Here is a 56929-nt window from a genome sequence, read left to right as displayed (position 1 = left end):
CGCGGATCGACAAGCAGGCCACCGCCGGCTGGACCGACGACAGCCACGTGCAGCGGCTGGAGGAGGCCGGCGTCACGATCGTGCGCGGCCAGGGTCGTCTCGACGGTCCCGGGCGGGTCGTGGTCGAGACCGAGGACGGCCCCCGCGAGTACGTCGCGGCGCGCGGCGTCGTGATCAACCCCGGCCGCGACCCCGGGGTGCCCGACATCGCCGGCCTCGCGGACACGCCGTACTGGACCAACCGCGACGTCGCGCAGACCCAGGACCTCCCGGAGTCGATGGTGATCCTGGGCGCCGGGGCGATGGGCTGTGAGTTCGCCCAGGCCTTCGCCCGCTTCGGGGTGAAGATCACGCTGCTGGAGACCGGACCGCGCCTGGTGCCGAGCGAGGAGCCGGAGGTCTGCGAGCTGCTGGCCGGCGTCCTCAGCGGCGAGGGCGTCGAGATCGTCACCGAGGCGGAGGTCTCGTCGGTGTCGCGCGACGACGGACGGTTCCGGATCTGCGTCGACGACCGGGTCGTGGAGGCCGACCAGCTGCTGCTCTCCTGGGGACGGCGGGCGAACCTGACCGGGATGGGTCTGGAGACCGTGGGCCTCGACCCGGACGCGGACGTGGTCGAGACCGACGAGCGGATGCGCGCCGGCGAGGGGCTGTGGGCGGTCGGCGACGTGACCGGCAAGGGCGACTACACCCACGTCTCCCTCTACCAGGGCGACGTCGTCGTGCGCGACGTGCTGGGCGAGGGTGGCCCCTGGGCCGACTACCGCTCCGTCGGGCGGGTGACCTTCACCGACCCCGAGATCGGCTCGCTCGGGCTCACCGAGGAGCTGGCCCGCGAGGCCGGGATCCGGGTGATCACCGGGTCGGCCGACATGCCGAGGTCCAGCCGCGGCTGGATCCACCAGGCCGGCAACGAGGGCCTGATCAAGCTCGTCGCCGACGCCGACCGACAGGTCCTCGTGGGCGGTACGGCGATGGGGCCGGCCGGGGGAGAGGTGCTGGGCATGCTCGCCGCCGCCGTGCACGCCGAGATCCCCCTGGACACCCTGCGCACGATGCACTTCGCCTATCCGACCTTCCACCGGGCGGTGGAGGCGGCGCTGGGCGACCTGGGCCGCGACTGAGGGCGGTCGAGACGGCGCCGTCGACCTGTCCTGGGCTCATCGACGAGCACCCGACTGGCACGACGGACCCGGACGCGACGGAGGTCGCGTCCGGGTCGTCGGTGGGTGATCGCCGGTCGGGCGCCCCGCACGAGCGCAAGGGCCTCAGGCGGTCATCGCGGTCCGGGTGCGCATCCGTCCGATCGCCAGCGCCAGCGCGACTGCGACCACGATGCCGATGAGCGGCGGGATGCCGACCGCGTAGTGGTCCGAGAGCCAGGCCAGCAGGCTCGCCACGGCGTACGCCGCGAGATTGCGGCCGTCGACGGCCGGCAGGGAATGGCCCTCGGGCATGCCCGCGCGCCAGCGGGCGAGATAGTCGCCGATGATCACGCCGCCCAGCGGCGGGATGAAGATGCCCAGCAGCACCAGGTAGTCGACGAGGTGGTTGTGCACCCCGACGAGCGCCAGCACGGTGCCGATGATCGAGCCTGCGATCACGAAGGGGGTCTTGCTGGGCTTGCGGAAGAGCTCGGCGCCGGCGACGCCGAACGCGTAGGCGGTGTCGGCGTTGCTCTTCCACAGGTTGCCGAAGAGCAGCGCGACCCCCCAGCCGACGAGGTTGAGCTGGTAGAGCACGAGCACGAAGTCGCCCTCGCCGAAGGTGATCGCGCCGATCGCGCCGAAGAAGATCATCAGACCGTTGCCGATGAGGAAGCCGATCAGGCTGGCGAGGACGGCATCGCGGCCGCTGCGTCCGAAGCGGGTCCAGTTGGGCGCCTGGGTGCCGGCGGAGACGAAGGTGCCGACGACCGTCGTGATCGCCACCGCGAGGGTCATCGAGGTCGAGGGCTGGGCGTCGAGGAGCCCGCCCCACCCGCCGACCTCGTCCAGCGAACGGGCGACGACCCACACCGCGAGGACCAGGATGAGGGGGGTTGAGACGGCCGAGACCCAGTACATCCCGGCGTAGCCGTAGCAGGCGGTCGCGCACATCAGCACGCTGGCGGCGATCATGACGGCTGCCTTGGCGCCGTAGGAGTCCCACTCGAACGCCTGGGCGGTCAGCTCGCCGATGGTGCCGATGATGACGCCGTACCACCCGATCTGGGTGCCGCCGAGCAGCACCGAGGCGAGCTTGGAGCCGCTCGTGCCGAGCGAGTAGCGCGCCATCACCACCGTCGTCAGGCCGGTCCGGGCGCCGATCCAGCCGAGCACGGCGACGTAGGCACCGAGGATCGCGGAGCCGGCCAGGATCACCAGCAGCAGGTCGCCGAAGGTGAACGCCGTGCCGAGCGCGGCCCCGGCGAGCATCGTGGGGGTGAAGATCGTGAAGCCGAGCAGGACGATCGCGAGGGAGAAGAACGACTTCCGTGCGTACGCCGGCACCGGGGTGACCGGGAAGTCCTTGTCGACGACCTCCGCCTCGGCGGGCCGCAGGTCGGCGCTCATGCCTCCTCCCCGATGTCCTCGGCCCAGATCTCCGGGCGCTCGGTCAGCATCCTCTGCATGAGTGCGTAGCACTCCTCGTCGTCCACGACGTCGACCTGCACGCCGCGTGAGCGCAGCCAGTCCTCGGAGGCCTGGAAGGTCCGGTTCTCGCCGACCACGATGCGCGGGATGTCGTAGAGCACCGCCGTCCCGGCACACATGAAGCACGGCGAGAGGGTCGTGTAGAGCACGCTGTTGCGATAGACCTTCGCAGGCTGGCGACCGGCGTTCTCGATGCAGTCGGTCTCGCCGTGCCGGATCGCGCTGTCCAGCTGCACGCGGCGGTTGCGTCCGACGGCGAGGACCTCGCCGTCGTGGACGAGCGCGGCGCCGATCGGCACGCCGCCCTCGTCCCAGCCGGTGCGTGCCTGCTCGATGGCGAGCTGGAGGAAGTGGAGGTCGTCGTGGCGGATGGGGGTGGTCATGTGAGCCTCCGGATGCGTCGAGGTGTGATGCGGACCACGACACCAGAGGCCGGGGTGGGGGGACAGGGGCATAGTGTCCTCCTGTCGGCGCCGGCCGACGGACGGTCCGTCCGTTGCCGGCGCGCCACATCATCCGGAACGAGGAGTCGTCGGTGCTGGTCCCGCTGCCGGAGGTGCTGTCCCTCCCGTCGTTCCGCGCGGCTACGGCTCGCGTGATCGTCGGCGACCCGGAGCCGGTGATGGTGCGGTGGGTGCACTCCTCGGAGGTCTACGAGATCGGCACGCTGCTTGCGGGCGGCGAGGTCCTGCTCAGCACCGGGCTGGGCCTGCACGGCCGCTCGGCCGAGCAGCTGTCGGCGTACGTCGAGCAGCTCGCCGATGCCGGCGTCGCCGTCATGGCGCTCGAACTCGGGCGGTCGCTCTTCGTGGTGCCGGAGGCGATGGTTCAGGCCGCTCGGCGGCGGGGTCTCGTGGTGCTCGCACTGACCTCGGTCGTGCCGTTCGAGCGGATGGTCGAGGACTTCCATTCCCTGCTCGTGCAGCGCAAGCTCGGCGCCGCCGGGTCCGACGAGGCGCTGTGGCGGGACCTGCTGGCAGTGGTGGTGGCGGGACAGGGGATGCGGGCGCTGCTGGATGCCACCGCCCGCGCCGCTGGGTGCCGAGCCGAGCTGCTCGACCTGGACGGGCGGGTGGTCGAGCGCAGCGGCATCAGTGCCCCCGACTGCGAGGGCAGCACGGCCGCCGAGGTCCGCACCTCGACGGGGCCGGTGGGCGCGCTGGTGCTGCGATCCGGCGATCCGGCGATCGCGGACGTCGCGGAGCGCGCGGCCGTCGCCATCGCTCTCGAGCTCGGCCGGCATCCGTCGCTGGGCCAGCGACCCTCGCTCGCACAGGCCGTCGTGACCGACCTCGCCTCCGGCGGCCTCGTCGGCGCGCCCGAGGTGCTGCGTCGGCTGCAGGATGCCGGCTGGCGGCTTCCCGAAGCCCAGCCGGCCGCTGTGGTCGCGGTCGAGGGCGACCCGCGGACGCCGGCGGTCGAGCTGCTGCTCGAGGTCGAGCGTGCCTTCGCCGCCGTGGCCGGGCCCGTGCTGGCCGGCGTCGTGGGGGCCGATGTGCTGGTCGTGCTGCGGGCGCCGTCGTCGGCGCAGCGCCTCCGCGTCCTCGTCGAGGAGGCGGCCGGCGCCCTCCCGCTCACGCCCGGCGGTGGGCCGCCGCTGGTCGGAGTCTCCGCCGGCACCACGGACCCTGCTGCCCTGCCCGGGCTGGTGGTCCGCGCCCGCGAGGTCCTGCGCCACGCCCACCGCTCGGGGGTGGCCGGGGGTGTCCTGCTCGCCCGCGACACGGGGTTGGCGCGCCTGCTCGTCGACGTCGAGCCGTCGGCGCTCGTGGACCTCATCGCCGAGCAGCTCGGGCCGCTCATCGACCACGACCGGGCCCACGCGGCCGACCTGGTCCGGACCCTCGACACCTATCTGGCCGCCGGGTCCAAGGCTGAGGCGGCTCGCCGCCTCGGCATCCGTCGCCAGTCGCTCTACGCCCGCATCGAGCGGATCGAGCGGCTGCTCGGCGTCGACCTCGCCAGCTCCCAGCACCTCGCCGGGATCACCGTCGCGCTCACCGCCTGGCGGATTCGAACCGGTCTCGACCCTCAGGCCGCCTTCGCCCGCTCGTCGCGGGCGCGCTGAGGGCCGACTCAGGTCGGGGACGCAGGTATCTCGGGTCAGGTCCGATGGAGACCCGAGCCGCACCAGGTCGTCAGCCGTGGCGGGACCGAGCTGGCCGGCGTCAGGCGCACAGCCCGTTGGCGCGCGCCGCCTCCCGGGCCCGCTCGCCGCGGGGTGCCTCACCCGGCTCGCGCGCCGCCGACACGGCGCCGTCCACCAGGTCGCGCCCGATCGGCCGGTCGTGGCGCAGGTTCGTCCACAGCGACTCGGCCTCGTCGGTCCACACCAGCCGGTTGCGGTCCTGCTCCCACTCCGCGACGGGGACCGTCACGAACTCCACCCCGTCCGCCCCCGTGTCGCGCAGCTGCATCCCCAGGTCGGTCAGGGCGGCGGGACTCGCGAGCTCCTCGTCGAGGGCGAGCGAGCGGGTGGCCGCCTGCAGGAACCCCCAGAGTCGGTCCGGGCCGGAGAGCGTCTCGGCGGCGAAGACCTTGCTGACCATCGCGGCGACGAACGCCTGCTGACGGCGCATCCGCCCGAGGTCGGCGTTGACGGAGAGCACGCTGCGCTCGCGCACGTAGTCGAGCGCCTCCCGGCCACTGACCTCGCGCGTCCCTGCCTCGAGGTGGATGTCGTGCTCGGGGTCGTCGACCTCCTCGGGGATGCACACGGTGACGCCGTCCAGCGCGTCGACCATGTCGACGAACCCGTTGAAGTCGACGACCACCCAGTGCTCCAGCCGGATGCCGGTCAGCTGCTCGACCGTCTGCACCGCGCAGATCGCTCCACCCTCGGCGTAGGCGGTGTTGAACATCGCCTCCTGTGCCGCGGGCAGGCGCTCGCCGTCATCGCCGGTGCACGCCGGGCGGTCGACGACGGCGTCGCGCGGCAGGCTCACGCCGTACACCCGCTCGCGGTCGGCCGAGAGGTGCAGCAGCATCGTCACGTCGGCCCCGCCCGCGCCCGCCGCCGAGTCGATGCCGTTGCCCTCCCCGTCGCGGGTGTCGCTGCCGATCACGAGCACGTCGATCGGCCGCCTCGGTCCGTCGACGGCCACCTCCGAGGGGCGGTCGCTGAGACCCTCTGCTCCCGGCAGCACGGTGAGGTTGCGGTCGAGGTGGCGGTAGCCGAGCACCACCGCGACGCTGGTGACCAGCGCCAGCACCAGGGCGGTCCCCGTCACGACGAGCACGACCGTACGACGCGCGCCGGGGGCTGCGGTGTCCGCGAGGAAGCGTGGGCTCATGCGGGATATGACGCAGGCGAGTCGGGGTTGGTTGGCAGGCTGCGTCGTCGCTCGTGGCGATCCCCGCCGAGGAGCGTGACGCACACGACGTCCACCGCCGCTGGACGACCGGTCCAGCGCGGTCCCGGCACTGGTAGGGTCGGCGCCGATCGACATCCTTTAACGAGCCGTCCTGTGAGGCGGAGAAGGAGGTCCGGCACGCTGATGCCTGCCTTGACGCCTGACGTCCCCGCTTCGGCCGGGACCACCCCCGAGGGCCGCACCGTCCTCGACGCCCGTGACATCGCCCGGGCACTCACCCGCATCTCCCACGAGATCCTCGAGCGCAACAAGGGCGCGGGCGACCTCGTCCTGCTGGGGCTGCACACCCGCGGGGTCCCGCTGGCGAAGCGGATCGCCGAGCGGATCCACTCGGTCGAGGGCACGCCGGTGGCCGTGGGGTCCCTGGACGTGACGATGTACCGCGACGACCTGCGCGCGAACCCGACCCGGACGCCGCACAAGACGTCGATGCCGGCCGCCGGGATCGACGGCAAGACCGTGGTCCTGGTCGACGACGTTCTCTACTCGGGCCGCACAATCCGGGCTGCGCTCGACGCGCTCAACGACCTGGGCCGCCCGGCCGTGGTGCGGCTCGCCGTGCTGGTCGACCGCGGCCACCGCGAGCTGCCGATCCGCGCCGACCACGTCGGCAAGAACCTCCCCAGCGCACGCTCGGAGCGGGTCAGCGTCCGGGTCGAGGAGGTCGACGGGGTCGACGAGGTGCGGATCGCATGAGGAAGCACCTGCTCTCCATCGACGACCTCGGCGTCGACGACATCGCCACGCTCTTCGAGACGGCCGCGGAGATGCACGACGTGCAGCGCCGCGAGGTCAAGAAGCTCCCCGCGCTGCGCGGACGCACGGTCATCAACCTGTTCTTCGAGGACTCCACCCGCACCCGGTCGAGCTTCGAGATCGCCGGCAAGTGGCTCTCCGCGGACACCATCAACATCACCGGCAAGGGCTCCTCGGCCTCCAAGGGCGAGAGCCTGCGCGACACCGTGCTGACGGTCTGCGCGATGGGCGTCGACGCCCTGGTGATGCGCCACGGCGCCAGCGGGTCGGCGCAGCAGGTCAGCGAGTGGGTCGACGCGGTCGTCATCAACGCCGGCGACGGCACCCACGAGCACCCGACCCAGGCGCTGCTCGACGCCTACACGCTGCAGCGCCGGCTCGGCTCGCTGGAGGGCCGCCACGTCGTGCTGGTCGGCGACCTGACGCACAGCCGGGTCTTCCGCTCCAACGTCCTCAGCCTGACGAAGCTCGGCGCCGAGGTGACCGTGGTCGCCCCGCCGACGCTGATGCCCAGCGGCATCGACGCCTGGTCGGCGGCGGCCGGCTTCGCCACGTCGTACGACCTCGACGCGGTGCTGCCGAAGGCGGACGCCGTGATGATGCTGCGGGTCCAGCGCGAGCGGATGTCGGGCGGGTTCTTCCCCAGCGCCCGCGAGTACACCGTCGGCTACGGCCTGACCCGCGACCGGCTCGCGCTGCTCGGGCCGGACGTGCCGATCTGCCACCCCGGCCCGATGAACCGCGGGCTCGAGATCGCCGCCGACGCCGCCGACGCGGCCCAGTCCGCGGTGCTCGACCAGGTCTCCGCGGGCGTCGCGGTCCGCATGTCCGTGCTCTACCACCTGCTCGCCGGAGAGGGGGCTCAGTCGTGAGTCTCGACAAGCTCGACCACCGAGGAACGCTCGTCATCAAGGGAGCCTCCCTCCTGGGAGCCACCACCGCCGACCTCCTCATCGAGGACGGCGTCATCCGCGAGATCGGCTCGGTCGCCGCGACGGGTGCCCGGGTCATCGACGCCGACGGCCTCGTCGCGCTGCCGGGCCTGGTCGACCTGCACACCCACCTGCGCGAGCCGGGGCGTGAGGACGCCGAGACCGTGCTGTCGGGCTCCCGGGCCGCGGCGGTCGGCGGCTTCACCGCGGTGCTCGCGATGGCCAACACCAGCCCGGTCACCGACACGGCGGAGAACGCCGAGCGGGTCCTCGACCTGGGCCGCGCCGCCGGCCTCGTGGACGTCGTGCCGGTCGGTGCGGTCACCAAGGGGCTCGCCGGCGAGGAGCTCGCCGAGCTCGGCCTGATGGCCCGCTCCCGCGCGAAGGTGCGTGTCTTCTCCGACGACGGCAAGTGCGTCGCCGACGCCCGGGTGATGCGCCGGGCGCTGGAATACGTGAAGGCCTTCGGCGGCGTGATCAGCCAGCACTCCCAGGACCCGACACTGGCCGGGCCCACCTCCTGCTGCCACGAGGGCGAGCTCTCCGGCCGGCTCGGACTGCCGGGCTGGCCCGGGGTCGCCGAGGAGGTCATCGTCGCCCGCGACGTGATGCTCGCCCGCCACACCGGCAGCCGGGTCCACGTCGCCCACGTCTCCACCGCGGGCAGCGTCGAGGTGCTGCGCTGGGCCAAGGCGCAGGGGATCGCGGTGACCGCCGAGGTCACCCCGCACCACCTGATGCTCACCAGCGACCTGCTGGCCGGCTACGACCCGACGTTCAAGGTCAACCCGCCGCTGCGCCCCGACGAGGACGTCGCGGTGCTGCGCGAGGCGCTGGCCGATGGCACCATCGACGCCGTCGCCACCGACCACGCCCCGCACGCGCGTCACGACAAGGAGCACGCGTTCGTCGATGCGGCCTTCGGCATGCTCGGTCTCGAGACCGCGCTCTCGGTCGTCACCACGCTGATGGTCGAGACCGGCGCCATGGGCTGGGCCGACGTGGCCCGGGTCATGTCGGCCACCCCCGCCCGCATCGCCGGCCTGGAGCACCAGGGCCGGCCCCTCGAGGTCGGCGAGCCCGCCAACCTCACCCTCGTGGACCCTAAGGCGCAGGTCACCGTCGACCGCGACGCCTCGGTGTCCCTCTCGCGCAACAACCCCTGGCACGGCCGGTCGCTGACCGGTGCCGTGCACGCCACGCTGCTGCGCGGCGTACCCACCGTTCTGGAAGGAGCCCTCGCGTGAGTGGCCACAAGCTCGGCACCCGCAGTCCCGCCCTGCTGGTCTTGGAGGACGGCCGCGCGTTCCGCGGCGAGGCGTTCGGCGCCGAGGGCGAGACCTTCGGCGAGGCGGTGTTCTCCACCGGCATGACCGGCTACCAGGAGACGCTCACCGACCCGTCCTACCACCGCCAGGTGGTCGTGATGACCGCCCCGCACGTCGGCAACACCGGCGTCAACGACGAGGACCCGGAGTCGCGCCGGATCTGGGTGGCCGGGTACGTCGTGCGCGACCCCGCGCGCGTCTCGTCCAACTGGCGCGCCCGGCGCACCCTCGACGACGAGCTGCGCGAGCAGGGCGTCGTCGGGATCAGCGGCGTCGACACCCGGGCGCTGACCCGGCACCTGCGCGAGCGCGGCGCCATGCGCGTCGGGATCTCCACCACCGAGACCGACCCCGCCGCGCTGCTCGCCCGGGTCCTGGGGGCGGCCGAGATGGCCGGCACCGAGCTCGCCGACGAGGTCACCACCCAGGAGGCCTACGTCGTCCCCGCGCGCAACGTCGCCGACGGGGCGAAGCCGCTGGTGGTGGCCGCGGTCGACCTCGGCATCAAGGCCAACACCCCGCGGATGATGGCCGAGCGCGGCATCGAGGTGCACGTGCTGCCCTCGACGGTCACGCTCGAGGAGGTCAAGGCGATCTCGCCCGACGGGCTGTTCTTCTCCAACGGCCCCGGCGACCCGGCGGCCACGACCCACCAGATCGCGCTGCTGCAGGGGGCGCTGGAGGAGCAGATCCCCTACTTCGGGATCTGCTTCGGCAACCAGCTCTTCGGCCGCGCCCTGGGCTTCGACACGTACAAGCTGAAGTACGGCCACCGGGGCATCAACCAGCCGGTGATGGACCGCACCACCGGCAAGGTCGAGGTCACCTCGCACAACCACGGCTTCGCCGTCGACGCCCCGCTCACCGGCAGCACCACCACGCCGTACGGCGAGGCGAGCGTCAGCCACGTCTGCCTCAACGACGACGTGGTCGAGGGCCTCGAGCTGCGCGACGCGGACGGTCGGCTCACGTCGTTCTCCGTGCAATACCACCCCGAGTCCGCCGCGGGTCCCCACGACGCGGCGTACCTCTTCGACCGCTTCGTGGACCTGATCCGGAAGGAGGCCTGAGATGCCGAAGCGTGACGACATCAAGTCGGTCCTGGTCATCGGCTCCGGGCCGATCATCATCGGCCAGGCCTGTGAGTTCGACTACTCCGGCACCCAGGCCTGCCGCGTGCTGCGCGACGAGGGCCTGCGGGTGATCCTGGTCAACTCCAACCCCGCCACGATCATGACCGACCCGGAGTTCGCCGACGCGACCTACGTCGAGCCGATCACGGCGGAGTACGTCGAGAAGGTGATCGCCAAGGAGCGCCCCGACGCGCTGCTGGCGACGCTGGGCGGCCAGACCGCCCTCAACTGCGCGGTCGCCCTCGACGCCGCCGGCGTCCTGGAGAAGTACGGCGTGGAGCTGATCGGCGCCTCCATCGAGGCCATCGACCGCGGCGAGAACCGCCAGGTATTCAAGGGCATCGTCGAGGAGCTCGGCGGCGAGTGCGCCAAGTCCGTCATCTGCCACTCGATGGAGGACTGCCTCGCCGCCGCGGACACGCTCGGCTACCCGATGGTGGTGCGCCCGTCGTTCACGATGGGCGGCACCGGCTCGGGGATGGCCTACGACGAGACCGACCTGCGCCGCATCGCCGGCTCCGGCCTGGCCGCCAGCCCGACCACCGAGGTGCTCCTCGAGGAGTCGATCATCGGCTGGAAGGAGTACGAGCTCGAGGTCATGCGCGACACCGCGGACAACGTGGTGATCATCTGCTCGATCGAGAACCTCGACCCGATGGGCGTGCACACCGGCGACTCGATCACGGTCGCGCCGGCGATGACGCTGACCGACCGCGAGTACCAGAAGATGCGCGACCTCGCGATCGGCATCATCCGCTCGGTGGGCGTCGACACCGGCGGCTGCAACATCCAGTACGCCGTGAACCCCGCAGACGGCCGGCTGATCGTGATCGAGATGAACCCCCGGGTGTCGCGCTCGAGCGCGCTCGCCTCGAAGGCCACCGGCTTCCCGATCGCCAAGATCGCGGCCAAGGTGGCGATCGGCTACACCCTCGACGAGATCCCCAACGACATCACGGTCCGCGAGGACGGCTCGAGCACGCCGGCCAGCTTCGAGCCGGCACTCGACTACGTCGTGGTGAAGGTGCCGCGCTTCGCGTTCGAGAAGTTCCCCGGCGCCGACCCCACGCTGACCACCCACATGAAGTCGGTGGGCGAGGCGATGTCGATCGGGCGCAACTTCACCGAGGCGCTGCAGAAGGCGCTGCGCTCCCTGGAGAGCAAGAACGCGGTCTTCGACTTCGCGCCCGTGGGCCACGACGCGCTCGACCGCGACGCGCTGCTGGAGTCGGTGAAGGTCCCGCACGACGGCCGGCTGCGCGAGGTGATGGACGCGATCCGCGCCGGCGCCACGCCCGAGCAGGTCTTCGACGCCACCAAGATCGACCCGTGGTTCGTCGACCAGCTCTTCCTGATCCGCGAGATCGCTGAGGAGATCGACGCCGCCGAGCGTCTCGACGAGACCATCCTGCGCCTGGCCAAGCGGCACGGCTTCTCCGACGCCCAGATCGGCCGGATCCGCGGCCTGCGCGAGGACGTCGTGCGCGGCGTGCGCCAGGCCCTCGGGGTGCGCCCGGTCTACAAGACCGTCGACACCTGCGCGGCCGAGTTCGCCGCCGCCACGCCCTACCACTACTCGTCGTACGACGAGGAGACCGAGGTCCGCCCCCGCGAGAAGCAGGCGGTGATCATCCTCGGCTCCGGGCCCAACCGGATCGGGCAGGGGATCGAGTTCGACTACTCGTGCGTGCACGCGTCGCTGGCCCTCTCGGAGGCCGGCTACGAGACCATCATGGTCAACTGCAACCCCGAGACCGTCTCGACCGACTACGACACCTCAGACCGGCTCTACTTCGAGCCGCTCACGCTCGAGGACGTGCTCGAGGTCGTCCACGCCGAGCAGCAGGCCGGCCCCGTCGCCGGCGTCATCTGCCAGCTCGGCGGCCAGACCCCGCTGGGCCTGGCCCAGGGGCTCGCGGACGCCGGCGTCCCGATCGTCGGCACCTCGCCGGCGGCGATCCACCTCGCGGAGGACCGCGGCTCGTTCGGCCGGGTGCTGCACCAGGCCGGGCTGACCGCCCCCAAGCACGGCACCGCCACGTCGTACCCCGAGGCGCAGGAGATCGCCGCCGAGATCGGCTACCCGGTCCTGGTCCGGCCCTCCTACGTGCTCGGCGGGCGCGGCATGGAGATCGTCTACGACGACGCCTCGCTGGAGAGCTACCTCGAGAAGTACGTCGCCAACGGGCTGATCAACGCCGAGCAGCCGGTGCTCGTGGACCGCTTCCTCGACGACGCGATCGAGATCGACGTCGACGCGATCTTCGACGGCGAGGAGCTCTACCTCGGCGGCGTGATGGAGCACATCGAGGAGGCCGGCATCCACTCCGGAGACTCCTCCTGCGCGCTGCCGCCGATCACCCTCGGGGCGCGTGAGATCGGCCGGATCCGCGACGCCACGCTCGCGATCGCCCGCGGCGTCGGGGTGCGGGGGCTGCTCAACATCCAGTTCGCGCTGAGCTCCGACATCCTCTACGTCCTCGAGGCCAACCCGCGTGCCAGCCGCACGGTGCCGTTCGTCTCCAAGGCGACCGCGATCCCGCTGGCCAAGGCGGCCTCGCGGGTGATGCTCGGCGAGACCGTCGCGGAGCTGCGCGCCGCCGGGGTGCTGCCCGCCACCGGCGACGGCGGCGACCTGCCGGCCTCGGCGCCGATCGCGGTCAAGGAGGCGGTGATGCCCTTCAACCGGTTCAAGACCGCCGACGGGCAGAACGTCGACACCGTGCTCGGCCCGGAGATGAAGTCGACCGGCGAGGTGATGGGCTTCGACGCCGACTTCGGCACCGCCTTCGCCAAGGCGCAGACCGCGGCGTTCGGCCCGCTGCCGACGTCGGGTCGGATCTTCGTCTCGATGGCCAACCGCGACAAGCGCTCGATGATCTTCCCGATCAAGGTGCTGGCCGACCAGGGCTTCGAGATCCTGGCCACCCAGGGGACCGCCGACGTGCTGCGCCGCAACGGCATCGACACGACCGTCGTGCGCAAGCAGTGGGAGGGCCCCGGCCCCGACGGAGAGCCGACCACGGTCCAGCTGATCCTCGACGGCAAGATCGATCTCATCGTGAACACGCCCTACGGCACCTCCGGCGGTCACGCGCGCATCGACGGCTACGAGATCCGCACCGCGGCGGTGATGGCCAACATCCCCTGCATCACGACGGTGTCCGGCCTCGGTGCTGCCGTGCAGGGCATCGAGGCGATGCGGCGCGGGACGATCGGCGTGCGCAGCCTGCAGGACTGGGCCCGGGCGCCCGAGGTGCCCGGAACGCCGCCGGGGGAGACGCAGTGACCTACCGCCTCCTCTTCGACCGCCTGCTGACCCGCACCGACCCCGAGCGCGCCCACCACACGGCGTTCACGGGGATCCGGGCGGCCCGTCCCGCCACGGCGCGCGTCCTCGGACGTCGGACGGCGGGGGCGGCGCCGGTCGAGGCGATGGGGCTGCGCTTCCCGCACGTGCTCGGGCTGGCGGCGGGCTTCGACAAGAACGCCGTGGGCATCGACGCGCTCGGCGCGCTGGGCTTCGGCCACGTGGAGATCGGCACGGTCACCGGCGAGGCGCAGCCCGGCAACCCCAAGCCGCGGCTGTTCCGGCTGCCCGCGGACCGGGCGATCGTCAACCGGATGGGCTTCAACAACGACGGCGCGGAGGTGGTGGCTCGCCGGCTCGCCCAGCGTGCCTCGCGCCGGCTCAGCGACGGCGGCCCGGTCCTGGGGGTCAACATCGGCAAGACCAAGCTGGTCGCCGAGGAGGACGCCATCGGCGACTACGAGAAGAGCGCCCGGCTGCTCGCGCCGTTCGCCGACTACCTCGTGGTCAACGTGAGCTCGCCCAACACCCCGGGGCTGCGCGACCTGCAGGCCGTGGAGAAGCTCGAGCCGCTGCTCACCGCCGTACGACGGCAGGCGGACGCGGTCACCGCCGACCGGGCCGCCCCGGTGCCGCTGCTGGTCAAGATCGCGCCCGACCTCAGCGACGACGACGTGCTGGCCGTCGCCGACCTCGCCGAGTCGATCGGGCTCGACGGGATCATCGCCACCAACACCACCATCCGACGCGACCACCTCCTCACCCCGGCCGCGCAGGTCGAGGCGATCGGCGCGGGCGGCGTCTCGGGGCAGCCCGTGGCGGAGCGGTCGCTGGAGGTGCTGCGCCTGCTGCGCACCCGGGTCGGGGACGCCCTGACCCTGGTCTCGGTGGGCGGCATCACGACGGTCGACGACGCCCGGACCCGCCTCGAGGCCGGCGCCCACCTGCTGCAGGGCTACAGCGCCTTCGTCTACGAGGGCCCGGTGTGGCCCTCGCGGATCGTGCGCGGGCTGGACGCCACGACGAGATGACCGAGGCCCCCAGCGCCACCTCCCGCCCCGCCGTCGGCCCCCTGCATGCCGTCGGCGAGGTGCTGGCGACCAAGCGGGTCGGCGCCTACCAGCACCTGACGCTGACGGCGCCGGGCATCCCCGAGCGGTTCCGCCCGGGGACGTTCGTGGCGCTCTCGCTGGGGCCGGCCGAGGGGACCGCCGCCGACAGCGTGCGGCTCGGCCGGCGGGCGCTGTGGATCCACCGGGTCAAGCCCACGGGCGGCCACGGCCCGACGATCGACGTGGTCGTCGAGCCCCGCGGGGTCGGGTCCGCCCACCTGGCCGGGCTCGCGGTGGGCGAGCGGGTCGCGATCACCGGGCCGCTGGGACGGCCGTTCGCGCTGCCCAAGGAGCCGGTGGCGTGCGTGCTCGTCGGGGAGGGGCACTCCGCAGCGCCGCTCTTTCCGCTCGCCGAGCGGCTGCGGGAGCGGGGGAGCACGGTCACGCTCCTGCTCGGCGCCTCCGACGAGGCCCACCTGCTCGACGCGCTCGAGGCGCGCCGGACCGCCCGGTCGGTCACCGTCGTCACCGCGGACGGCTCGGTGGGCCAGCGCGGTGCCGTGGCGGACGCGGTCGCCGATCTCATCGCCCGCGCCCGCGCCGACGTGGTCTACGCCGCCGGCAGCGTCGCGACGCTGCACGCCGCCGCTCTCGCCGCCGAGCAGGCCGGCGCCTGGAGCCAGACCGCCCTCGAGCGCCCGCTCACCTGCGCCACCGGCCTGTGCCAGGGCTGCACGATCCCCGTCGTCGGGGAGGACGGGGTGGCGCGGCTCGTGCGAGCCTGCGTCGACGGCCCGGTGCTGCGCGGCGACCGGGTCCGCTGGGCAGAGCTGCTGGAGGCGGTCCCGTGAGCGAGGACGCGAGCGGGTTCGAGCCGGTCGGGGTGGGCGAGCTGCGGCTGGCCTCGCCGGTGATGACCGCCGCCGGCTGCGCGGGCAGCGGTCGCGAGCTCGCCGCGTACGGCGCGCTGGACGCGGTGGGCGCCTTCGTCACCCGCACGATCACCCTCGACCCACGAGTCGGCGGTCCGCAGCCGCGGATCGTCGAGAGCCCGGCCGGTCTCGTGCACGCCGTCGGCCTGCAGAACCCCGGCCTCGAGCCGTTCCTGGCCACCGAGCTGCCCTGGCTGGTCCAGCAGGGCGTCCGGGTCGTGGTGTCCATCGCGGGGACGACCGTGGGGGAGTACGCCGACCTCGCACGGCGCCTCGGGCGGGCGCCCGGGCTGGTCGGCCTCGAGCTGGACCTCGGTGAGCCGGACCCCGCCGGCTGCGGCGTGCTCGACGCGTCCGAGCCCGAGCGGGCGGCGGCCGTCGTGTCGGCGGTGTGCCAGGACCTGCCGCGCGGCCTCCAGGTCTGGGCCAAGGTGCGCCCCGACGTCACCCGCGTCGTGTCGACGGCCCGCGCCGTCAGCGAGGCCGGTGCGGATGCGGTCGTGATCGGCCACGCGCTGCCCGCGGCGTTCCCAGACGGGCGCCCCGGCGGGCTCAGCGGCCCGGCCGTCGGCCCGGTGGCGCTGCGCTGTGTCGCCCAGACGCACGCCGCGCTGCCCGCCGTACCCCTGATCGCCGCCGGAGGGGTGAGCACCGCCGACGACGTCCGCCGCTTCCTCGACGCCGGTGCCCGCGCCGTCCAGGTCGGCACCGCTCTGCTGCACGACCCCACCGCCGTCACGAGGATCGTGGCCGACCTGCGAGGAGAGACCCGATGACCGGTCCCACCGCCCCCTTCGGGGCCCGCCTGCACGCTGCTGTCGAGGCTCGAGGACCGCTCTGCGCGGGCATCGACCCGCACGCCGCGCTGCTTGACCGCTGGGGACTGGGCGACGACGTGGCCGGCCTGGAGCGCTTCGCGCTGACCGCGACCGAGGCGATCGCCCCGGTGGTCTCGGTGCTCAAGCCGCAGTCGGCGTTCTTCGAGCGGTTCGGGAGCCGCGGGATCGCGGTCCTGGAGCGGGTGATCGCCACGGCCCGCGACGCCGGCGCGCTGGTGCTGCTCGACGTCAAGCGCGGCGACATCGGCTCCACCTCCCAGGCCTACGCCGACGCCTACCTCGACCCGGCCTCGCCGCTGGCCGTGGACGCCATCACCGCCAGCCCCTACCTCGGGATGGGCTCGCTGCTCCCGATGGTCGAGACGGCCGTGCGGCACGGCGCCGGACTGTTCGTGCTCGCGCTGACCTCCAACCCCGAGGGTCCGCAGTTCCAGCACGCCACGACCGAGGCTGGGCGCACCGTCGGAGGCACCGTCCTCGACGAGCTGGCCGGGCTCAACGAGGGCGTGAGTCCGCTGGGCTCCTTCGGCGCCGTGGTTGGCGCCACGGTGACCGGCACCGAGGAGTCGTTCGCCATCAACGGCCCCCTGCTCGCGCCGGGCGTCGGGGCGCAGGGCGGCACGCTCCACGACGTACGACGTGTCTTCGGCGACGCCGCCCGCCACGTGCTGCCGGCCTCCTCGCGCGAGATCCTGCAGGCCGGCCCGGATCCGCAGGCGCTGCGCGAGGCCGCGCTGCGGGTCAACGACGCCTTCGCCGTGCTGCGCGGATGAGGCGATGATGCGAGCCAGTCGGAGAAGCCAGGGTGGCCGGGGGATCCGGGGCAGCGCCGCCGCCGCGCTCGGGGCCGTGCTGGTGGCCGGGGGACTCGCGGTGGCCGGCTGCGCGGACGAGGGCGAGCGCTACTGCGACGCCGTGGGCGAGCACCAGGAGGACCTGGCCGAGGTCGCCGAGTCGCGGTCCGGCTATGCCCTGCTCGAGGCGCTGCCCGCCTACCGCGACCTCGCCGCCCAGGCCCCGACGGACATCCGGGCGGAGTGGAGCCTCGTGGTCAAGCGGCTCTCCGCGCTCGACGGCGCCCTCGACGACGCCGGCGCGGACCCCGCGACGTACGACCCGAAGAAGCCGCCCGGCGACGTGACCGAGGAGGAGCAGGCGATGATCGCCGCCGCGGCGACCGCGCTGGGCGATCCGGAGACCGTGGAGGCGATGAGCTCGATCGAGCAGCAGGCCCTCGACGTGTGCAAGACCTCGCTCTACGGCTGAGCCCGCCGAGCGGCAGCGACGGCCTGCGAGCGGGAGAGGCTGTGACCCGGATCGCAGGTTCCGTGCCGCTGGCTCGGACCGCGTTGCCAAGCAATTTCGGTTCTGACTACATTGACGACCGACTCCACCCGCACGAAGACGAGGACCTCCACGTGGCATTGCCCCCGCTCACGCCCGAACAGCGCCAGGCGGCGCTCCAGAAGGCGGCCGCGTCGCGCCGGGAGCGTGCCGAGGTGAAGAACCGGCTGAAGAACTCCGGAGCCTCGATCGTCGACGTCCTGCACCAGGGCCAGGAGAACGAGGTCATCGGCAAGATGCGCGTGGTCGACCTCCTGCAGGCGATGCCCGGTGTGGGCAAGGTCCGCGCCAAGCAGCTGATGGAGCGTCTGAGCATCGCCGAGAGCCGGCGCGTGCGTGGCCTCGGGGCCAAGCAGGTCGCCGCCCTCGAGCGCGAGTTCACCGCGCGTGACTGACCAGACCCCGCAGGGCACCTCGCGACTGGTCGTGCTGGCCGGCCCGACAGCCGTCGGCAAGGGCACCGTCGCCTCCCGGATCCGCGAGGAGCACCCCGAGGTCTGGATCTCCGTCTCGGCCACGACGCGTCCTCCGCGCCCTGGCGAGGTGGACGGTGTCCACTACTGGTTCGTCTCCGACGAGGAGTTCGACCGGATGATCGCCGAGGACGCCCTGCTGGAGTGGGCCGTGGTGCACAAGGCGGCCCGCTACGGCACCCCGCGCGGACCGGTCGAGAAGGCGCTCGCGGCCGGTCGGCCGGCCATGCTGGAGATCGACCTGCAGGGCGCTCGCCAGGTCCGCACCACGATGCCGCAGGCGCTCTTCGTCTTCCTCAAGCCCCCGTCGTGGGACGAGCTGGTGCGTCGACTGGTCGGCCGCGGCACCGAGTCCGAGGCCGAGCGGACCCGTCGCCTCGAGACCGCGCGGCTCGAGCTGGCCGCCGAGGAGGAGTTCGACGTCACCATCGTGAACCGCGAAGTTCATGCTGCGGCCGACGAGTTGGTAGCCTTGATGACACTGTGACCTTTTCGGTCGCCATCTCCATCCCAGCTCCACCCCCTAACAACTGTGAGGCTCACGCGTGTCTGCCCCGAACATCGACGCCCAGGGCGTGACCAACCCCCCGATCGACGACCTGCTGACCAAGACGGACAGCAAGTACAAGCTGGTCCTCTACAGCGCCAAGCGCGCCCGGCAGATCAACGCCTACTACTCCCAGCTCGGCGAGGGCCTGCTCGAGTACGTCGGCCCCCTCGTGGACACCCACGTGCAGGAGAAGCCCCTCTCGATCGCGCTGCGCGAGATCAACGAGGACCTGCTGACCTGTGAGGACGTCGACCCGGCCGAGCTCGCCGCCGAGGAGGCCGCTGCGAAGGCGGCCGCCGCCGAGGCTGCGTTCAGCGGCCCGGCTGAGTGATCTCATCGGTCCTTTGACCTCCCAGCACGACGACGAGGCCGTGTCCCCCCGCGGGGCACGGCCCTCTGTCGTCCTCGGCGTGTCCGGCGGCATCGCGGCCTACAAGGCCTGCGAGCTGCTGCGCCGGCTGACCGAGTCCGGCCACGACGTGACCGTCGTACCCACCGCGAGCGCGCTCGAGTTCGTCGGTGCCCCCACCTGGGCGGCGCTGTCGGGCAAGCCGGTCGCCGCCGACGTGTGGACGTCGGTCCACGAGGTGCCCCACGTCCGGATCGGCCAGCACGCCGACCTCGTCGTGGTCGCCCCCGCGACCGCCGACCTGCTCGCCAAGGCGGCGCACGGTTTGGCCGACGACCTGCTGACCAACACCCTGCTCACCGCGCGCTGCCCGGTCGTGTTCGTCCCGGCGATGCACACCGAGATGTGGGAGCACCCCGCCACGGCCGCCAACGTCGCGATCCTGCGCTCGCGGGGCGCGATCGTCGTCGAGCCGGCCGAGGGTCGCCTCACCGGCAAGGACACCGGCAAGGGCCGGCTGCCCGAGCCGGCCGAGATCTTCGAGCTGGCCACCGAGGTGCTGGCCCGGGGCGCCGGCTCGGCCGACCTGGCCGGCCGCCACGTCGTCGTCTCCGCCGGGGGCACCCGCGAGCGACTCGACCCGGTGCGCTTCCTGGGCAACCGCTCCTCGGGGCTGATGGGCTACGCGCTCGCCCGGGCGGCGGCCGCACGCGGCGCCGAGGTGACGCTGGTGGCCGCCAACGTGAGCCTGCCCGATCCGGCCGGGACGACCGTCGTACGCGTGGAGAGCACCGCCGAGCTGCGCGACGCCGTCGTCGCGGCCGCGGCCGGTGCGGACGCCGTGGTGATGGCTGCTGCCCCTGCCGACTTCCGGCCGCTCGACGTGAGCGACGCCAAGATCAAGAAGCGCGACGACGGCTCGGTCGAGCCGATCGCGCTCACCCAGAACCCCGACATCCTCGCCGAGATCGCCCAGCACCGCAGCCGACCGGGCAGCGTCGTGGTGGGCTTCGCTGCCGAGACAGGCGACGCGAGCGGCTCGGTGCTCGAGCATGCCCGGGCCAAGCTCGCCCGCAAGGGTTGCGACCTGCTCGTGGTCAACGACGTCAGCGGGGGAGCCGTCTTCGGCAGCCCCGACACGGAGGCGGTCATCCTGGCCGCCGACGGCGCCGGCGTCGAGGTGCCGCACGGATCCAAGTCCTCGCTCGCGCACGTGATCTGGGACCAGGTCCACGCGCGCTTGGACGCCTAGAACCCCTCTGGGGCGACACGACTAAGGTGTCGCTCACACCATCGAACGGGAGTGAGTACGACTGTGGCTGGACGTCTTTTCACGTCGGAGTCGGTGACCGAGGGTCACCCCGACAAGATCGCTGACCAGATCAGCGACACGGTTCTCGACTACCTCCTGGAGCACGACCCCGACAGCCGGGTCGCCGTGGAGACGCTGCTGACCACCGGCCTCGTGGTCGTGGCCGGCGAGGTCACCACGAAGGCCTACGCGCCCGTGGCGGAGCTGGTGCGCATGCGGATCCTCGAGATCGGCTACGACAGCTCCGAGAAGGGCTTCGACGGGCACAGCTGTGGCGTCCAGGTCGCCATCGGCGGCCAGTCGCTCGACATCGCCCAGGGCGTCGACTCCGGCCACGAGACCCGCGTGGAGTCCTCGGCCGACGAGCTCGACCAGCAGGGCGCCGGCGACCAGGGCCTGATGTTCGGCTACGCCTGCGACGACACCCCCGAGCTGATGCCGCTGCCGATCATGATCGCGCAGCGTCTCTCGCAGAAGCTGACCGAGGTGCGCAAGGACGGCACGCTCGACTACCTGCGCCCGGACGGCAAGACCCAGGTCACCATCGAGTACGACGCGGACAACCGCCCCGTGCGCGTGGACACCGTCGTCCTGTCGACCCAGCACGCGGGCCACATCGACCTCGAGTCGACGCTGCTGCCCGACATCCGCAAGCACGTCATCGACCCGGTGCTCGCGACGTTCGACATCGCCTCCGAGGGCTACCGGCTGCTGGTCAACCCCACCGGTCGCTTCGTCGTCGGCGGGCCGATGGGCGACGCCGGCCTGACCGGTCGCAAGATCATCATCGACACCTACGGCGGCATGGCCCGCCACGGCGGCGGCGCCTTCTCGGGCAAGGACCCGTCGAAGGTCGACCGCTCCGCGGCCTACGCCATGCGCTGGGTGGCCAAGAACGTCGTCGCCGCCGGGCTCGCCCGTCGCTGCGAGGCGCAGGTCGCCTACGCCATCGGCAAGGCCAGCCCCGTCGGCGTCTTCGTGGAGACGTTCGGCACCGGCGTCGTCCCCGACGAGAAGATCCAGGACGCCGTGCTCGAGGTCTTCGACCTGCGCCCCGCCGCGATCATCCGCGACCTGGACCTGAAGCGCCCGATCTACACCCAGACCGCCGCCTACGGCCACTTCGGCCGCGAGCTCCCCGACTTCACCTGGGAGCGCACGGACCGGGCCGAGGCGCTGAAGGCTGCTGTCGGGGTCTGAGCCCTCGGTTAGTTTCACGAGTTAACTCGTGAAACGGTCACTTCCCACGTGAAGGTTCACGTGGGAAGTGACCGTTTCGTGTGGTCAGTACGACGAGCGCGGGGCCCGGCACGGGGACCGGCCGGGGACTGTCCGCGCCGGCTGGTAGGAATACCCGCGATGAACTCCTCCGGCCCAGACTCGATCGGCCCCGACCCCACCCTCGACCAGCCCGAGCTGCTGCCCGGCCTGGTCCGGGCGTCCGTGCGCCGCTCGAAGCAGCGCAAGGCGGCGGGTGAGAAGGCCAAGGCCAAGCAGGCCGAGCCGGCCGAGGTCGACCCGATCGCGCGGGTGCTCGTCGACGTGCCGCTGGCCCACCTGGACCGGCCCTTCGACTACACGGTGCCGGCGGCCATGGGCGAGGGCGCCGTCCCGGGGGCCCGGGTCAAGGTGCGCTTCGCCGGCCAGGACGTCGACGGGTACGTCGTGGCGCGCGCGGCCGCGAGTGAGCACACCGGCCGCCTCTTCCCGCTGCGGCGCCTGGTCAGCCCCGAGCCCGTCCTGGCCCCCGAGGTCGCCGAGCTCACCGCACTGATCGCCGAACGCTATGCCGGCACCCGCTCCGACGTGCTGCGCCTGGCCGTGCCGCCACGGCACGCCACCGTGGAGAAGGAGCCGCCGCCCGCGCGGGCGGATCCGCCGGCCTACGCCCCCGAGGCGGCGACGAGCGTCTGGTCCGCCCACGAGCACGCCGCCGCCTTCCTCACCCACCTCGCCGAGGGCCAGAGCCCGCGCGCGGTGTGGAACCCGCCTCCCGGCGCCGACTGGCCGCTGCTGGTCGCCCACGCCGCCGCCGCGACGTACTCCTCGGGACGCGGCGTGCTGGTCTGCGTCCCGGACGGCAAGGACGTCGCCCGTGTCGATGCCGCGCTGGCGGCGGTGCTGGGGGAGGGCCACCACGTGACGCTGACCGCCGACAGCGGCCCGGCGAAGCGCTACCGCGATTTCCTGGCGGTCAGCCGGGGCACGCGTCGCATCGTCGTGGGCACCCGCGCCGCCGCTCTCGCGCCCGTCCACGACCTCGGCCTGGTGGTGATCTGGGACGACGGCGACGACCTGCACGCCGAGCCCCGCGCGCCGTACCCGCACACCCGCGAGACGCTGCTGCTGCGCGCCGAGACCCAGCACACCGCCGCGATCGTGGGGGGCTTCGCGCGCTCGGTCGAGGCGGGCTACCTGCTGCGCACCGGCTGGGCCCGCGAGCTGGCCGCGCCGCGCGAGGTCGTGCGCCGACAGGTCACGGTCTCGGTCACCGGCGCCACCGACGTCGAGCTGGAGCGCGATCCGCTCGCCCGCGCCTCCCGGCTGCCGCGCCGGGCCTTCGATGCGATCCGCGCCGGCCTGGAGCAGGGCCCGGTCCTCGTCCAGACCCCGCGCAGCGGCTATGCCGCGAGCCTGGCCTGCGAGCGGTGCCGCACCCCCGCCAGGTGCGCGACCTGCGCGGGCCCGCTGGGGCTCACCGGCCCGACGACGCCCCCCGCCTGCCGGTGGTGCGGTACGGCGAACGACGCGTGGTCGTGCACCCACTGCGGCCACCGGGGCCTGCGTGCACCGGTCGTGGGGGAGGCGCGCACGGCCGAGGAGCTGGGCCGCACCTTCCCCAAGGTCCGGGTGCGCACCTCCGGGGGAGACAGCGTGCTGAGCCAGGTCCCACACTGGCCCGCCATCGTCGTGGCGACTCCCGGGGCGGAGCCGGTCGCCGACGGTGGCTATGGCGCGGTGGTGCTGCTCGACACCTGGCTGGTGCTGGCGCGCGCGGACCTGCGCACCGACGAGGAGGCGCTGCGTCGCTGGTGCAACGCGGCGGCCCTGGTGACCCCGGGCGGCGACGTGGTGGCGGTCGGGGACCCGTCGCACCCCGCGCTGCAGGCCCTGGTGCGCTGGGACCCGGCCGGGTTCGCCGAGCGCGAGACACGCGAGCGCGTCGAGGCTCACCTGCCGCCGGCCAGCCGGCTGGCCTCGATCACCGGGGCGCCGGGCGCGGTCGACGACGCGCTCACGCTGCTGGCCGCCCCCGAGGTCGCCGAGGTCCTCGGCCCGGTCCCCACCGGCGAGGAGGAGGTGCGGGCGGTGATCCGGGTCCCGCGCGCCCAGGGGCCCGCCCTGTCCCGGGCGCTCGGCGAGCTGCAGCGCGTGCGCAGCAGCCGCAAGCTCGACGCCGTACGCATCCAGGTCGACCCGCCCACCCTGTGACCTGACCGCCCGAACCGCCCGGGCGGTCGGGGGTGCCTCGCAGCCTCACTAGACTGTCCCGGCAGTCCACCCGCAAGGAGTTCCGTGCCCATCCAGCCCATCCGCCTGTTCGGCGACCCGGTCCTGCGCAAGCCCGCCCTCGAGGTCGTCGACTTCGACCGCGAGCTGCGCCGACTCGTCGCCGACCTGCACGACACCATGCTCGATGCGCCCGGCGCCGGGCTGGCCGCGCCGCAGATCGGCGTCGGGCTGCGGGTCTTCACCTGGTTCGTCGACGGGGAGGCCGGCCATCTGGTCAACCCGAGCCTGGACCTCTCCGAGGAGCTGCAGGACGGTCCCGAGGGCTGCCTGTCGCTGCCGGACCTCACCTTCGACTGCCGCCGGGCCCTCTCCGTGGTCGCGAGGGGCTTCAACATGCACGGCGACCCGGTCACCATCGAGGGCTCCGAGCTGCTCGCCCGCGCGATCCAGCACGAGACCGACCACCTCGACGGCGTGCTCTTCATCGACCGCCTCGACGAGCAGTCCCGCAAGGCGGCGATGAAGCAGATCCGCGAGTCGGACTGGTTCGGCGCCGAGCAGCCCACCATCAAGCTCTCCCCCCACCGCACGAACGGATTCGGACTCTGATGCGCGTCGTCTTCGCCGGCACCCCCGAGGTCGCCCTTCCCGCCCTGGACGCGATCGTCGCGTCCGACCACGAGCTCGTCGGCGTGGTCACCCGCCCCGACGCGCCCTCCGGCCGCGGCCGCAAGCTGGTCCCGAGCCCGGTCGCGGTGCGCGCCGAGGAGCTGGGCGTGCCGGTGCTCAAGCCCGAGCACCCGCGCGACCCCGACTTCCAGTCCGCCCTGCGCGAGCTGCGTCCCGACTGCTGCCCGGTCGTGGCGTACGGCGCGCTGCTGCCGCAGTCGGCGCTCGACATCCCCGAGCACGGCTGGGTCAACCTGCACTTCTCGTGTCTGCCGGCCTGGCGCGGCGCCGCTCCGGTGCAGCACTCGCTGTGGGCGGGCGACGAGGTCACCGGCGCCACGACCTTCCGCATAGTCAAGGCGCTCGACGCCGGCCCGACGTTCGGCGTGATGACCGAGCGGATCCGGCCCACCGACACCGCCGGCGACCTGCTGGGCCGGCTCGCCGAGGGCGGCGCGGGCCTGCTCGTCTCCACGCTCGACGGCATCGCCGACGGATCCCTCGTCGCCCGCGAGCAACAGGAGGAGGGCGTCAGCTTCGCCCCCAAGATCCTGGTCGAGGACGCCCGCATCGACTGGACCGAGCCGGCCGTCGCGGTCGACCGCCGCATCCGCGCCTGCACGCCGGGTCCTGGCGCCTGGTCGCTGCACGAGGGCGAGCGGATCAAGATCGGTCCGGTCACCGTCGCCGACGACCACGAGCCGCTGGCCCCCGGCGTCCTCGACGTCACCAAGAACGCCGTCTTCGTCGGCACCGCGACCGCGCCGGTGCGGCTCGGCGAGGTCAAGGCGTTCGGCAAGAAGCAGATGAACGCGGCCGACTGGGCGCGCGGCGTACGCCTCGAGCCCGGTGTCCGGTTCGGCGACGAGGCCCCTGCGGCTGACGCCTGATGGCCGACCCACGCGCCCGTGGCCGCCGCGGCGGGCGTCCCCCGCAGGGACGTCAGGCCGGGGCGCGGCCGGCCGGAGGTCAGCCGCCGCGGGCCAAGCCTCCCGTGGACCCGGCCCGCTCCGCGGCGTACGACGTGCTCAAGGCGGTGCGTCTCGAGGACGCCTACGCCAACCTCGCGCTGCCGCCGATGCTCGCCAGCCACGGGCTCAGCGGGCGCGACGCCGCCTTCGCCACCGAGCTGGTCTCGGGCACGATCAGGCGCCAGGGCACCTATGACGTGATCATCGACGCCTGCCTGGACCGCCCCAAGCTCGAGGCCAAGGTCCGCGACGCGCTGCGCCTGGGGGTCCACCAGCTGCTGTCGATGCGCGTCCCGTCGCACGCCGCGATCAGCACCACCGTCGACCTGGTCCGCGCCAAGGTCGGACAGGGCCCCGCCGGCTTCAGCAACGCCGTGCTCCGCAAGGTCGCCGAGCACGACCTGGCCGGCTGGGTGCGGCGGGTCGCGCCCGACCCCGGCACCGACCCCGTCGGCTTCGGCGTCGTCGCGCACAGCCACCCGCGCTGGGTCGTCGAGGAGCTGGGCCGCGCCCTCGGGGAGCGCCGCGACGAGCTCGACGCGCTGCTCACTGCAGACAACGAGGCACCTCGCGTGGTGCTGGTGGCGCGGCCCGGACGCTCGGAGATCGGCGAGCTCCCGGGCGAGCCGACCCACTTCTCGCCGTACGGCGTGGAGCTCGCCGGCGGTGACCCGTCGGGCGTGCCCGCGGTCGCCGAGGGGCGCGCCGGGGTCCAGGACGAGGGCTCGCAGCTGGTCGCCGTGGCGCTGGCCCGCGCGAGCGTCGAGGGGCGCGACGAGCGCTGGCTGGACCTGTGCGCCGGTCCGGGCGGCAAGGCGGCGCTGCTGGCCGCTCTGGCCGCCGGCGCCGGTGCGTCGCTGCTGGCCAACGAGCGGGCCCCGCACCGGGCGGGTCTGGTCCGCCGGTCGCTGGCCGGCGCGGCCGGCGTGAGCGGCGTCGTCGCCGGCGACGGCACCCGCCCCGCGTGGCCGGCCGACGCCTTCGACCGGGCGCTGGTCGACGCCCCGTGCTCGGGTCTGGGGGCGCTGCGTCGGCGTCCGGAGTCGCGCTGGCGGCGTCGTCCCAGCGATCTCGAACAGCTCGTGCCGCTGCAGCGAGCGCTGCTGGCGGGTGCCCTGGACAGCGTCCGACCGGGCGGCGTCGTGCTCTACGCGACCTGCTCGCCGGTGCTCGCCGAGACGGCCGGCGTCGTGGAGGCCGTGCTGGCCCAGCGCGACGACGTCGTCCTCGAGGACGTGACCGCGCTGCTCCCCGACGTACCCGACGCGACCGGGCCGCTGCCCGGCACCATGCAGCTGTGGCCGCACCGGCACCGCACCGACGCGATGTTCCTGGCGCTGCTGCGGCGCAGCTGACAGCTCCGGAGCGGCCAGGGGCTCAATCGGCGAGGTGGCGCAGGTAGCGCTGCGGCTCGTCGAGGTAGCGCCGCCAGTGCTGCACCAGGTCGAGCTCCTCCCAGGTGGTCTCGCGCAGACCCCACTCGCCGACCTCCAGTAGCCGGGCCCCCGGCAGCGCGGCGAGCACGGGGGAGTGCGTGGCGCACAGCACCTGGCCCTTCTGCTCGACCACGTCGTTGAGCGCCGCCATCAGCCCCATCGTCGAGGAGAACGACAGCGCCGCCTCCGGCTCGTCGAGGCAGTAGAGGCCGGGGGAGTCGAAGCGGCTGCGCAGCACCGCGAGGAACGACTCGCCGTGGCTCATCTCGTGAAAGCTCGGGTCACGGCCGCTGGAGTGGCTGTCCATGAACGTGTACCAGCCGTGCATGGTCTCGGCCCGCAGGAAGAACCCCCACCGGCTCGCCCCGATGCCGCGCTGCAGCTGCAGCGCCCGGCTCAGGGGGGACTCGGTGGGCCGCGTCGCGTGGTGCCCCTGGGTGGAGCCGCCCTCCGGGGAGAGGCCGTAGGCCATCGCCACCGCCTCGACGAGGGTGGACTTGCCCGAGCCGTTCTCCCCGACGAGCAGCGTCACGCCCTTGGCCAGGTCGAGCCCCTCGTCCATCACCTGGGCGACGGCCGGCACGGTCAGCGGCCACTCGTGCGCCGACAGGTCGTGGTCGCGGCGGGCCGACACCCGGACCACCGGGGGCTGGTCGAAGTCCATGCGGCGAACGTAGCGGCCCTCACCGACGTACGGCGTACCGCGTGTGCACGGCGTACGGCGAGTGGTGGACGGTGAGCACCTCGAGGTCGACGTCGTGGTCGAAGCCGTCGAAGAGGCGCTTCCCGGCACCGAGCACCACCGGCGCCACCGAGATCGCCAGCTCGTCCACCACCCCGGCGGCCAGGGCCTGGCGGATGACGTCGGCGCCTCCGCCGATGGACACGTCCTTGCCCTCGGCCGCCGCGGCGGGCGCGGGCCAGGGCGGTGTCGAGGCCGTCCACGAAGGTGAACCCGCTCTCCGGCGGCGGGGCGTCGCCCAGCCGGTGCGTGAGGACGAAGAGCGGCCCGCCGAACGGGTTGCTGCCGCCCCAGGCGTCCGCCGCGTCGTACATGCCGCGACCGCAGATCGCCGCCCCGGTGGTGGCGACCAAGGCGTCGAAGAAGTCCTTGTCGGCCCCGGTCATCGCTGTGGGGTCGTGCTCGCCGTTGTAGGTCCACGGCCCGCCCATCACCCAGTGGTGCAGCCGCTCGCCGCCGCGTCCCAGCCCGCAGCCGGGGCCGTCGTCCGGGCCGGTGACGTAGCCGTCCACCGAGGTCGTGATCCCTGCCAGCACCCTGCTCATCGCGAGGCTCCTCTCGTCGTGTCGTGCGCTCCTGCACAGGCAGACCGCGGCGCGGGCGAGCTCTCATCGCCGCGCTGGGGTGCGGCCGCTGGCTAGGTTGGTCGCATGGCCGCATCCAAGACGCCGTCCACCGAGATCGAGGTGGACGACAAGGTCGTCCGCGTGAGCAACCCCGACCGGGTCTACTTCCCCGAGAGCGGGGCGACCAAGCTGGACCTGGTCGAGTACTACCTCGCGGTGGGCGACGGCATCGTCAACGCGCTGCGCGAGCGGCCGTGCATGCTGCACCGCTTCCCCAAGGGGCTCGACGGCGACAAGGTGCACCAGAAGCGGCTGCCGCAGGGCGCGCCGCCGTGGGTGGAGACCGTGCGGGTGCACTTCCCGCGCTGGAACCGGACGGCCGACGAGCTGTGCGTCACCGAGCTCGCGAGCGTGATCTGGGCGGTGCAGATGTCGACGGTGGAGTTCCATCCGTGGAACAGCCGGCGCGCCGACACCGAGAGGCCCGACGAGTGGCGCATCGACCTCGATCCGGGGGACGACTGCGACTACGCGACCGTGCGCCGGGTCGCCCACGTGGCCCACGAGGTGCTCAACGAGCTGGGCGCCGTCGGCTTCCCGAAGACCAGCGGCAGCAAGGGGCTGCACATCTATGTCCGGATCCCGCCGGAGCACGGCTTCAAGGACGTACGGCGAGCCGCGCTGGCCTTCGCCCGCGAGGTGGAGCGCCGAGCGCCCGACGACGTGACGACCACGTGGTGGCGCAAGGACCGGGACCCGACGGCCGTGTTCCCCGACTACAACCAGAACGCGCGCGACCACACCATCGCCGCGGCGTACTCCGTGCGAGGTCTGCCCGACGCGCGGGTCTCCACGCCGATCCGGTGGGACGAGATCGACGACGCCGACCCCCGCGACTTCACGATCTTCACGGTCCCGCAGCGCTACGCCGAGCTCGGCGACCTGCATGCCGGCATCGACGACGAGGTGTTCGACCTGTCGCCGCTGCTGGAGTGGGCCGAGCGCGACGAGTCCGAGGGCGCCGAGCCGCCGGCGGACCCGGAGGACTGAGCGCGCACCGGCGCTCGCCGTACGACATCGGGCGCTCGCGTACGACGTCAGCGCTCGTGACGGACAGGGGGCCGGGGCTGGTGGTGCGGATCGGTCAGTTGGGGCAGGCGAGGTAGTCGGCGCTGTCAATCACTGATGTTGTCGGGCGAAGCTTCGGCCGACAACATCAGCGTTCCCCGGTCGACCGGGGAAACCGACACCCCCGATCCCAGCGCGCACCGGCGTACGCCGCAGGGCGGGCGCCGTGAAAAGATCACCGCGTGGGAATCCAGATCACGCCGTCCATCCTCAACGCCGACTTCGCCAACCTGGCCGCGGAGGTGAGCCGGATCGGCAGCGCCGACTGGGTCCACGTGGACGTGATGGACAACCACTTCGTCCCCAACCTGACGTTCGGGCCGACGATGGTGGAGGCACTGGCGCGCTCCACCGACATCCCCCTCGACGCGCACCTGATGATCGAGGACCCCGACCGCAACGCGCCCGTGTATGCCGAGGCGGGGTGTCGCAGCGTCACCTTCCATGTCGAGGCGGCGAAGGCGCCCGTGCGGCTGGCCCGCGAGATCCGCAACCAGGGCGCCCGGGCCAGCATGGCGCTGCGCCCCGCCACGCCGATCGAGCCCTACGAGGACCTGCTCGCCGAGCTCGACATGGTGCTGATCATGACCGTCGAGCCCGGCTTCGGAGGCCAGAAGTTCCTCGACCTGTGCCTGCCCAAGATCCGCCGCGCCCGGGCGATGATGGACAAGCACGGCGTCGAGACCTGGCTCCAGGTCGACGGCGGCGTCTCGCTCGAGACCATCGAGCGGTGCGCCGAGGCCGGTGCCGACGTGTTCGTCGCGGGCTCGGCCGTCTACTCCGCCGCCGACCCCGACGCGATGGTCGGCGAGCTGCGGGCCAGGGCCGAGGCGGCGACCGGGCGCTGAGCGCGCCTCGAGTCCCGCCGAGCACGCCGTCTCGGTGTGCGACACCTCTCATCGCACCGTCCGAGGCCTGTGACACAATCTCGGGCAGACGAGTTCACAGCTCGCGTGCTCTGGGGTCGGTGAAAATCCGAGCCGGCGGTGAAAGTCCGCGACCCGGCCGCTGCCAGCGGTCGGTTGACCAGGTGGAACTCCTGGACCGACGGTCAAAGTCCGGATGGGAAGCGCACGCAGGTGGTGACCCGCCCGACGTCTCGAGCCGACCACGGCACGGGACCGGGCAGATCCTGCCGTCACGCCCCGGAGTCCGCGACCGGACACAGGGCAGGGCTGACGAATGACCACAGCGCAGTTCACCGCAGCTGAGCACAGCGCGATGACGCGCGCCCTCGAGATCGCCTGCACCCCGGGCGTCCCGCTCGCGCCCAACCCCCGGGTCGGCTGCGTCCTGCTCGCCGAGGACGGCACCGTCGTCGCGGAGGGCCACCACCGCGGGGCCGGTACGCCGCACGCCGAGGCCGACGCGCTCAGCCGGGCCGGCGACCGGGCACGCGGGGCCACCGCCGTCGTCACGCTCGAGCCGTGCAACCACACCGGCCGCACCGGTCCGTGCGCGCAGGCCCTCGTCGACGCCGGCGTACGCCGCGTGATCTTCGCCCAGCGCGACCCCAACCCCGTGGCGAGCGGGGGAGCGCAGACCCTGCGTGCCGCCGGCATCGAGGTCGAGGACGGGCTCCTCGCCGCGGAGTCCCGGGCCGTGAACGAGGTCTGGAGCTTCGCGATCGAGCACCAGCGCCCGTTCGTGACCTGGAAGTTTGCCACCACCCTCGACGGCCGCAGCGCCGCGGCCGACGGCACCAGCCGCTGGGTCAGCAGTCTCGCCGCGCGTCGCGACACCCATCGGCTACGGGCGCTGTGCGACACCATGCTGATCGGCACCAACACCGTCGCCGTCGACGACCCCGAGCTCACCGTCCGCGACGAGCACGACCGGCCGCTCGCCGTACAGCCGCTGCGCGCGGTGATGGGCCTGCGCGAGCTCGACCCCGGGCGCCGGGTCTTCAACGACCGCGCCGAGACCGTCCGGCTGCACACCCGCGACCCGCACGAGGCGCTGGCCGGGCTGTGGGCTCGCGAGCGCCGCCACGTCTTCCTCGAGGGCGGGCCGACGCTGGCCGCGGCCTTCGTGAACGCGGGGCTCGTCGACGAGGTCGTCGCCTACGTCGCGCCGATGCTGCTCGGCGCCGGGCGCAACGCGGTCGGCGACCTCGGAATCACCACCATCGCCGATGCGCTGCACCTCGTGGTGCGCGAGGTGACCGTCCTCGGCGAGGACGGGGGCGACCGCAACGTCCGCCTCACGATGGGGCTCACCCCGAACCAGCCCGTCCCGAACCAGCCCGTCCCGAACCAGAAGGACCACTGACATGTTCACCGGAATCGTGGAGGAGCTCGGCACCGTCGAGCGCGTGGACGAGCAGGGCGACGCCATCCGGCTCACCGTGCGCGCCGCCACCGTGCTCGACGACGTCACGCTCGGCGACTCGATCGCCGTCAACGGCTGCTGCCTCACCGTCGCCGAGACCGACGGCACGCTGTGGACCGCCGACGTGATGCAGGAGACGCTCGACAAGACCTCGCTGCTGGGCGTGCGCCCCGGCGACCGGGTCAACCTCGAGCGCGCCGTCACCGCCCACAAGCGCCTCGGCGGCCACATCGTCCAGGGACACGTCGACGGCGTCGGGACGGTGCTGGCCCGGACTCCGAGCGAGCACTGGGAGGTCGTCGAGATCAGCCTGCCCGATGCCCTCGGGCGCTACCTCGTCGACAAGGGCTCGATCACCGTCGACGGCATCTCGCTGACGGTCGTCGAGGCACGCGACGCGTCGTTCACGATCAGCCTGATCCCCGAGACCCTGGCCCGCACGACGCTCGGCTTCCGTGCGGTCGGCGACCGGGTCAACCTCGAGGTCGACATCATCGCCAAGCACGTCGAGAAGCTGCTCGCCAGCGGGTACGTCGAGCGGCTCAGGGCACCCGGGGAGGGCTCGTGAGCCTCTACGAGTGGCTGCTGCACGGCACCATCGCCGTGGCGGGAGGCAGCCTGAGCGTGCCGGAGGTCGTCGGCAACGTCTTCGGCCTCGCCAGTGCGCTGCTGGGGATGCGCCGGCTGGTGTGGGCCTGGCCCATCGGGCTGGTCGGCAACGTGCTGCTCTTCGTGGTCTTCTCCACCGGCGAGCTCAGCAGCCACGGCGACGGCGAGGCGCTGTGGGGCCAGGCGGGGCGGCAGGTGTTCTTCGCCGCGGTCGCGGTCTACGGCTGGGTGAGCTGGCGGCGGGCACGCTCCGCCGGGGGAGCGGCTGACGGAGGAGCGATCGCGCCGCGCTGGGCCGGGCGGCGCAACCTCGCGCTGCTGGTCGGGCTCGGCGTGGTGGGCTATGCCGTCTCCTACGCCGTGCTGAGCGAGATCGGCTCGTGGGGCCCCGCCACCGAGGCCTGGATCCTCACCGGCTCGATGCTCGCGACCTACGGCATGGCCCGCGGCTGGGTCGAGTTCTGGATCGTGTGGATCCTCGTCGACGTCGTCGGCGTGACCACCCTGATCCGTGCCGGCTACTACCCGACGGCCGGGATGTACCTGTTCTACGGCGCCTTCTGCGTCCTCGGTCTCGCCACCTGGTGGCGAGCCGAGCGCAGCCTGCGCGCCGCGCACGACGACGGACCGGGCGCTGCCCGGGACGACAGTGACCCCACCGAGCACAGCGACGACAGCGACGACGAGAGGTTGGTGACCGCGTGAGCAGCGTGCGTCTGGACAGCGTGGAGCGAGCGATCGAGGACATCGCCGCCGGCAGGGCCGTCGTCGTGGTCGACGACGAGGACCGCGAGAACGAGGGCGACATCATCTTCGCCGCGGCCCGGGCGACCCCGGAGCTGATGGCCTTCACCATCCGGCACTCCAGCGGCGTGATCTGCGTGCCGATGCCGGGCGCGATGCTCGACCGTCTCGAGATTCCGCTGATGACGCCGCACAACAAGGACAAGCTGCGCACCGCCTACACGATCTCGGTCGACGCCCGCGACGGCGTCAGCACCGGCATCTCCGCGGCCGACCGCGCCCACACCGCCCGTCGGCTCGCCGACTCGGCGACCGAGCCGTGGGAGCTCACCCGGCCCGGCCACGTCTTCCCGCTGCGCTACCGCGAGGGCGGCGTGCTGGTCCGGCGCGGTCACACCGAGGCCGCCGTCGACCTGGCCCGGATGGCGGGCCTCACCCCGGCCGGGGTGCTGGTCGAGGTCGTCAACGACGACGGCACGATGAAGCGCGGACCCGAGCTGCGCGAGTTCGCCGACGAGCACGGCCTCGCGATGATCTCGATCGAGGACCTGGTGCGCTACCGACGGCGCCACGAGCGCCACGTCGAGCGGGCCGCCGAGACGGTCCTGCCGACCCGCTTCGGCGACTTCACGGCGTACGGCTATCGCATCACCATCGACAACAGCGAGCACATCGCGCTCGTGCACGGCGACCTCGCCGGTGCCCTGGAGCGCGGCGAGCCGATCCTGACCCGGGTGCACTCCGAGTGCCTCACCGGCGACGTGTTCGGCAGCAGCCGCTGCGACTGCGGCCCGCAGCTCGACGAGGCGATGGAGCGGATCGTGGCCGAGGGCTGCGGCGTCGTGGTCTACCTGCGCGGCCACGAGGGCCGCGGGATCGGCCTGGTCGCCAAGCTGCAGGCCTACCAGCTGCAGGACGGCGGTCGCGACACCGTGGACGCCAACCTCGACCTCGGCCTGCCGGCCGACGCGCGCCACTACGGCACCGCCACGCAGATCCTGCGCGACCTGGGGATCGGGCAGGTGCGGCTGCTGACCAACAACCCCGCCAAGACCACCAGCCTCGAGGAGTTCGGGATCGCGGTCAGCGAGCGGGTGCCGCTCACGCCGCGGCCCAACGGCCACAACCTGGCCTACCTGCTGACGAAGCGGGACCGGATGGGGCACCATCTGCCGGGACTGGAGCCCGGGATCGAGCCCGGGATCGAGCCCGATCTCGAGCCTGGAGCCGAGATCCTCACGAACGGAGTCGACCGATGAGTGGAGCAGGGGCACCGCGCCCGCAGCCGCTGGACTGCCACGACCTGCGGGTCGCCGTGGTGGCCTCGAGCTGGCACGACGTGGTGATGAACGGGCTCCTCGACGGGGCCGAGCGCGCGCTGGTGGACTACCAGGTCGAGGCGCCGGTCATCGTGCGCGTGCCCGGCGCCTTCGAGCTGCCGGTGGTCGCGGCCGCGCTGGCCGCCCAGGGGTACGACGCCGTGGTCGCGCTCGGCGTCGTCATCCGCGGCGGCACACCGCACTTCGAGTACGTCTGCAACGCCGCCACCGACGGGCTGGCCCGGGTGGCGCTGGACAGCCAGACCGCGGTCGGGTTCGGGCTGCTCACCTGCGACGACGAGCGACAGGCCCTCGAGCGCGCCGGACTGCCGGACTCCCACGAGGACAAGGGCTACGAGGCGGCGTCCGCGGCGCTGATCACCGCGCAGACGCTGCGGCGGGTCAAGCGCGGCTACGACGTCGGCGCCTGAGCCACGTCGTACGACGAGTGGTGCCGGGCACCCGCGGCGCCCGCCCCGCGTGGGCGGAGTGCGTCGGGGCCCGGCCCACGCCGTAAGGTGTGCGTCCGTGAAGACGTTCGAGGAACTCTGGGCCGAGCTCAACGAGAAGGCCCAGACGCGACCTGAGGGATCCGGCACGGTGCGCGAGCTCGACGCCGGGGTCCATGCCATCGGCAAGAAGCTGGTCGAGGAGGCCGCCGAGTCGTGGATGGCCGCCGAGCATGAGGGCAAGGACGCGGCGGCCGAGGAGCTCAGCCAGCTGCTCTACCACGTGCAGGTGATGATGATCGCCTGCGGCCTGACCCTCGACGACGTCTACGCCCACCTGTGAAGAAGGCCCCCACCCCTATGTCCTCCCCTGAGAACGCCGCCCCCCAGAACGGCTCCACCGACCGTCTCGTGCGGATCGCGGTCCCCAACAAGGGCGCGCTGTCGCAGTCTGCCTCCGAGATCCTGCGCGAGGCGGGCTACCGCCAGCGCAGCGACTCCAAGGAGCTCGCGCTCATCGACGCCGAGAACGGCGTGGAGTTCTTCTACCTGCGCCCGCGCGACATCGCGCTCTACGTCGGCGAGGGCACGCTCGACGTCGGCATCACCGGCCGCGACCTGCTGATCGACTCCGGCGCCTCGGCGCAGGAGGTGATGGGCCTCGGGTTCGGTCGCTCGAAGTTCCACTTCGCCGGTCCGGCCGGGCGCTTCGCCGACCTCGCCGACCTCGAGGGCAAGCGCATCGCCACGTCGTACGTCGGGGTGGTCGAGGCCTTCCTCGCCGAGCGCGGCATCGACGCGACCGTCACCCGCCTCGACGGCGCGGTCGAGACCAGCATCCAGCTCGGCGTCGCCGACGTGATCGCCGACGTCGTCGAGACCGGCAGCACGCTGCGCCAGGCCGGCCTGGAGACCTTCGGCGAGGTCATCTTGGCCTCGGAGGCCGTGATGATCACCCGCGCCGGCAGCGAGCAGGCGGCGGCCGGCTTCGAGACCTTCAAGCGTCGCGTCGAGGGCGTCCTCGTGGCGCGCAGCTACGTGATGATGGACTACGACATCAAGAGCGAGAACGTCTCGGCCGCCGTGGCGCTGACGCCCGGCATCGAGAGCCCCACCGTGTCCCCGCTGCATCGCGAGGGCTGGGTCGCCGTCCGGGCGATGGTGCCCCGCGCGGGCGCGCAGCGGCTGATGGACGAGCTCTTCCAGCTCGGCGCGCGCGGCATCCTGCTGATGGAGATCCATGCCTGCCGACTCTGAGCCCGTGCCCCTGCCGCGCACCTGGCGTCCCTTCGGCGTCCGGATCGCGGTGATCGGCGCCGGCGTCGGCCTCGCCGCGGTGCTCGCCGTGGCCGGCGTCGCCCTGGGGCCGGAGATCCGCGCCAAGTTCACGGTCTTCGAGGTGATCACGATGATCTTCCTCGCGGGCCTGGTCGTCGCCGTGGGATATGCCCTGGCGCGCTCGCGGGTCACCGCCACGGACGAGGGGCTCGTCGTGGTCAACGGCTTCCGCCGCCGCGACTATGCCTGGGCCCAGGTCGTCGCCATCCACCTCACCCCCGGCGCCCCCTGGGCCGTCCTCGACCTCACCGACGGCACCACCGCGTCGGCGATCGGCATCCAGGGCTCCGACGGCTCCCGCGCGACCCAGGCCGTGCGCGAGCTCGACGCCCTGATCAACCGCTGACCCGTCACCAACTCTCGCTGACCCGTCAGAAGATCACGGTGACCCGTCAGAACGTCGCAGGTCAGAGCGCGCGGATGCCCCAGCTCGCGGCGTACGACGTCTCCGGCTGGCCCGCAGCGCCCAGCACGACCACGTCCTCACCCGAGCGGAACGCGTCGGCCTGCGCCGTCATCGGCTCCACGGCCAGCGACCGCCGAGCGGTGGCGGGGACGTCGTCGGCGGAGTAGACCTGCAGCCACCCGTGCTGCTCGTCGACCCACAGCTGCACGCCGGTGCCCGCCGCGGGGTCGCGCAGCGTGACCACCGCGCGCCCGTCGTCGTCGCGGTCGAGGTCGGTCACCGCGTCGTTCCACACGGTGTCGCCGATCGCCCGCGGCGTCCGGAAGTCGTACGGCGTGCCGGCGACCGGCTCGCGACCCACCGGCAGCAGCCGGTCGTCGACGAGCGAGCGGGTGGACGCCGGCAGGCTGAGCTCCCAGCCGTCGATCGGCCCGGGCCCTGCCACGAGGTAGGGGTGCGCCCCGCTCGCGTACGGCGCGCGGCCGGCCGCGTGGTTGGTGACGGCCTGCGTGACGACCAGCCCCTCGGCGGAGAGTTCGTAGCGCACCACGAGGTCGAGCGTCCAGGGATAGCCGCTCTGCGCCATCAGCCGGTGGTGCAGCGTGACGGCCTCGGCGGTGTGTTCCACCGGCGCCCACGGGACCCAGCGCGCCAGTCCGTGCGAGGCGTTGTGGCGCTTGGCCTCGCTCAGTCCCAGCTGGTGCTCGGCGCCGTCGAACTCGTAGCGCCCCTCGCGCAGCCGGTTGGGCCACGGGACCAGCAGCTGCCCGCGCCCGCCGTACGACATCTCGTCGGCGGCGAAGCCGTCCACCAGCGCTCGCCCGTCGTGCTCGAGGTGACGCAGTGCTCCGCCTCCCTCGGTGACGACGGCGCGGTAGCCCGCGGCGGCGATCTCGAACTGCTCTCCGGAGGGCGCGACCATGCTCGTCACCCTAGAGCCGGGCTGGTCCGGCCCGCGGGCGAGGGCGCAGCTTCTGCCGGGTCACCGTGATCTTGTGACGGGTCGCGCGGATCTTGGGACGGGTCAGCGAGATCTGGGGACGGGTCACGTGGGGGTGTGGATCACTGTGTCCGCTCGCGCGCGGGTGTGCTCCTCGGCGAAGTGGTGCTGCTCGTCCGCCCGCCACTGGGGGAGGTGGGCGGCGAGGTCGGCGCCGTCGCGGGCCAGCGTCCGAGCGATCCGGACCTCCTCCGGGGCGTCGACCCAGACGAGGGTCGTGACCAGGTGGGCGTGGCGGCGCAGGCCGGCGCCGACGCCCTCGAGCACCAGCAGGGGAGTGGGGGCGACCTCGACCTCCTCCGCGAACTCGCCGGCGTGCCAGTCGTAGCGCCGGTAGCGGCCCGTCTCGCCACGAGCCAGCGGCGTCAGCAGCGGATCCAGGCGGACGCCGAGCCCCGGGAGCCCGCGCCACCCGTCCAACAGCTCGTCCGTGTGTACGACGCGTACGGGCGCCAGCGCGGGCGCCACGTCTGCCACCGCCGCCATGACCTCCTCGGCGAGCGTGGTCTTCCCCGAGCCCGACGGCCCGTCGATCGCGAGCAACCGGCCACCGCCCAACCGGGCCTCTCCGGCGACGAGCATCGCCAGGACCCGCCGGGCCGCCCCCGACACCGAGGCAGCAGCCACGCTCAGAACGCCTGCCCGTGCCCGCGATAGGTCGCGACGGTCTCGACGATCCGGTCACCGGCCAGCAGGTGCACCTGCGACACGTGCTCGAAGACCTCGCCGGACTTCGCGTGCCGGAACCACACCAGGTCCCCGATCCGCAGCGCGGAGGCGGGATCGCCGGTGAGCGGCGTCTGCACCTCGCCCGCGCCCTCCAGCGGCGTCAGGGACAGCCCGGGCGGCGCCCAGGGCGTCGGCAGCCGGTCGTCGCCCGCGGGTCCGGAGGCGATCAGCCCGCCGCCGAAGACCGTGGCCACGTGCGGGCTGGGACGGCGCACGACAGGAAGCCCGAAGAAGGAGGCCGGCACGGGCGTGAACGACTCGTAGTGGTCGAAGAGCGTGGGCACGAGCAGCCCCGATCCCGCGGCGATCTCGGTGACGACCGGGTCGGCCGCCGTCGTCTCGACCGACCCCGAGCCACCGCCGTTCCAGAACTCCAGGTCGACCAGTGCGGACAGTCCCTCGGCGACCTGCGCTCGGCGCTCGGCCAGCTGGCGCACCGAGGCGCTCTTGATCCGACGCACCACCAGCGAGCGGGCGCGGGCCGACGGCACCTGGTCGGGCACCCCTGCCACCTGGCCCTCGTAGGTCATCACGCCGACCAGCCGGAAGCCTCCGCGATCCAGCACCGACCGGGCGAGCTCGACAGCCGGGCCGACTGACTGCAGCGGGGAGCGCTTCGGGCCGACGTGCTGGCCGGCGACGAGCAGTCCCGCGTCGATGTCGAGCGCGACCCGCACGGGGACGGCCCGCGAGGAGCGCACGCTGTCGACCACGTCGAGGTGGGCCACGTCGTCGATCATCAGCGTGATCACGCCCGCGGCGGCCGGCGAGGCGACCAGCCGGGCCAGCGCCCCACGGTCCACGGTCGGGTAGGCGACCACGATGTCGTCACTGATCCCCTGCTCGTGCAGCCACAGCGCCTCGCGCAGGGTGTAGGCGAGGATCCCGGAGAAGCCGTCGCGCGCGAGCACCCGGCTCAGCAGTGCGGGGATCCGCACCGACTTCGACGCCACCCGGATCGGCTTGCCGCCCGCCCGCCTGACCAGATCGGCCGCGTTGGCGTCGAAGGCGTCGAGGTCCACGACCATCGTCGGGGTGGAGGCAGGCTCGGCCAGGGCCCCCACGGCCCGGTCCAGCCGTCGCCCGAGCCGGTTGCGTTCGACCAGCGAGTCACTCACGGCCGGCTCAGTTGATCCCGCGCTTGCGGAGCAGCGCCTCGATGTCGGCCAGGTCGTCGTCGATGGCGGGCTCGCCGCGTCCCGCCGGAGCCGGTGGGACGGCGCGGCGCTCGGCCGCGCCGGGCACCTGACCCGGGGCCGCCTGCCCCCCGGCCGCAGCACCGCGCGGCGTCACGCCGTACCCGCGCTCGCGCAGGATGCCGGAGACCACGAAGAGGACGACCGAGAGCCCGGCCAGGGAGATGCCCAGCCACACGACGGGGGAGAGCACCAGGCCGGTGGCCCAGTCGCCGACGGCGAGGCCGACGTCGCCGATCAGTTCCAGGGTGTCGGTGAGGAAGGCCGCCGGAGCCAGCAGCGTGAGCCCGGCGCCGCGCAGGGCTGACGCGACGCCGCGGTGTCGCCACGCATAGACGGTCCAGGCCGCGCCGAGCGCGGTGAGCACAGCTGCCAGGGCGAGCCACGTTGCGTCATCCACCCCTCAAGCCTTGCACAGCGACGTCAAGGGGATGGGACAATGAGGTTCATGTCCGCACCCGACCGTTTCGCCGGCACCTCCATCCCCGATCCGGGCTTCGCCGGGGACAGCGGCGAGGCCGCGCCGGAGGTCGTGACCGCCCTCGCGGACTATGCCGCGGGGCGCGCTCGCTTCGCGGACACCCTGGCCGCCGTCCAGGACAGCCGGGTGCTCGTCCCGGTCGTGGCGCTGCTCGGCGAGGTGGAGTACGACGAGGCGGGCCTGGCGCACGACAAGTCGAGTGACATGGCCGCCGTGCTGATGACCGGGCGCGACGGCCGGCTGGCGCTGTTGGCGTTCACCGGCACGGCCTCGCTGCAGGCCTGGAACCCCGAGGCCCGGCCGGTCCCGGTCACCCTGCGCGTGGCGGCGCAGTCCGCGCTGCAGGACCAGGCGGCCGCCCTGGTCGTCGACATCGCGGGGCCGGTCACCTTCGTGGTGGAGGGGGAGGACCTCGTGTCGCTCGCCGCCGGCTGGACGCTGGCCCGGGTGGGCGAGGGCTACGGCTGGATTGGTGCCCCGGGGGAATGATCGGCTAGCATCGGGTGTTGACCGATCAGTTCCGCTGCGTCCGCACTCGTGTGGGCTCGACGGAGCCGATCCACAAGCGGAGGCTCAGCACGATTCGCCTCCCACCCGCACCGACCGCCGCAGGCTCTCGAGTTCGCTCGAGAAGTTCACTCAAGGGCAGGCACAGGTCGTCGGGTCCGGTCCCGAGGAAAGTGTGGCACGGCACCAGATTCCGCCGTGGTTCGATTTCCTCGTAGGTACGTGCCCTGCAGCTGCGGGGGACGTGTCGCGACTGGCTTCCGCTTGCACCAGCGGAAGCCTTTTCTGTTTTCCAGAGCAGGTTGCCGGACACGTTTCTTCCAGGAGGACACATCAGCACCGAGCTCCGCATCAACGACCGGATCCGGGTTTCCGAGGTCCGTCTCGTTGGACCCAATGGCGAGACCGTCGGCATCGTCCCGACGGCTGACGCGCTTCGGCTTGCGCAGGAGGCCGACCTCGACCTGGTCGAGGTCGCCCCGACGGCGCGTCCCCCCGTCTGCAAGCTCATGGACTACGGGAAGTTCAAGTACGAGAACGCCCAGAAGGCCCGTGAGGCTCGGCGGAACCAGACGAACGTCATCATCAAGGAGATGAAGCTTCGTCCCAAGATCGACGCGCACGACTACGAGACCAAGAAGGGTCACGTCGTGCGGTTCCTGCGAGCCGGGGACAAGGTCAAGATCACGATCATGTTCCGCGGTCGCGAGCAGCACCGCCCCGAGCTGGGCTTCCGTCTGCTGCAGAAGCTGGCCGAGGACGTGACCGAGCTCGGGTTCGTGGAGTCCTCGCCCAAGCAGGACGGCCGCAACATGGTCATGGTGCTTGGCCCGCACAAGAAGAAGGCCGAGGCCAAGGTCGACATCGAGGCCGAGAAGCAGACCAAGATCGCGGAGCGGGCGGCGGCCGAGGCCGACGAGCGCGCCGAGCGTGACGCGGCGCACGCCGCCGGGCCCGTGGCCAAGAAGAAGGAGCGAGGCCGCTCCGAGAATCTCGACCCCGAGATCGAGGCCTGAGCCCCCGAGGGGCGACACCAGCTTCACCACGCAGGTCGCAGCGATGCGGCCCGACCAGATAAGAGAGCGAAAGAGATGCCGAAGAACAAGACGCACTCCGGTGCCAAGAAGCGCTTCCGGGTGACCGGTTCGGGCAAGATCCTGCGGGAGAAGGCCGGCAAGCGACACAACCTCGAGAAGAAGGCCTCGAAGGTCACGCGACGGATGACCGGCACGGTCGAGCTCGCCAAGGCCGACCGCGGCAAGGCCAAGAAGCTTCTCGGGCTCTGAGCCCTCTCGTTCCCCGGATGCTCTGGCCGACGCCGAGCATCACCCCGAATTTTTTGCTGAGCAAGGAGTAAGACAGTGGCACGCGTCAAGCGGGCGGTAAACGCCCACAAGAAGCGCCGGGTAATCCTCGAGCGGGCCAGCGGCTACCGCGGACAGCGTTCGCGCCTGTACCGCAAGGCCAAGGAGCAGGTCACCCACTCGCTGGTCTACAGCTACAACGACCGCCGCAAGAAGAAGGGCGAGTTCCGCAAGCTCTGGATCCAGCGCATCAACGCCGCGTCCCGTGCGAACGGCCTGACCTACAACCGCCTCATCCAGGGCCTGAACCTGGCCGGCATCGAGGTCGACCGCAAGATCATGGCCGACCTGGCTGTCAACGACATGCCTGCGTTCGTCGCCCTCGTCGAGGCCGCCAAGGCCGCGCTGCCCGAGGACGTCAACGCTCCCAAGGTCGAGGCCTCGGCCTGATCTCAGCCGCGCTTCGGCGCGCCTGAGGCAAGCCTGACGACGTGGCGAGCTTCCGCACCGACCCGACCCCGGTCTCCGGGGTGCCGCTGACCAGCGGCAACACCCGGGTCAAGAACGCGCGGAAGCTCGCCCGTCGTGCATTTCGAGGCGAGGAGCGACTCTTCCTCGCCGACGGCCCCAAGGCTCTCGAGGGCGCACTGGGTGTCCCCGGTTGCGTGCTCGAGGTGTTCGCCACCCCCGCCGCGCTCGAGCAGTACGGCGCGCAGCTGGCCGCTCGCGCTTCGGAGGAGCCGCGCTGGACCCTCGTCGACGACAAGGCGCTGGCCTCGCTCAGCGACTCCGTGACGCCGCAGGGCGTGGTGGGCGTGTGCCGGTACGTCGACCGGCCGCTGGCCCACGTCCTCGACCCGGCCCCCCGCCTGATGGCGATCTGCGCCGACGTGCGCGATCCGGGCAACGCGGGGACCGTGATCCGCTGTGCGGACGCGGCCGGCGCGGGCGCCGTCGTACTCGCCGGCCACAGCGTCGACGCCTACAACCCCAAGACCGTGCGCGCCACCGTCGGCAGCCTGTTCCACCTTCCGCTCGCCACCGAGCCGGACACCGCCGCGGCCGTCCGCGCCGCCCAGGCCGCCGGCCTGCAGGTCCTGGCCGCCGACGGCGCGGGGGAGGTGGACCTCGACGAGGCCGCCGACTCCGGTCTGCTGAGCGCCCCGACCGCGTGGCTGTTCGGCAACGAGGCGTGGGGGCTCCCCGACGAGCTCGCCCAGCTGGCCGACCGCCGGGTCCGGATCCCGATCCACGGGCGCGCCGAGAGCCTGAACCTCTCCACGGCCGCGGCGATCTGCCTCTACGCCTCCGCCCGGGCCCAACGCTCCCCAGCCCCTCCTTCTCAGGTGCAGCGCTGAGGGTGGACGACCTCGACCTGCTCCCCGACGGGGCCGTGATCTCCGACGGCGCCGGGGTCGTGCTCGCCGTCAACGATGTCGCCGCCCGGATGCTGGGCCGCCCTGCGGATGAGCTCGTGGGACTTCGGCTGCCCGAGGTCCTGACCCTGCAGGACCAGGACGGGCGCGACTGGTGCGGGTCCAACCATCCGTTCGTCGGCCTGCGGACCCGCACCGGCGTGCCCGAGCAGTCCTGGCTGCTGCCCTCCGGCGTCGAGGTGCTGGTCGCCGCCCGCATCCATCGAGAGCCGGCCGGCGCGATCAGCCGGGTCGCCATCAGCATCCGCTCGGGCCGCGGCCGAGCACGCCTGGACCGGGAGCGCTCGGATCTCGTGGCGACGGTGGCCCACGAGCTGCGTTCCCCGCTCACCGGGGTCAAGGGCTTCGTGCAGGCCATCCTCAACCGCTGGGACAAACTCACCGACGCCCAGAAGAAGCTGATGCTCACCACCGTCAACGCCGACGCCGACCGGCTCAGCCGGCTGATCGCCGAGCTCCTCGACGTGGCCCGCATCGACACCGGCCGGCTCTCGCTCTACCCCCGTCCCTGTGACGCCGAGGTGCTCAGCCGCAGGGTCGTGGAGTCCGTCGGCGCGGGGACCTCCCGTGCGATCGAGCTGGCGGTGGCCGGCGGGCTGCCGGAGATCACGGCCGACCCCGACAAGTTCACCCAGGTGCTCACCAACCTCGTCGAGAACGCCGTGCGGCACGGCAGCGGGACGGTGCGCGTGTCGTTGAGCGCGCTGCCGGCAGACGCCGAGTTCCCCGGAGTCGGTGTCACCGTCGACGACGAGGGGGAGGGGATCCCCGAGGAGATGCGCCAGCGCGTCTTCACGAAGTTCTGGAAGCACGGGGAGCGCGGCGGGTCGGGACTCGGCCTCTACCTCGTGGTCGGCCTGGCGCGGGCGCACGGCGGCCGGGTCGCGATCTCGGACTCGCCCGCGGGAGGGGCCCGCGTGTGCGTGTCCTGGCCCGCGGAGGACCGCCGCCAGGAGTGACCCTCGCGATGGCGACCGAGAGTGGCCGCCAACCGGTTGGCGGCCCGTGACGCCGACTTCCTAGACTGAGCGCAGTTCACCCCTCCCGCCGGAAAGGCAACCATGTCGGGCCCCAACACCGATTACGACCCCGTCGAGGTCACGCCGCTGCGTGCCGACGAGGTCGAGGCCGCACGCGACGCGGCGCTGAGCGCCATCGCGGCGGCCACCGACCTCGCCGAGCTCAAGGAGGCCCGCCTCGAGCACGCGGGCGACCGCTCCGCGCTGGCGCTGGCCAACCGGGAGATCGGGGCCCTCCCTCCCCAGGCCCGCAAGGAGGCCGGCCAGCGCGTCGGCCAGGCGCGCGGCGCGGTCAACAAGGCCCTGGCGCAGCGTCAGGCCGTGCTCGAGGCCGAGCACGAGGAGCGGATGCTGGTCGAGGAGACCGTCGACGTCACGCTGCCCACCGCACGCCGTACCCGCGGCGCGCGACACCCGATCACCACGCTCTCGGAGCGGATCGCGGACATCTTCGTGGCGATGGGGTGGGAGATCGCCGAGGGGCCGCAGGTCGAGGCCGAGTGGCTGAACTTCGACGCGCTCAACCTCGGGCCCGACCACCCGGCGCGCACCATGCAGGACACCTTCTGGCTGGAGCCGGCCACCGCCGCGCTGGTGCTGCGCACGCACACCTCGCCGGTGCAGGCCCGCACGATGCTGACCCGCGAGCCCCCTATCTACATCGCCTGCCCCGGGCGGGTCTACCGCACCGACGAGGTCGACGCGACGCACTCCCCGGTGTTCCACCAGGTGGAGGGTCTCGTCATCGACGAGGGCATCACGATGGCTCACCTCAAGGGCTCGCTCGACCACCTGACCACCGCGCTGTTCGGCGACGGGATCACCACCCGCTTCCGCCCGTCGTACTTCCCCTTCACCGAGCCGTCGGCCGAGATGGACCTGGTCTGCTTCGTGTGCCGTGGCAGCGGTCTCGACGAGGCGGGCGCCGACACCTGTCGCACCTGCCGCGGCGAGGGCTGGATCGAGCTGGGCGGCTGCGGCGTCGTCAACCCGCGGGTCCTCGTGGCCTGCGGCGTCGACCCCGACCGCTACACCGGCTTCGCGTTCGGGTTCGGCATCGACCGCGCCCTGATGTTCCGCCACGGCGTCGAGGACCTGCGCGACGTGTTCGAGGGTGACGTCCGGTTCACCCAGCCCTTCGGAGTGGAGATCTGATGCGCGCCCCCGTCTCGTGGATCCGCGAGTACGTCGACCTGCCGGTCGACCTGTCCACCGAGGAGCTGGCGCGCAAGCTCACCATGCTCGGCCTCAAGCTCGAGGCGCTCGTCGCCCCCGGCGACGCGATCACCGGCCCGCTGGTGGTCGGCCGCGTGCTGACGCTCGAGAAGGAGCCGCAGAAGAACGGCAAGACCATCAACTGGTGCACCGTCGACGTCGGTGACGCCAACGGCACCGGCGAGCCCCAGGGCATCGTCTGCGGAGCGCACAACTTCGTGGTCGGCGACCTTGTGGTCGTGGTGCTGCCCGGCGCCGTGCTGCCCGGCGGCTTCGCCATCGGCGCGCGCAAGACCTACGGCCACCTCTCCGCGGGCATGATCTGCTCCGCGGCCGAGCTCGGGCTGCCGGCCGACGCGCTCGGCTCGGGCGAGGGCATCATCGTGCTGCCCGAGGACGCGAGGGAGCCGGGCGAGGACGCCTTCGGCCTGCTCGGCCTCGACGACGCCGTCATCGAGTTCGAGATCAACCCCGACCGCGCCTACGCGCTGTCGCTGCGCGGGATCGCCCGCGAGGCCGCGCTCGGCTTCGGTGCGCCGTACACCGACCCGGCGCAGCGCGAGGTCCCGGCCGCCAACGACTCCGGTCACCCGGTCGTCGTCGACGACGCCGTCGCCTGCCCGGTCTTCGTGACCCGCCAGGTCAGCGGCTTCGACCCGGCCGCGCCGACCCCGGACTGGATGGCCACGCGCCTGACCCAGGCGGGCATGCGCCCGATCTCGCTGGGTGTCGACGTCACCAACTACGTGATGCTCGAGCTCGGCCAGCCGATCCACGGCTACGACCGCGCCAAGCTGTCCGGCGCGATCCGGGTCCGCCGTGCGAGCGACGGCGAGCAGCTGACGACGCTCGACGGCGTACGGCGCAAGCTGAGCCCCGAGGACATCCTGATCACCGACGATTCCGGGCCGATCGGCCTGGCCGGCGTGATGGGCGGCGAGGAGACCGAGCTCTCCGAGACCACCACCGAGGTGCTGATCGAGGCCGCGTGCTTCGACCCCGTCTCGATCTTCCGCACCCAGCGTCGTCACAAGCTGCCCTCGGAGGCCTCCAAGCGCTTCGAGCGCGGTGTCGACCCCGAGCTGGCGGCGTACGCCGCGGACCGGGTCGCCACGCTGCTCGTCGAGCACGGCGGCGGCACCCTCGACGAGGGCGTCACGGTCGTCGGCGAGGCGCCGGCGCGCCGTACCGTCTCGATGGCGCTGGACCTGCCCGCCCGGATCACCGGCATGGACATCGCGGCCGAGACCACGGTCGCGCACCTCGAGGCCGTCGGCTGCGACGTCACCGTCGACGGTGACTCGCTGACCGCGGTCGTGCCGTCATGGCGCCCCGACATCAGCGAGCCCTTCGACCTCGTCGAGGAGGTGGCGCGGATCGTCGGCTACGACCAGGTGCCGTCGGTGCTGCCCCCGGCCCCGCCCGGGCGCGGCCTGACGACCGAGCAGCGGCTGCGTCGCCGGGTCGGGCTGGTGCTCGCGGGCGCCGGCTTCAGCGAGGTGATCAGCTATCCCTTCGTCGGGGACGCCGACTGGGCCCGGCTCGGTCTGCCCGAGGCGGACCCGCGTCGCCAGGCGATGCGGATCGCCAACCCGCTGTCCTCGGAGGAGCCCGCGCTGGCCACCAGCCTGCTGCCGGGTGTCCTGGACGCCCTGGGTCGCAACGTGGGGCGCGGCATCGCCGACGTCGCCCTGTTCGAGACCTCGCTGGTGTTCCTGCCGACCGGCACCGAGGCCGCACCGATCCTCCCGGTCGACCGGCGACCCTCGGAGGAGGAGTGGGCGGCCATCCAGAAGGCCGTCCCGCACCAGCCGATGCACCTCGCGGTCGCGCTGACCGGTGAGCGGGAGACCGCGGGCTGGTGGGGCGAGGGGCGCGCCGCCGCGTGGTCCGACGCCGTCGACGCCGTGCGCGACGTCGCTGCCGCACTGGGGGTCGAGATCGAGGTCCGGGCCGCCGCGGTCGCACCGTGGCACCCGGGTCGCTGCGCCGAGATCCTGCTCGGCGACGTCGTCCTCGGCCATGCCGGCGAGCTGCACCCCACCGTGTGCAAGGCCTACGGTCTGCCCGCCCGCTCGGCGGCCGCCGAGGTCGACCTCGAGGCGCTGGTGCAGCACGCCGTCACGATCACGCCGGCGCCGCGCTTCTCGTCGTACCCCGTGGCCAAGGAGGACGTCGCCCTGATCGTCGACGCCTCCGTCCCCGCCGCGGCCGTCGAGGCCGCCCTGCGCGAGGGGGCCGGTGAGCTCCTGGAGTCGATCCGGCTCTTCGACGTCTACACCGGGGACCAGGTCGAGGAGGGCCGCAAGTCCCTCGCCTTCGCCCTGCGCTTCCGCGCTGCCGACCGCACCCTCAAGGAGGGTGAGGCCGGCGCCGCGCGGGAGGCAGCCGTGGCCCGCGCCGTCGAGCAGACCGGCGCCACCCAGCGCTGAGGGGCTGTCGGTTTCCCCGGTCAGCCGGGGATCGCTGAACTTGTCGGGCGAAGTTACGCCCGACAAGTTCAGCGGTTGCCTGTCCCGTGGGACGGGAAGAGGCTTGTGAGGTACGGATGCGTGGTCGTGGCTCCGCGGAGGCTGTCGTACGACCGCTTCCTGAGGCCGAGCCGAGGGCCACCCGTTCGCGCGAGACCGCTCACGCATAGGTACGGCGGGGGTGACGGGTCGGTGCGCATCCGCGCCGACTCGACTCGGCGCTCCCACGGCGTGCGCTTGCGCCGACTCGGGCGTCGTACGACGTGCGCTTGCGCCGACTCGGGGCCCGTGACGTGTGCGTTTGCACCGACCCGCGGTTTGGGGGCCGGGCTCGGGGGAACCGTACTTATGCAATCCGCTGCGTGAAAAGATGCAGAGCAGTGTATAGTCATGCACATGTCTTCGCCTCAGATCTCCGTCGCCGTCGCCGGTGCCTCCGGATATGCAGGGGGTGAGGTCCTGCGTCTGCTGCTGGGCCACCCCGGCGTCTCCATCGGCGCGCTGACCGGCGGCTCCAACGCGGGGGAGCGGCTCGGCGCCCTCCAGCCCCACCTCGTGCCGCTCGCCGACCGCGTGCTGGAGCCGACGAACCCCGACACCCTCGGCGGCCACGACGTCGTCTTCCTCGGGCTTCCGCACGGCCAGTCGGCCGAGATCGCCAACGCGCTCGGCGACGACGTGGTCGTCATCGACTGCGGCGCGGACTTCCGCCTCGAGGACCCCGCCCTGTGGGAGCGGTTCTACGGCGGCACCCACGCCGGCGCCTGGCCCTACGGGATGCCCGAGCTGCCCGGCCAGCGCGAGCAGCTGCGCGGCGCGCGGCGCATCGCCGTGCCCGGCTGCTACCCCACCGTCTCGACGCTCACCGCCGCTCCGGCCGTGGCCAACGGCCTGGTCGACCCCGACATCGTGGTCGTCGCGGCGAGCGGCACGTCGGGAGCCGGCAAGGCAGCCAAGCCCCACCTGCTGGGCAGCGAGATCATGGGCAACGCCAGCGCGTACGGCGTGGGCGGGGTGCACCGGCACACGCCGGAGATCATCCAGAACCTCGGCCGCGTGACCGACGCCGACGTGCGGGTCAGCTTCACGCCGCTGCTGGTGCCGATGCCGCGCGGCATCCTCGCGACCGTCTCCGCCCCCGTCCGTCCGGGCGTCACCGCCGAGTCGGCGTACGACGTGTATGCCGCGGCCTATGCGGACGAGCCGTTCGTGCACGTCCTCCCGGCCGGGCAGTGGCCGCAGACGAAGTCCGTCACCGGATCCAACGCGATCCACCTCCAGGTGACCGTCGACGAGTCCGCCGGGCGCCTGGTCGCCGTCGGCGTGGTCGACAACCTGGCGAAGGGCACCGGCGGCGCCGCCGTCCAGTGCATGAACCTCGCCCTCGGCCTCGACGAGACCCAGGGCCTGACGACAGTAGGGATGGCACCGTGAGCGAGCCCACCGAGACCAGCCCCGAGAGTGCTGAGAACTTCGAGAGCCCCGAGGGCTCCGAGGAGATCGAAGCTCCCGAGGCAGAGGCCCCCACCGGGCCGACCTTCACGCTGCAGCAGTTCCCCGAGAAGCTCGCGGTCATCAAGCTGCCCGCCGGTGCGGAGATCCCCACCTGGGCCGAGTCCGCGTCGCTCTTCTCGATCACGGCCACGGCCACCGAGACCTCGCTGATCTGCGCCGGGCGCGACGTGCCGGCCAAGGTGCCGGCCTACAAGGGCCTGACCGCCTTCGCGGTGCAGGGCCCTCTCGACCCGGAGCTGATCGGGGTGCTCAGCTCGCTGCTCGCGCCGCTGGCCGAGGCGGAGATCCCGGTCTTCGCGCTCTCGACCTTCGACACCGACTGGATCCTGGTGCCCGCCCCGAAGGCGGAGCAGGCGACCGAGGCCTGGCGACGACGAGGCCACACCGTCGCCGTCGCCGTCCCCGTCGTACCGCCGAAGAAGACGCAGTCCAAGAGCTCCCGCGCCGAGAAGTCCGAGGCGCGGAAGAAGGGCCCGTCGTCCGAGGCGTCCACCGGAAAGAAGAAGCCCAAGAAATGAGCGTCACCGCACCCGCCGGGTTCACCGCTGCCGGCGTCGCCGCCGGCCTGAAGTCGACCGGCGCCAAGGACCTGGCCCTGGTCGTCAACCAGGGCCCCGCCTACGACTCGGCCACCGTCTTCACGAGCAACCGCTGCAAGGCCAACCCCATCCTGTGGAGCCAGGAGGTCGTCAAGGACGGCGTCGTGCGCGCTGTCGTCCTGAACTCCGGCGGCGCCAACTGCTACACCGGCGCCGAGGGGTTCCAGACCACCCACGCGGTCGCCGAGCAGGTCGCGACGAAGCTGGGGATCGGCGCCATCGACGTCGTCGTCTGCTCCACCGGCCTGATCGGCCTGGCCAACCCCCGCCAGAACCTGCTGGACGGCGTCGACGCCGCCCACGCCGCCCTGAGCGCCGACGGCGGCACCCAGGCGGCCGAGGCCATCATGACCACCGACTCGGTGAGCAAGCAGACGGTCGTCGAGGGCGCCGGCTGGAGCATCGGCGGGATGGCGAAGGGCGCGGGCATGCTCGCGCCCCAGCTCGCCACCATGCTCGTCGTCCTCACCACGGACGCCGTGGTGCCCGCGGCGGACCTGGACCGTGCCCTGCGCGCGGCGACCCGGGTCAGCTTCGACCGCCTCGACTCCGACGGCTGCATGTCCACCAACGACACCGTCACGGTGATGGCCAGCGGCGCGAGCGGGATCACGCCGCCCCTCGAGGACTTCACCGACGCCCTCACCCAGGCCTGCACCGACCTAGCGATGCAGTTGCTCAAGGACGCCGAGGGCGCCGACCACGAGATCGCCATCACGGTCCTCAACGCGGCCACCGAGGACGAGGCTGTCGAGGCCGCCCGCAGCGTCGCCCGCAGCAACCTCTTCAAGGCCGCCGTCTTCGGCAAGGACCCCAACTGGGGACGGGTGCTGGCGAGCCTCGGCACCACGCAGGCGGCCTTCGACCCCGCGGACCTCGACGTCGCGATGAACGGCGTGTGGGTCTGCCGCAACTCCACGCCCCACGCGGACCCCTCGGAGGTCTCGCTCGAGGCGCGAGAGGTCACCGTCACGATCGACCTCAAGGCCGGATCCGAGCGGGCGACCGTCTGGACCAGCGACCTCACCCATGCCTATGTCCACGAGAACAGCGCGTACAGCTCATGAGCGACCACAACACCAAGCCCGCGCCCGACCCCAAGAAGGCCGCCACGCTGGCCGCGGCCCTCCCGTGGCTGAAGAAGTACAACGGCAAGATCATCGTCATCAAGTACGGCGGCAACGCGATGACCGACGAGCGCCTCAAGCGGGCGTTCGCCGAGGACATCGCCTTCCTGCGCTTCGCCGGCTTCAAGCCGGTGGTCGTCCACGGCGGCGGCCCCCAGATCTCCGCGATGCTGGACCGGCTCGGCATCGAGTCGGAGTTCAAGGGCGGACTGCGCGTCACCACCCCCGAGGCGATGGACGTCGTCCGGATGGTGCTGGTCGGCCAGGTCCAGCGCGAGCTCGTCGGCCTGGTCAACGACCACGGCCCGCTGGCCGTCGGGCTCTCCGGTGAGGATGCCGGCCTGTTCACTGCGGTCGCCGCCAGCACGGTGGTCGACGGCGAGGAGGTCGACCTCGGCCTGGTGGGCGAGGTCACCAAGGTGCGCCCCGAGGCCGTGCTCGACCTGGTCGAGGCCGGTCGCATCCCGGTGATCTCCAGCGTTGCGCCCGACGTCGAGGGCGTCGTGCACAACGTCAACGCCGACACCGCGGCCGCGGCACTGGCCGTCGCGCTGGGCGCCGAGAAGCTGCTGGTGCTCACCGACGTCGAGGGCCTCTACCGCGACTGGCCGCACAGCGACGACCTGGTCGGCGAGATCAGCCCCGAGGCACTCGCCGAGATGATGCCGCGGCTCGCCAGCGGGATGGTGCCCAAGATGGGCGCCTGCCTGAGCGCGGTCACCAACGGCGTCCCGCGCGCCACCGTCGTCGACGGCCGCGAGGAGCACGCCGTGCTCCTCGAGCTCTTCACCGACGAGGGCATCGGCACCCAGGTGCTGCCCGGCGTCGAGACCAAGATCCGCAAGGCGAAGGAAGCACCGGCATGAGTGACTGGAAGGCCCGCTACGCCGGGTCCCTGATGAACACCTTCGGGCCGCCCAAGCTCGTGCTGAGCCGGGGCGAGGGCGCCCGGGTGTGGGACGAGGACGGCAAGGAGTACGTCGACCTGCTCGGCGGCATCGCCGTGAACTCCCTGGGCCACGCCCACCCGGCACTCGTCGAGGCGGTCACCGGACAGCTGGGGACGCTCGGCCACATCTCGAACTTCTTCGCCAGCGCGCCCCAGATCGAGCTGGCCGAGCGGCTGCTCGCGCTGCTCGGCGCCGAGGGCCGGGTCTTCCTGGCCAACTCCGGCACCGAGGCCAACGAGGCCGGGTTCAAGCTCACCCGGCGCACCGGTCGCACCCACATCGTGGCCATGGAGGGTGGCTTCCACGGACGCACCATGGGCGCGCTCGCGCTGACCTCGAAGGCCGCCTACCGCGAGCCGTTCGAGCCACTGCCCGGTGAGGTGACCTTCGTGCCGTACGGCGACGCCGCCGCGCTCGAGGCCGCCGTCACCGAGCAGACCGCCGCGGTCATCGTCGAGCCGATCCAGGGGGAGGCCGGCGTCGTGATCCCACCGGAGGGCTACCTGGCCGCCGCCCGCGAGATCACCGAGCGCCACGGTGCCCTGCTGTGGATCGACGAGGTGCAGACCGGCATCGGCCGCACCGGATCCTGGTTCGCGCACAGCGCCTCCGGCGTCACCGCCGACATCGTCACCGTGGCCAAGGGCCTCGGCGGCGGCATCCCGATCGGCGCCTGCATCGCCACGGGGGAGAGCGCCACGCTGCTCCAGCCCGGCAACCACGGCACGACCTTCGGCGGCAACCCCGTCGCGTCGGCAGCCGCCCTGGCGGTCATCGACACGATCGAGAAGGACGGCCTGCTCGACCACGTCGACGCCGTCGGGCAGCAGCTGCGGGCCGGTCTGGCGGACGACGATCGCGTCACCGAGGTGCGCGGTCAGGGCCTGCTGATCGGGCTGGACCTCAACGCGGCTCGCTCCGCCGAGGTCGTCGAGGCGGCCCAGCGGGCCGGCTTCATCATCAACGCCTGCACCCCGGAGCGGATCCGGCTCGCGCCGCCGCTCGTGCTCACCGTCGAGCAGGCCGACGCCTTCCTGGCCGCCTGGCCGGCGATCCTGGACGAGGCCGGCCTGTGACCCGCCACTTCCTGCGCGACGACGACCTGAGCCCCGCCGACCAGGCACGTGTCCTCGCGCTGGCTGCCGAGCTCAAGCAGGCGCCGTACGACGCGAAAGCGCTGGCCGGACCCAAGAGCGTCGCCCTCATCTTCGACAAGCAGACGCTGCGCACGCAGTCGTCGTTCTCGGCCGGGGTGGCGGAGCTCGGGGGCTTCCCCATGGCCATCGACGGACGCCTCGCGGCGATCGGCGAGCGTGAGTCGATCGCCGACGTCGCCCGCGTGCTGGGGCGCCAGGCCAGCGTGATCGTGTGGCGCACCTACGAGCAGGCCAAGCTCGAGGAGATGGCGCACTGGGCGGGGGTGCCGGTCGTCAACGCGCTGACCGACGAGTTCCACCCCTGCCAGCTCCTCGCCGACCTGCAGACCGTGATCGAGCGCCGCGGGCCGCTGGCCGGCCAGACCGCGGCCTTCCTGGGCGACGGTGCCTGCAACGTCGCGCACTCGTGGCTGCTCGCCGGTGCCACCGCCGGCATGCACGTGCGGATCTCGGCGCCGACCGGCTTCGAGCCCTCGCCTGAGGTCCTCGCCCGTGCCGTCGAGATCGCGGCGACCACGGGGGGCTCGGCCACCTTCGTGGCGGACCCCGTCGAGGCGGCGACCGGCGCCGACGTGCTGATCACCGACACCTGGGTGTCGATGGGCAAGGAGTCCGAGAGCGAGTCGCGGCTGCAGGCCTTCGCGGCCTTCGCGCTGGACGCGGACAAGCTGACCCACGCCCAGCCCGACGCGGTGGTGCTGCACTGCCTGCCCGCCTATCGCGGCAAGGAGATCACCGAGGACGTCCTCGAGGGTCCCCAGAGCGCGGTGTGGGACGAGGCGGAGAACCGTCGCCACGCGCAGAAGGCGGTCCTCAGCTGGCTGATGGAGGAGGCGTGAGCGAGGACTCCGCGGTCAGCCCGATCACCAAGATCGCGCGCCAGCGTCGGATCATCGACCTGCTCGAGCAGCACGAGATCCGGTCCCAGTCGGAGCTCGCAGAGCTGCTGGCCGCCCGCGGAGTCCATGTCACCCAGGCCACGCTCAGCCGCGACCTGGTGGAGCTGGACGCCGTCAAGGTGCGGGCGCGCTCCGGAGCGCTCGTCTACGCCGTACCAGGGGAGGGCGGGGACCGCACCCCCGCCCACCTGCGCGAGACGGTGCCCGCCGGCAACCGGCTCGCCCGGCTCTGCTCGGAGCTGCTCGTCAGCGCGGAGTCGAGCGCCAACATGGTCGTGCTGCGCACCCCGCCCGGCGCCGCACAGTTCCTCGCCAGCGCGTTCGACAAGGCGGAGCTGGGCGACGTCCTCGGCACCATCGCCGGGGACGACACGCTCCTCGTGATCGGCCGCGACCCGGCCGGTGGCGAGGCGCTCGCCCGGCGCTTCCTGGCGCTGGCCAACGACCCCAAGAACCTGCCGGTCGACTGACCTCGATCGTCCACCGCACTCGACCCTGATACGAAGGACCCCGTGACCGAGAACCCTGGGACCACCAACACCGGCAAGCTGTGGGGCGGCCGGTTCGCCGGCGGGCCGAGCCCGGAGCTGGACGCGCTGTCCAAGTCCACGCACTTCGACTGGCGCCTGACCCCCTACGACCTGGCCGGGTCGCGCGCGCACGCCAACGGGCTGCACACGGCCGGCCTGCTCACTGACGCCGACCACGCCGAGCTGCTGCGCGGGCTCGACGTCCTGGGGGAGCGCTTCGCGACGGGCGAGCTGCAGCCGGATGCCAGCGACGAGGACGTCCACGGGGCGCTGGAGCGGCTCCTGGTCGAGGAGGTGGGCGTCACGGTCGGGGGGCGGCTGCGCGCAGGGCGTTCGCGCAACGACCAGATCGCCACGCTGTTCAAGGTGTTCCTGCGCGACCACGGTCGAGTCGTCGCCGGGAGGGTCCTCGACCTGGTCGAGGCCATCCAGGCCCAGGCTGCCGAGCACCACGGCGCGATCATGCCGGGGCGCACGCACCTGCAGCACGCCCAGCCGGTCCTGCTCTCGCACCACCTGCTGGCCCACGCCTGGCCGCTGCTGCGCGACGTCGAGCGCCTCAGCGACTGGGATGCCCGCGTCGCGGCGGACTCGCCGTACGGCTCGGGCGCGCTGGCCGGCGCCAGCCTCGGGATGGACCCACGCGCCGTGGCCGCGGAGCTGGGATTCACCGGCTCGACGGCGAACTCGATCGACGGCACCGCGGCGCGTGACTTCGTCGCGGAGTTCGCCTTCGTGACGGCGATGATCGGCGTGGACGTGAGCCGGCTCGCCGAGGAGGTCATCCTCTGGGCGACCCGCGAGTTCGACTTCGTCCGGCTGCACGACAGCTGGTCGACCGGCTCGAGCATCATGCCGCAGAAGAAGAACCCCGACATCGCCGAGCTCGCCCGCGGCAAGGCTGGGCGCCTCATCGGCAACCTGACCGGGCTGATGGCGACGCTCAAGGCGCTCCCGCTGGCCTACAACCGGGACCTCCAGGAGGACAAGGAGCCGGTCTTCGACTCCGTCGACACCCTGGAGGTGCTGCTCCCGGCGGTGACCGGCATGGTGCGCACCCTGACCTTCAACACCGCCCGGATGGCCGAGCTCGCCCCGCAGGGGTTCTCCCTGGCCACCGATGTCGCCGAGTGGCTGGTGCGCGAGGGCGTGCCGTTCCGGATCGCCCACGAGGTCGCGGGGGAGTGCGTACGGCGCTGCGAGGAGCTCGGCATCGAGCTGCACGAGCTCACCGACGCCCAGTTCGCGGACATCTCCGAGCACCTCACCCCGCAGGTGCGCGAGGTGCTGAGCGCCGAGGGATCCGTGTCGTCCCGCAGCGGGCGAGGCGGCACCGCGCCCGCCCGGGTCGCCGAGCAGCTCGAGGAGCTCGACGCCGTGGTCCGCAGCTGCCGTGACCGGCTCGGCTGAGCTGCTCGACCTGCTCGGCCGGACCGCCCCCGAGGTGGCGCCGGCGCTCCTCGGTGCCACGCTCACGCACGCGGGGGTGACGGTGCGACTCACCGAGGTGGAGGCCTACGGGGGCGTCGACGACCCAGGCTCGCACGGTGACCGGGGCCGTACGGCGCGCAACAGCGTGATGTTCGGACCGCCCGGCCGTCTCTACGTGTACTTCACCTACGGCATGCACCACTGCGCGAACATCGTCACCGATGCCGAAGGCGTCGGGTCCGCGGTCCTGCTGCGTGCGGGGGAGGTCGTTGACGGTGTGGACCTCGCGCGTGAACGGCGCGGCACCTCCTCGGACCGCGACCTCGCGCGGGGGCCGGCCCGCCTGTGCCAGGCGCTCGCGCTCGACCTCGGACACAACGGCGCGGCCGTGGCGCCGGGAGGGGTGGAGCTCGACCTCCGTCCGTCGGACATGGGCCTCGACGTCAGCAGCGGTCCACGCGTGGGTCTTCGACTGGCCGCGGAACGGCCCTGGAGGTACTGGCTCGCCGGCGATCCCTTTGTGTCGGTCTATCGCCCTGCGAGCCCCTCCACGAGGCCCTAGAGGGTCCAGGCGGACCCGATTTGCATGGTTGGTCGAGGTGGGTCTAATGTTCTGTTTGTCGCCGAGTGCGGCGGGGAGCAAGGCCCTGAGGGGTGCGGGCTCCCGGCCTCGGTTTGATCTTCTCTCTTGATGCTCCTGGTTGGGGCGGTCTGGTCGTGTCCTTCGGGGCGGGGTTGAGGCTGGCCCGGTTGGGGTGTGTCTGGGGGGTTGCGGTCCGGTTCGGCCCGGTTTGACCGGGGTGGGTGGATCGGGTAAGTTTCTGCAGGTTGCCCCGGCGCCTGATCGTCACCTGGATGGGTGGTGGTTGGGGTGGTGCGCGT

The 56929-nt window shown here is 72.7% G+C and carries 57 protein-coding genes and 1 riboswitch (1 of these 58 cut by a window edge); of the genes, 48 read left to right on the top strand and 9 right to left on the bottom strand.

The annotated features are described in order from the left end of the window. Positions 1 to 1124: the 3' portion of a dihydrolipoyl dehydrogenase family protein gene (locus ACYU7L_RS00770; RefSeq protein ID WP_460793250.1), read on the top strand. Its footprint begins 244 nt before the window's first position; 1124 of the gene's 1368 nt are visible here — the last part of the coding sequence; its start codon lies beyond the left edge, outside the window; it ends in the stop codon at positions 1122 to 1124. 144 nt (positions 1125 to 1268) lie between these two features. Here the strand turns inward: ACYU7L_RS00770 and codB are convergent, their stop codons facing one another. Together codB and ACYU7L_RS00760 are read right to left on the bottom strand one after the other, a co-directional pair. Further along, entirely contained in the window at positions 1269 to 2555 is a 1287-nt protein-coding gene (gene codB, locus ACYU7L_RS00765; RefSeq protein WP_460793249.1) for a cytosine permease, read from the bottom strand. Further along, on the bottom strand, positions 2552 to 3019 hold the full coding sequence (locus ACYU7L_RS00760; protein ID WP_460793248.1) for a nucleoside deaminase: 468 nt from the start codon (positions 3017 to 3019) through the stop codon (positions 2552 to 2554). The genes codB and ACYU7L_RS00760 overlap by 4 nt, the downstream gene beginning before the upstream one ends. Before the next feature lie 152 nt (positions 3020 to 3171). Between ACYU7L_RS00760 and ACYU7L_RS00755 the strand changes: the two genes are divergently transcribed. After that, entirely contained in the window at positions 3172 to 4704 is a 1533-nt protein-coding gene (locus ACYU7L_RS00755) for a PucR family transcriptional regulator (RefSeq protein ID WP_460793246.1), read from the top strand. A 100-nt stretch (positions 4705 to 4804) separates the two neighbouring features. Here the strand turns inward: ACYU7L_RS00755 and ACYU7L_RS00750 are convergent, their stop codons facing one another. After that, entirely contained in the window at positions 4805 to 5929 is a 1125-nt protein-coding gene (locus ACYU7L_RS00750; RefSeq protein WP_460793245.1) for an LCP family protein, read from the bottom strand. A gap of 204 nt (positions 5930 to 6133) precedes the next feature. On the opposite strand from ACYU7L_RS00750, the gene pyrR reads away from it, so the two are divergent. The 19 genes from pyrR to ACYU7L_RS00655 all read left to right on the top strand — a co-directional run bounded on the left by pyrR (position 6134) and on the right by ACYU7L_RS00655 (position 26768). Next, the gene (pyrR, locus tag ACYU7L_RS00745; RefSeq protein WP_460793244.1) at positions 6134 to 6706 is read left to right on the top strand and encodes a bifunctional pyr operon transcriptional regulator/uracil phosphoribosyltransferase PyrR; all 573 of its coding nucleotides are present in this window, start codon (positions 6134 to 6136) and stop codon (positions 6704 to 6706) included. Then, the gene (locus ACYU7L_RS00740) at positions 6703 to 7638 is read left to right on the top strand and encodes an aspartate carbamoyltransferase catalytic subunit (RefSeq protein ID WP_460793243.1); all 936 of its coding nucleotides are present in this window, start codon (positions 6703 to 6705) and stop codon (positions 7636 to 7638) included. The genes pyrR and ACYU7L_RS00740 overlap by 4 nt, the downstream gene beginning before the upstream one ends. Then, positions 7635 to 8945 carry a dihydroorotase gene (locus ACYU7L_RS00735; RefSeq protein WP_460793242.1) on the top strand — a complete coding sequence of 437 codons (1311 nt, stop codon included), beginning with the start codon at positions 7635 to 7637 and terminating at the stop codon, positions 8943 to 8945. Before ACYU7L_RS00740 ends, ACYU7L_RS00735 begins: the two co-directional genes overlap by 4 nt. Beyond that, complete coding sequence (gene carA / locus ACYU7L_RS00730; protein ID WP_460793241.1) at positions 8942 to 10096, top strand: glutamine-hydrolyzing carbamoyl-phosphate synthase small subunit; 1155 nt, start codon at positions 8942 to 8944, stop codon at positions 10094 to 10096. Before ACYU7L_RS00735 ends, carA begins: the two co-directional genes overlap by 4 nt. A 1-nt stretch (position 10097) precedes the next feature. After that, positions 10098 to 13448, top strand: coding sequence for a carbamoyl-phosphate synthase large subunit (gene carB / locus ACYU7L_RS00725; RefSeq protein ID WP_460793239.1), 3351 nt, complete (start codon positions 10098 to 10100; stop codon positions 13446 to 13448). After that, positions 13445 to 14500, top strand: a complete 1056-nt coding sequence (locus ACYU7L_RS00720; protein WP_460793238.1) for a quinone-dependent dihydroorotate dehydrogenase — start codon at positions 13445 to 13447, stop codon at positions 14498 to 14500. The genes carB and ACYU7L_RS00720 overlap by 4 nt, the downstream gene beginning before the upstream one ends. After that, positions 14497 to 15372, top strand: a complete 876-nt coding sequence (locus ACYU7L_RS00715) for an iron-sulfur cluster-binding protein (protein ID WP_460793236.1) — start codon at positions 14497 to 14499, stop codon at positions 15370 to 15372. The genes ACYU7L_RS00720 and ACYU7L_RS00715 overlap by 4 nt, the downstream gene beginning before the upstream one ends. Next, positions 15369 to 16229, top strand: coding sequence for a nitronate monooxygenase (locus ACYU7L_RS00710; protein WP_460793235.1), 861 nt, complete (start codon positions 15369 to 15371; stop codon positions 16227 to 16229). The genes ACYU7L_RS00715 and ACYU7L_RS00710 overlap by 4 nt, the downstream gene beginning before the upstream one ends. Then, positions 16226 to 17065 carry an orotidine-5'-phosphate decarboxylase gene (pyrF, locus tag ACYU7L_RS00705; protein ID WP_460793234.1) on the top strand — a complete coding sequence of 280 codons (840 nt, stop codon included), beginning with the start codon at positions 16226 to 16228 and terminating at the stop codon, positions 17063 to 17065. Before ACYU7L_RS00710 ends, pyrF begins: the two co-directional genes overlap by 4 nt. Positions 17066 to 17069: 4 nt before the next feature. Then, positions 17070 to 17558, top strand: a complete 489-nt coding sequence (locus tag ACYU7L_RS00700; RefSeq protein WP_460793232.1) for a hypothetical protein — start codon at positions 17070 to 17072, stop codon at positions 17556 to 17558. Between the two features lie 152 nt (positions 17559 to 17710). Continuing rightward, entirely contained in the window at positions 17711 to 18031 is a 321-nt protein-coding gene (gene mihF / locus ACYU7L_RS00695) for an integration host factor, actinobacterial type (protein ID WP_460793231.1), read from the top strand. Then, complete coding sequence (gene gmk, locus ACYU7L_RS00690) at positions 18024 to 18596, top strand: guanylate kinase (RefSeq protein ID WP_460793230.1); 573 nt, start codon at positions 18024 to 18026, stop codon at positions 18594 to 18596. Before mihF ends, gmk begins: the two co-directional genes overlap by 8 nt. A 58-nt stretch (positions 18597 to 18654) precedes the next feature. Then, positions 18655 to 18990 carry a DNA-directed RNA polymerase subunit omega gene (rpoZ, locus tag ACYU7L_RS00685; RefSeq protein ID WP_460793229.1) on the top strand — a complete coding sequence of 112 codons (336 nt, stop codon included), beginning with the start codon at positions 18655 to 18657 and terminating at the stop codon, positions 18988 to 18990. Positions 18991 to 19003: 13 nt separating this feature from the next. Next, positions 19004 to 20260: a bifunctional phosphopantothenoylcysteine decarboxylase/phosphopantothenate--cysteine ligase CoaBC gene (gene coaBC, locus ACYU7L_RS00680; protein ID WP_460793228.1), complete on the top strand. Its 1257-nt coding sequence runs from the start codon at positions 19004 to 19006 to the stop codon at positions 20258 to 20260. A gap of 63 nt (positions 20261 to 20323) precedes the next feature. After that, entirely contained in the window at positions 20324 to 21520 is a 1197-nt protein-coding gene (gene metK, locus ACYU7L_RS00675; protein WP_460793227.1) for a methionine adenosyltransferase, read from the top strand. 159 nt (positions 21521 to 21679) lie between these two features. Beyond that, positions 21680 to 23752: a primosomal protein N' gene (locus ACYU7L_RS00670; RefSeq protein ID WP_460793226.1), complete on the top strand. Its 2073-nt coding sequence runs from the start codon at positions 21680 to 21682 to the stop codon at positions 23750 to 23752. A gap of 84 nt (positions 23753 to 23836) precedes the next feature. Further along, positions 23837 to 24382: a peptide deformylase gene (gene def, locus ACYU7L_RS00665; RefSeq protein ID WP_460793224.1), complete on the top strand. Its 546-nt coding sequence runs from the start codon at positions 23837 to 23839 to the stop codon at positions 24380 to 24382. Beyond that, on the top strand, positions 24382 to 25332 hold the full coding sequence (gene fmt, locus ACYU7L_RS00660; protein WP_460793223.1) for a methionyl-tRNA formyltransferase: 951 nt from the start codon (positions 24382 to 24384) through the stop codon (positions 25330 to 25332). The genes def and fmt overlap by 1 nt, the downstream gene beginning before the upstream one ends. Next, positions 25332 to 26768 carry an RsmB/NOP family class I SAM-dependent RNA methyltransferase gene (locus ACYU7L_RS00655; protein WP_460793222.1) on the top strand — a complete coding sequence of 479 codons (1437 nt, stop codon included), beginning with the start codon at positions 25332 to 25334 and terminating at the stop codon, positions 26766 to 26768. Before fmt ends, ACYU7L_RS00655 begins: the two co-directional genes overlap by 1 nt. Positions 26769 to 26790: 22 nt before the next feature. Here the strand turns inward: ACYU7L_RS00655 and ACYU7L_RS00650 are convergent, their stop codons facing one another. Both ACYU7L_RS00650 and ACYU7L_RS00645 read right to left on the bottom strand, forming a co-directional pair. After that, positions 26791 to 27513 carry an AAA family ATPase gene (locus tag ACYU7L_RS00650; RefSeq protein ID WP_460793221.1) on the bottom strand — a complete coding sequence of 241 codons (723 nt, stop codon included), beginning with the start codon at positions 27511 to 27513 and terminating at the stop codon, positions 26791 to 26793. Between the two features lie 19 nt (positions 27514 to 27532). Further along, a complete protein-coding gene (locus ACYU7L_RS00645) occupies positions 27533 to 27736 on the bottom strand; it encodes a dihydrofolate reductase family protein (RefSeq protein ID WP_460793220.1) in 204 nt (67 codons plus the stop codon). 505 nt (positions 27737 to 28241) lie between these two features. On the opposite strand from ACYU7L_RS00645, the gene ligD reads away from it, so the two are divergent. From ligD to ACYU7L_RS00595, 10 genes are all read left to right on the top strand, one after another. Beyond that, on the top strand, positions 28242 to 29207 hold the full coding sequence (gene ligD, locus ACYU7L_RS00640; protein WP_460793219.1) for a non-homologous end-joining DNA ligase: 966 nt from the start codon (positions 28242 to 28244) through the stop codon (positions 29205 to 29207). Between the two features lie 260 nt (positions 29208 to 29467). Then, positions 29468 to 30133, top strand: coding sequence for a ribulose-phosphate 3-epimerase (gene rpe / locus ACYU7L_RS00635; RefSeq protein ID WP_460793218.1), 666 nt, complete (start codon positions 29468 to 29470; stop codon positions 30131 to 30133). 101 nt (positions 30134 to 30234) lie between these two features. Then, a riboswitch (FMN riboswitch) is annotated at positions 30235 to 30364 on the top strand. A 103-nt stretch (positions 30365 to 30467) separates the two neighbouring features. Further along, positions 30468 to 31556 carry a bifunctional diaminohydroxyphosphoribosylaminopyrimidine deaminase/5-amino-6-(5-phosphoribosylamino)uracil reductase RibD gene (ribD, locus tag ACYU7L_RS00630; protein ID WP_460793217.1) on the top strand — a complete coding sequence of 363 codons (1089 nt, stop codon included), beginning with the start codon at positions 30468 to 30470 and terminating at the stop codon, positions 31554 to 31556. 1 nt (position 31557) lies between these two features. Further along, positions 31558 to 32184 carry a riboflavin synthase gene (locus ACYU7L_RS00625; RefSeq protein WP_460793215.1) on the top strand — a complete coding sequence of 209 codons (627 nt, stop codon included), beginning with the start codon at positions 31558 to 31560 and terminating at the stop codon, positions 32182 to 32184. Next, positions 32181 to 32930: a nicotinamide riboside transporter PnuC gene (gene pnuC, locus ACYU7L_RS00620; RefSeq protein ID WP_460793214.1), complete on the top strand. Its 750-nt coding sequence runs from the start codon at positions 32181 to 32183 to the stop codon at positions 32928 to 32930. Before ACYU7L_RS00625 ends, pnuC begins: the two co-directional genes overlap by 4 nt. Continuing rightward, the gene (locus tag ACYU7L_RS00615) at positions 32927 to 34228 is read left to right on the top strand and encodes a bifunctional 3,4-dihydroxy-2-butanone-4-phosphate synthase/GTP cyclohydrolase II (RefSeq protein WP_460793213.1); all 1302 of its coding nucleotides are present in this window, start codon (positions 32927 to 32929) and stop codon (positions 34226 to 34228) included. Before pnuC ends, ACYU7L_RS00615 begins: the two co-directional genes overlap by 4 nt. Continuing rightward, positions 34225 to 34719: a 6,7-dimethyl-8-ribityllumazine synthase gene (ribH, locus tag ACYU7L_RS00610; protein ID WP_460793212.1), complete on the top strand. Its 495-nt coding sequence runs from the start codon at positions 34225 to 34227 to the stop codon at positions 34717 to 34719. Before ACYU7L_RS00615 ends, ribH begins: the two co-directional genes overlap by 4 nt. A 97-nt stretch (positions 34720 to 34816) precedes the next feature. Beyond that, positions 34817 to 35080 (top strand): phosphoribosyl-ATP diphosphatase, encoded by a 264-nt coding sequence (locus ACYU7L_RS00605; protein WP_460793211.1) that lies wholly within the window; start codon positions 34817 to 34819, stop codon positions 35078 to 35080. A 17-nt stretch (positions 35081 to 35097) separates the two neighbouring features. Then, a complete protein-coding gene (hisG, locus tag ACYU7L_RS00600) occupies positions 35098 to 35994 on the top strand; it encodes an ATP phosphoribosyltransferase (protein ID WP_460793210.1) in 897 nt (298 codons plus the stop codon). Then, positions 35978 to 36421 carry a PH domain-containing protein gene (locus tag ACYU7L_RS00595; protein ID WP_460793209.1) on the top strand — a complete coding sequence of 148 codons (444 nt, stop codon included), beginning with the start codon at positions 35978 to 35980 and terminating at the stop codon, positions 36419 to 36421. Before hisG ends, ACYU7L_RS00595 begins: the two co-directional genes overlap by 17 nt. Positions 36422 to 36482: 61 nt before the next feature. Here ACYU7L_RS00595 and ACYU7L_RS00590 read toward each other — a convergent pair whose 3' ends face one another. The 4 genes from ACYU7L_RS00590 to ACYU7L_RS00575 form a co-directional block, all read right to left on the bottom strand. Then, on the bottom strand, positions 36483 to 37403 hold the full coding sequence (locus tag ACYU7L_RS00590) for an aldose 1-epimerase family protein (protein WP_460793208.1): 921 nt from the start codon (positions 37401 to 37403) through the stop codon (positions 36483 to 36485). A gap of 123 nt (positions 37404 to 37526) precedes the next feature. Then, complete coding sequence (locus ACYU7L_RS00585) at positions 37527 to 38108, bottom strand: uridine kinase family protein (protein ID WP_460793207.1); 582 nt, start codon at positions 38106 to 38108, stop codon at positions 37527 to 37529. Positions 38109 to 38110: 2 nt separating this feature from the next. Next, positions 38111 to 39328 (bottom strand): amino acid deaminase/aldolase, encoded by a 1218-nt coding sequence (locus tag ACYU7L_RS00580; protein ID WP_460793206.1) that lies wholly within the window; start codon positions 39326 to 39328, stop codon positions 38111 to 38113. A 7-nt stretch (positions 39329 to 39335) separates the two neighbouring features. Continuing rightward, positions 39336 to 39806: a hypothetical protein gene (locus ACYU7L_RS00575; protein ID WP_460793205.1), complete on the bottom strand. Its 471-nt coding sequence runs from the start codon at positions 39804 to 39806 to the stop codon at positions 39336 to 39338. Positions 39807 to 39854: 48 nt separating this feature from the next. Here ACYU7L_RS00575 and ACYU7L_RS00570 point away from each other — a divergent pair, with 48 nt between their 5' ends. The 17 genes from ACYU7L_RS00570 to ACYU7L_RS00490 all read left to right on the top strand — a co-directional run bounded on the left by ACYU7L_RS00570 (position 39855) and on the right by ACYU7L_RS00490 (position 56609). Then, positions 39855 to 40376: an SseB family protein gene (locus ACYU7L_RS00570; RefSeq protein WP_460793204.1), complete on the top strand. Its 522-nt coding sequence runs from the start codon at positions 39855 to 39857 to the stop codon at positions 40374 to 40376. A gap of 320 nt (positions 40377 to 40696) precedes the next feature. Further along, the gene (gene infC / locus ACYU7L_RS00565; protein WP_460793203.1) at positions 40697 to 41410 is read left to right on the top strand and encodes a translation initiation factor IF-3; all 714 of its coding nucleotides are present in this window, start codon (positions 40697 to 40699) and stop codon (positions 41408 to 41410) included. Between the two features lie 75 nt (positions 41411 to 41485). Then, entirely contained in the window at positions 41486 to 41680 is a 195-nt protein-coding gene (gene rpmI / locus ACYU7L_RS00560) for a 50S ribosomal protein L35 (RefSeq protein ID WP_460793202.1), read from the top strand. Positions 41681 to 41755: 75 nt separating this feature from the next. Next, positions 41756 to 42148, top strand: a complete 393-nt coding sequence (rplT, locus tag ACYU7L_RS00555) for a 50S ribosomal protein L20 (protein ID WP_460793201.1) — start codon at positions 41756 to 41758, stop codon at positions 42146 to 42148. 41 nt (positions 42149 to 42189) lie between these two features. After that, positions 42190 to 43056, top strand: coding sequence for a TrmH family RNA methyltransferase (locus ACYU7L_RS00550; RefSeq protein ID WP_460793199.1), 867 nt, complete (start codon positions 42190 to 42192; stop codon positions 43054 to 43056). A 2-nt stretch (positions 43057 to 43058) separates the two neighbouring features. Beyond that, positions 43059 to 44093, top strand: a complete 1035-nt coding sequence (locus ACYU7L_RS00545; RefSeq protein ID WP_460793197.1) for a sensor histidine kinase — start codon at positions 43059 to 43061, stop codon at positions 44091 to 44093. A gap of 102 nt (positions 44094 to 44195) precedes the next feature. Then, positions 44196 to 45308, top strand: coding sequence for a phenylalanine--tRNA ligase subunit alpha (pheS, locus tag ACYU7L_RS00540; protein WP_460793195.1), 1113 nt, complete (start codon positions 44196 to 44198; stop codon positions 45306 to 45308). Beyond that, positions 45308 to 47800 (top strand): phenylalanine--tRNA ligase subunit beta, encoded by a 2493-nt coding sequence (gene pheT, locus ACYU7L_RS00535; RefSeq protein WP_460793194.1) that lies wholly within the window; start codon positions 45308 to 45310, stop codon positions 47798 to 47800. Before pheS ends, pheT begins: the two co-directional genes overlap by 1 nt. Positions 47801 to 48229: 429 nt before the next feature. Further along, complete coding sequence (argC, locus tag ACYU7L_RS00530; protein ID WP_460793193.1) at positions 48230 to 49273, top strand: N-acetyl-gamma-glutamyl-phosphate reductase; 1044 nt, start codon at positions 48230 to 48232, stop codon at positions 49271 to 49273. Further along, positions 49270 to 49872 (top strand): ACT domain-containing protein, encoded by a 603-nt coding sequence (locus ACYU7L_RS00525; protein WP_460793192.1) that lies wholly within the window; start codon positions 49270 to 49272, stop codon positions 49870 to 49872. The genes argC and ACYU7L_RS00525 overlap by 4 nt, the downstream gene beginning before the upstream one ends. Then, positions 49869 to 51020 (top strand): bifunctional glutamate N-acetyltransferase/amino-acid acetyltransferase ArgJ, encoded by a 1152-nt coding sequence (argJ, locus tag ACYU7L_RS00520; RefSeq protein WP_460793191.1) that lies wholly within the window; start codon positions 49869 to 49871, stop codon positions 51018 to 51020. Before ACYU7L_RS00525 ends, argJ begins: the two co-directional genes overlap by 4 nt. Continuing rightward, positions 51017 to 51946 (top strand): acetylglutamate kinase, encoded by a 930-nt coding sequence (gene argB, locus ACYU7L_RS00515; RefSeq protein ID WP_460793190.1) that lies wholly within the window; start codon positions 51017 to 51019, stop codon positions 51944 to 51946. The genes argJ and argB overlap by 4 nt, the downstream gene beginning before the upstream one ends. Then, positions 51943 to 53106: an acetylornithine transaminase gene (locus ACYU7L_RS00510; protein WP_460793188.1), complete on the top strand. Its 1164-nt coding sequence runs from the start codon at positions 51943 to 51945 to the stop codon at positions 53104 to 53106. The genes argB and ACYU7L_RS00510 overlap by 4 nt, the downstream gene beginning before the upstream one ends. Further along, positions 53103 to 54026 (top strand): ornithine carbamoyltransferase, encoded by a 924-nt coding sequence (argF, locus tag ACYU7L_RS00505; protein WP_460793186.1) that lies wholly within the window; start codon positions 53103 to 53105, stop codon positions 54024 to 54026. Before ACYU7L_RS00510 ends, argF begins: the two co-directional genes overlap by 4 nt. Further along, the gene (locus ACYU7L_RS00500) at positions 54023 to 54556 is read left to right on the top strand and encodes an arginine repressor (RefSeq protein ID WP_460793185.1); all 534 of its coding nucleotides are present in this window, start codon (positions 54023 to 54025) and stop codon (positions 54554 to 54556) included. Before argF ends, ACYU7L_RS00500 begins: the two co-directional genes overlap by 4 nt. 42 nt (positions 54557 to 54598) lie before the next feature. Further along, positions 54599 to 56026: an argininosuccinate lyase gene (argH, locus tag ACYU7L_RS00495; protein ID WP_460793184.1), complete on the top strand. Its 1428-nt coding sequence runs from the start codon at positions 54599 to 54601 to the stop codon at positions 56024 to 56026. After that, positions 56010 to 56609 (top strand): DNA-3-methyladenine glycosylase, encoded by a 600-nt coding sequence (locus ACYU7L_RS00490; protein WP_460793183.1) that lies wholly within the window; start codon positions 56010 to 56012, stop codon positions 56607 to 56609. The genes argH and ACYU7L_RS00490 overlap by 17 nt, the downstream gene beginning before the upstream one ends. Positions 56610 to 56929: the final 320 nt, after the last annotated feature.

The organism is Nocardioides pacificus (assembly GCF_054775955.1).
Note: the sequence above shows the minus strand (reverse complement) of the source record. Positions and strands in the feature narration are given on the sequence as shown.

Bases quoted from the DNA above. Each gene is read 5' to 3' on its own strand.
- codB (WP_460793249.1), bottom strand. From the start codon at position 2,555: ATGAGCGCCGACCTGCGGCCCGCCGAGGCGGAGGTCGTCGACAAGGAC.
- ACYU7L_RS00760 (WP_460793248.1), bottom strand. From the start codon at position 3,019: ATGACCACCCCCATCCGCCACGACGACCTCCACTTCCTCCAGCTCGCC.
- ACYU7L_RS00750 (WP_460793245.1), bottom strand. From the start codon at position 5,929: ATGAGCCCACGCTTCCTCGCGGACACCGCAGCCCCCGGCGCGCGTCGT.
- pyrR (WP_460793244.1), top strand. From the start codon at position 6,134: ATGCCTGCCTTGACGCCTGACGTCCCCGCTTCGGCCGGGACCACCCCC.
- ACYU7L_RS00740 (WP_460793243.1), top strand. From the start codon at position 6,703: ATGAGGAAGCACCTGCTCTCCATCGACGACCTCGGCGTCGACGACATC.
- carB (WP_460793239.1), top strand. From the start codon at position 10,098: ATGCCGAAGCGTGACGACATCAAGTCGGTCCTGGTCATCGGCTCCGGG.
- ACYU7L_RS00715 (WP_460793236.1), top strand. From the start codon at position 14,497: ATGACCGAGGCCCCCAGCGCCACCTCCCGCCCCGCCGTCGGCCCCCTG.
- pyrF (WP_460793234.1), top strand. From the start codon at position 16,226: ATGACCGGTCCCACCGCCCCCTTCGGGGCCCGCCTGCACGCTGCTGTC.
- ACYU7L_RS00700 (WP_460793232.1), top strand. From the start codon at position 17,070: ATGATGCGAGCCAGTCGGAGAAGCCAGGGTGGCCGGGGGATCCGGGGC.
- ACYU7L_RS00670 (WP_460793226.1), top strand. From the start codon at position 21,680: ATGAACTCCTCCGGCCCAGACTCGATCGGCCCCGACCCCACCCTCGAC.
- fmt (WP_460793223.1), top strand. From the start codon at position 24,382: ATGCGCGTCGTCTTCGCCGGCACCCCCGAGGTCGCCCTTCCCGCCCTG.
- ACYU7L_RS00655 (WP_460793222.1), top strand. From the start codon at position 25,332: ATGGCCGACCCACGCGCCCGTGGCCGCCGCGGCGGGCGTCCCCCGCAG.
- ACYU7L_RS00650 (WP_460793221.1), bottom strand. From the start codon at position 27,513: ATGGACTTCGACCAGCCCCCGGTGGTCCGGGTGTCGGCCCGCCGCGAC.
- ligD (WP_460793219.1), top strand. From the start codon at position 28,242: ATGGCCGCATCCAAGACGCCGTCCACCGAGATCGAGGTGGACGACAAG.
- ribD (WP_460793217.1), top strand. From the start codon at position 30,468: ATGACCACAGCGCAGTTCACCGCAGCTGAGCACAGCGCGATGACGCGC.
- ACYU7L_RS00625 (WP_460793215.1), top strand. From the start codon at position 31,558: ATGTTCACCGGAATCGTGGAGGAGCTCGGCACCGTCGAGCGCGTGGAC.
- ribH (WP_460793212.1), top strand. From the start codon at position 34,225: ATGAGTGGAGCAGGGGCACCGCGCCCGCAGCCGCTGGACTGCCACGAC.
- hisG (WP_460793210.1), top strand. From the start codon at position 35,098: ATGTCCTCCCCTGAGAACGCCGCCCCCCAGAACGGCTCCACCGACCGT.
- ACYU7L_RS00595 (WP_460793209.1), top strand. From the start codon at position 35,978: ATGCCTGCCGACTCTGAGCCCGTGCCCCTGCCGCGCACCTGGCGTCCC.
- ACYU7L_RS00590 (WP_460793208.1), bottom strand. From the start codon at position 37,403: ATGGTCGCGCCCTCCGGAGAGCAGTTCGAGATCGCCGCCGCGGGCTAC.
- ACYU7L_RS00570 (WP_460793204.1), top strand. From the start codon at position 39,855: ATGTCCGCACCCGACCGTTTCGCCGGCACCTCCATCCCCGATCCGGGC.
- rpmI (WP_460793202.1), top strand. From the start codon at position 41,486: ATGCCGAAGAACAAGACGCACTCCGGTGCCAAGAAGCGCTTCCGGGTG.
- pheS (WP_460793195.1), top strand. From the start codon at position 44,196: ATGTCGGGCCCCAACACCGATTACGACCCCGTCGAGGTCACGCCGCTG.
- pheT (WP_460793194.1), top strand. From the start codon at position 45,308: ATGCGCGCCCCCGTCTCGTGGATCCGCGAGTACGTCGACCTGCCGGTC.
- argC (WP_460793193.1), top strand. From the start codon at position 48,230: ATGCACATGTCTTCGCCTCAGATCTCCGTCGCCGTCGCCGGTGCCTCC.
- argJ (WP_460793191.1), top strand. From the start codon at position 49,869: ATGAGCGTCACCGCACCCGCCGGGTTCACCGCTGCCGGCGTCGCCGCC.
- argB (WP_460793190.1), top strand. From the start codon at position 51,017: ATGAGCGACCACAACACCAAGCCCGCGCCCGACCCCAAGAAGGCCGCC.
- ACYU7L_RS00510 (WP_460793188.1), top strand. From the start codon at position 51,943: ATGAGTGACTGGAAGGCCCGCTACGCCGGGTCCCTGATGAACACCTTC.